This window comes from Acinetobacter sp. AOR34_HL (assembly GCF_027854795.1).
Lineage (GTDB): Bacteria > Pseudomonadota > Gammaproteobacteria > Pseudomonadales > Moraxellaceae > Acinetobacter > Acinetobacter junii.
In genome coordinates this window covers 1-57,671 of record NZ_JAKTID010000031.1, presented here as the reverse complement: position 1 = coordinate 57,671, position 57,671 = coordinate 1, and the positions used below count along the sequence as shown (strand labels likewise).

50 protein-coding genes and 2 tRNA genes (1 of these 52 running past the window's edge) are annotated in these 57,671 nt (G+C 39.4%); 17 read left to right on the top strand and 35 right to left on the bottom strand.

Annotation, left to right across the window (positions count from 1 at the left end; genetic code table 11):
* The 3 genes from MKL32_RS04625 to tpiA all read right to left on the bottom strand — a co-directional run.
* A tRNA-Leu gene (locus MKL32_RS04625) sits at window positions 1-83 on the bottom strand; it reaches 2 nt to the left of the window's first position.
* 57 nt (window positions 84-140) lie between these two features.
* Complete coding sequence (gene secG / locus MKL32_RS04620; RefSeq protein WP_004916847.1) at window positions 141-470, bottom strand: preprotein translocase subunit SecG; 330 nt, start codon at window positions 468-470, stop codon at window positions 141-143.
* A 12-nt stretch (window positions 471-482) separates the two neighbouring features.
* The gene (gene tpiA, locus MKL32_RS04615) at window positions 483-1,274 is read right to left on the bottom strand and encodes a triose-phosphate isomerase (RefSeq protein ID WP_004958617.1); all 792 of its coding nucleotides are present in this window, start codon (window positions 1,272-1,274) and stop codon (window positions 483-485) included.
* A gap of 345 nt (window positions 1,275-1,619) precedes the next feature.
* On the opposite strand from tpiA, the gene pilB reads away from it, so the two are divergent.
* Genes pilB through coaE form a run of 4 tightly spaced genes read left to right on the top strand, consistent with a single transcriptional unit; the run spans window position 1,620 to window position 6,059 of the window.
* Window positions 1,620-3,347 carry a type IV-A pilus assembly ATPase PilB gene (gene pilB, locus MKL32_RS04610; RefSeq protein WP_126131693.1) on the top strand — a complete coding sequence of 576 codons (1,728 nt, stop codon included), beginning with the start codon at window positions 1,620-1,622 and terminating at the stop codon, window positions 3,345-3,347.
* Window positions 3,348-3,371: 24 nt separating this feature from the next.
* On the top strand, window positions 3,372-4,598 hold the full coding sequence (locus MKL32_RS04605) for a type II secretion system F family protein (protein WP_087539738.1): 1,227 nt from the start codon (window positions 3,372-3,374) through the stop codon (window positions 4,596-4,598).
* Window positions 4,598-5,458 (top strand): prepilin peptidase, encoded by an 861-nt coding sequence (locus MKL32_RS04600; RefSeq protein ID WP_126131694.1) that lies wholly within the window; start codon window positions 4,598-4,600, stop codon window positions 5,456-5,458. The genes MKL32_RS04605 and MKL32_RS04600 overlap by 1 nt, the downstream gene beginning before the upstream one ends.
* A 1-nt stretch (window position 5,459) precedes the next feature.
* Complete coding sequence (gene coaE, locus MKL32_RS04595; protein ID WP_126131695.1) at window positions 5,460-6,059, top strand: dephospho-CoA kinase; 600 nt, start codon at window positions 5,460-5,462, stop codon at window positions 6,057-6,059.
* Here the strand turns inward: coaE and MKL32_RS04590 are convergent.
* The 3 genes from MKL32_RS04590 to ppnP form a co-directional block, all read right to left on the bottom strand.
* Window positions 6,056-6,967: a DMT family transporter gene (locus MKL32_RS04590; protein ID WP_126131696.1), complete on the bottom strand. Its 912-nt coding sequence runs from the start codon at window positions 6,965-6,967 to the stop codon at window positions 6,056-6,058. The two genes, coaE and MKL32_RS04590, sit on opposite strands and share 4 nt — an antisense overlap.
* Before the next feature lie 30 nt (window positions 6,968-6,997).
* Window positions 6,998-7,747, bottom strand: a complete 750-nt coding sequence (gene rlmB / locus MKL32_RS04585; protein WP_004916859.1) for a 23S rRNA (guanosine(2251)-2'-O)-methyltransferase RlmB — start codon at window positions 7,745-7,747, stop codon at window positions 6,998-7,000.
* A gap of 189 nt (window positions 7,748-7,936) precedes the next feature.
* Entirely contained in the window at window positions 7,937-8,263 is a 327-nt protein-coding gene (gene ppnP / locus MKL32_RS04580; protein WP_004958605.1) for a pyrimidine/purine nucleoside phosphorylase, read from the bottom strand.
* A 583-nt stretch (window positions 8,264-8,846) separates the two neighbouring features.
* On the opposite strand from ppnP, the gene recN reads away from it, so the two are divergent.
* From recN to ruvX, 3 genes are all read left to right on the top strand, one after another.
* Window positions 8,847-10,508, top strand: a complete 1,662-nt coding sequence (gene recN, locus MKL32_RS04575) for a DNA repair protein RecN (RefSeq protein ID WP_099949296.1) — start codon at window positions 8,847-8,849, stop codon at window positions 10,506-10,508.
* Between the two features lie 114 nt (window positions 10,509-10,622).
* A complete protein-coding gene (locus tag MKL32_RS04570; RefSeq protein ID WP_004916866.1) occupies window positions 10,623-11,177 on the top strand; it encodes a YqgE/AlgH family protein in 555 nt (184 codons plus the stop codon).
* Complete coding sequence (ruvX, locus tag MKL32_RS04565) at window positions 11,170-11,613, top strand: Holliday junction resolvase RuvX (RefSeq protein WP_004916868.1); 444 nt, start codon at window positions 11,170-11,172, stop codon at window positions 11,611-11,613. Before MKL32_RS04570 ends, ruvX begins: the two co-directional genes overlap by 8 nt.
* 165 nt (window positions 11,614-11,778) lie before the next feature.
* Here ruvX and MKL32_RS04560 read toward each other — a convergent pair whose 3' ends face one another.
* The 3 genes from MKL32_RS04560 to MKL32_RS04550 are packed head-to-tail and all read right to left on the bottom strand — an operon-like array spanning window position 11,779 to window position 15,133.
* Complete coding sequence (locus MKL32_RS04560; RefSeq protein WP_126131697.1) at window positions 11,779-12,780, bottom strand: HlyD family secretion protein; 1,002 nt, start codon at window positions 12,778-12,780, stop codon at window positions 11,779-11,781.
* Between the two features lie 60 nt (window positions 12,781-12,840).
* Complete coding sequence (locus MKL32_RS04555) at window positions 12,841-13,047, bottom strand: DUF1656 domain-containing protein (protein WP_112987180.1); 207 nt, start codon at window positions 13,045-13,047, stop codon at window positions 12,841-12,843.
* Window positions 13,040-15,133, bottom strand: a complete 2,094-nt coding sequence (locus MKL32_RS04550; protein ID WP_126131698.1) for an FUSC family protein — start codon at window positions 15,131-15,133, stop codon at window positions 13,040-13,042. The genes MKL32_RS04555 and MKL32_RS04550 overlap by 8 nt, the downstream gene beginning before the upstream one ends.
* Before the next feature lie 417 nt (window positions 15,134-15,550).
* On the opposite strand from MKL32_RS04550, the gene MKL32_RS04545 reads away from it, so the two are divergent.
* On the top strand, window positions 15,551-16,330 hold the full coding sequence (locus MKL32_RS04545) for an IclR family transcriptional regulator (RefSeq protein WP_126131699.1): 780 nt from the start codon (window positions 15,551-15,553) through the stop codon (window positions 16,328-16,330).
* A 221-nt stretch (window positions 16,331-16,551) separates the two neighbouring features.
* Here MKL32_RS04545 and pgsA read toward each other — a convergent pair whose 3' ends face one another.
* The 7 genes from pgsA to MKL32_RS04510 all read right to left on the bottom strand — a co-directional run bounded on the left by pgsA (window position 16,552) and on the right by MKL32_RS04510 (window position 23,672).
* Entirely contained in the window at window positions 16,552-17,139 is a 588-nt protein-coding gene (gene pgsA, locus MKL32_RS04540) for a CDP-diacylglycerol--glycerol-3-phosphate 3-phosphatidyltransferase (protein ID WP_004916874.1), read from the bottom strand.
* Between the two features lie 105 nt (window positions 17,140-17,244).
* Window positions 17,245-18,042, bottom strand: a complete 798-nt coding sequence (locus MKL32_RS04535) for a thioesterase family protein (protein ID WP_270900263.1) — start codon at window positions 18,040-18,042, stop codon at window positions 17,245-17,247.
* Window positions 18,043-18,147: 105 nt separating this feature from the next.
* Window positions 18,148-19,947 carry an excinuclease ABC subunit UvrC gene (gene uvrC, locus MKL32_RS04530; protein WP_212387947.1) on the bottom strand — a complete coding sequence of 600 codons (1,800 nt, stop codon included), beginning with the start codon at window positions 19,945-19,947 and terminating at the stop codon, window positions 18,148-18,150.
* A gap of 108 nt (window positions 19,948-20,055) precedes the next feature.
* Complete coding sequence (locus MKL32_RS04525) at window positions 20,056-20,919, bottom strand: hypothetical protein (protein ID WP_212387936.1); 864 nt, start codon at window positions 20,917-20,919, stop codon at window positions 20,056-20,058.
* A gap of 124 nt (window positions 20,920-21,043) precedes the next feature.
* A complete protein-coding gene (locus tag MKL32_RS04520) occupies window positions 21,044-21,463 on the bottom strand; it encodes a PH domain-containing protein (protein WP_039047695.1) in 420 nt (139 codons plus the stop codon).
* Window positions 21,464-21,554: 91 nt separating this feature from the next.
* Window positions 21,555-22,469 carry a lipid A hydroxylase LpxO gene (gene lpxO / locus MKL32_RS04515; RefSeq protein WP_212387933.1) on the bottom strand — a complete coding sequence of 305 codons (915 nt, stop codon included), beginning with the start codon at window positions 22,467-22,469 and terminating at the stop codon, window positions 21,555-21,557.
* A gap of 144 nt (window positions 22,470-22,613) precedes the next feature.
* Window positions 22,614-23,672, bottom strand: a complete 1,059-nt coding sequence (locus tag MKL32_RS04510; RefSeq protein ID WP_004916884.1) for a diguanylate cyclase domain-containing protein — start codon at window positions 23,670-23,672, stop codon at window positions 22,614-22,616.
* Window positions 23,673-24,322: 650 nt separating this feature from the next.
* On the opposite strand from MKL32_RS04510, the gene fadB reads away from it, so the two are divergent.
* The 3 genes from fadB to MKL32_RS04495 all read left to right on the top strand — a co-directional run bounded on the left by fadB (window position 24,323) and on the right by MKL32_RS04495 (window position 28,451).
* Window positions 24,323-26,476, top strand: coding sequence for a fatty acid oxidation complex subunit alpha FadB (gene fadB / locus MKL32_RS04505; protein WP_270900262.1), 2,154 nt, complete (start codon window positions 24,323-24,325; stop codon window positions 26,474-26,476).
* A 12-nt stretch (window positions 26,477-26,488) separates the two neighbouring features.
* Window positions 26,489-27,661: an acetyl-CoA C-acyltransferase FadA gene (fadA, locus tag MKL32_RS04500; protein WP_005403562.1), complete on the top strand. Its 1,173-nt coding sequence runs from the start codon at window positions 26,489-26,491 to the stop codon at window positions 27,659-27,661.
* 166 nt (window positions 27,662-27,827) lie between these two features.
* Window positions 27,828-28,451, top strand: coding sequence for a PH domain-containing protein (locus tag MKL32_RS04495; RefSeq protein ID WP_270900261.1), 624 nt, complete (start codon window positions 27,828-27,830; stop codon window positions 28,449-28,451).
* Window positions 28,452-28,506: 55 nt separating this feature from the next.
* On the opposite strand, the gene MKL32_RS04490 is transcribed toward MKL32_RS04495, so the two are convergent.
* A complete protein-coding gene (locus tag MKL32_RS04490) occupies window positions 28,507-29,019 on the bottom strand; it encodes a hypothetical protein (protein ID WP_004916891.1) in 513 nt (170 codons plus the stop codon).
* Window positions 29,020-29,321: 302 nt separating this feature from the next.
* Between MKL32_RS04490 and MKL32_RS04485 the strand changes: the two genes are divergently transcribed.
* Window positions 29,322-30,020 (top strand): hypothetical protein, encoded by a 699-nt coding sequence (locus tag MKL32_RS04485; protein ID WP_112987187.1) that lies wholly within the window; start codon window positions 29,322-29,324, stop codon window positions 30,018-30,020.
* A gap of 82 nt (window positions 30,021-30,102) precedes the next feature.
* Here the strand turns inward: MKL32_RS04485 and MKL32_RS04480 are convergent, their stop codons facing one another.
* Window positions 30,103-31,908: an ABC transporter ATP-binding protein gene (locus MKL32_RS04480; RefSeq protein ID WP_270900260.1), complete on the bottom strand. Its 1,806-nt coding sequence runs from the start codon at window positions 31,906-31,908 to the stop codon at window positions 30,103-30,105.
* A gap of 64 nt (window positions 31,909-31,972) precedes the next feature.
* Entirely contained in the window at window positions 31,973-32,722 is a 750-nt protein-coding gene (locus MKL32_RS04475) for a hypothetical protein (protein WP_112987528.1), read from the bottom strand.
* Window positions 32,723-32,896: 174 nt separating this feature from the next.
* Here MKL32_RS04475 and MKL32_RS04470 point away from each other — a divergent pair, with 174 nt between their 5' ends.
* From MKL32_RS04470 to MKL32_RS04455, 4 genes are all read left to right on the top strand, one after another.
* A complete protein-coding gene (locus tag MKL32_RS04470) occupies window positions 32,897-33,592 on the top strand; it encodes a DsbA family oxidoreductase (RefSeq protein ID WP_042892071.1) in 696 nt (231 codons plus the stop codon).
* A 388-nt stretch (window positions 33,593-33,980) separates the two neighbouring features.
* Window positions 33,981-34,166 carry a hypothetical protein gene (locus MKL32_RS04465; protein ID WP_204379157.1) on the top strand — a complete coding sequence of 62 codons (186 nt, stop codon included), beginning with the start codon at window positions 33,981-33,983 and terminating at the stop codon, window positions 34,164-34,166.
* 11 nt (window positions 34,167-34,177) lie between these two features.
* Window positions 34,178-35,614 (top strand): hypothetical protein, encoded by a 1,437-nt coding sequence (locus MKL32_RS04460; RefSeq protein ID WP_039048157.1) that lies wholly within the window; start codon window positions 34,178-34,180, stop codon window positions 35,612-35,614.
* A gap of 172 nt (window positions 35,615-35,786) precedes the next feature.
* Entirely contained in the window at window positions 35,787-36,908 is a 1,122-nt protein-coding gene (locus tag MKL32_RS04455) for a hypothetical protein (protein WP_204379237.1), read from the top strand.
* A 95-nt stretch (window positions 36,909-37,003) separates the two neighbouring features.
* Here the strand turns inward: MKL32_RS04455 and htpG are convergent, their stop codons facing one another.
* From htpG to MKL32_RS04430, 5 genes are all read right to left on the bottom strand, one after another.
* Window positions 37,004-38,923, bottom strand: coding sequence for a molecular chaperone HtpG (gene htpG / locus MKL32_RS04450; protein ID WP_004916915.1), 1,920 nt, complete (start codon window positions 38,921-38,923; stop codon window positions 37,004-37,006).
* Window positions 38,924-39,041: 118 nt separating this feature from the next.
* The gene (locus MKL32_RS04445; RefSeq protein WP_042892076.1) at window positions 39,042-39,392 is read right to left on the bottom strand and encodes a lysozyme inhibitor LprI family protein; all 351 of its coding nucleotides are present in this window, start codon (window positions 39,390-39,392) and stop codon (window positions 39,042-39,044) included.
* A gap of 120 nt (window positions 39,393-39,512) precedes the next feature.
* Window positions 39,513-40,097 (bottom strand): OmpW/AlkL family protein, encoded by a 585-nt coding sequence (locus MKL32_RS04440; RefSeq protein WP_005403553.1) that lies wholly within the window; start codon window positions 40,095-40,097, stop codon window positions 39,513-39,515.
* 452 nt (window positions 40,098-40,549) lie between these two features.
* The gene (locus tag MKL32_RS04435) at window positions 40,550-41,971 is read right to left on the bottom strand and encodes a Na+/H+ antiporter family protein (protein WP_075696852.1); all 1,422 of its coding nucleotides are present in this window, start codon (window positions 41,969-41,971) and stop codon (window positions 40,550-40,552) included.
* Between the two features lie 122 nt (window positions 41,972-42,093).
* The gene (locus tag MKL32_RS04430; RefSeq protein ID WP_005403551.1) at window positions 42,094-42,969 is read right to left on the bottom strand and encodes an alpha/beta fold hydrolase; all 876 of its coding nucleotides are present in this window, start codon (window positions 42,967-42,969) and stop codon (window positions 42,094-42,096) included.
* Between the two features lie 114 nt (window positions 42,970-43,083).
* Here MKL32_RS04430 and MKL32_RS04425 point away from each other — a divergent pair, with 114 nt between their 5' ends.
* Window positions 43,084-43,569 (top strand): DUF4442 domain-containing protein, encoded by a 486-nt coding sequence (locus MKL32_RS04425; protein WP_270900259.1) that lies wholly within the window; start codon window positions 43,084-43,086, stop codon window positions 43,567-43,569.
* A 65-nt stretch (window positions 43,570-43,634) separates the two neighbouring features.
* On the opposite strand, the gene MKL32_RS04420 is transcribed toward MKL32_RS04425, so the two are convergent.
* From MKL32_RS04420 to tuf, 11 genes are all read right to left on the bottom strand, one after another.
* Window positions 43,635-43,991: a hypothetical protein gene (locus MKL32_RS04420; RefSeq protein ID WP_004916926.1), complete on the bottom strand. Its 357-nt coding sequence runs from the start codon at window positions 43,989-43,991 to the stop codon at window positions 43,635-43,637.
* A gap of 170 nt (window positions 43,992-44,161) precedes the next feature.
* Window positions 44,162-48,355, bottom strand: coding sequence for a DNA-directed RNA polymerase subunit beta' (gene rpoC / locus MKL32_RS04415; RefSeq protein WP_039047955.1), 4,194 nt, complete (start codon window positions 48,353-48,355; stop codon window positions 44,162-44,164).
* A gap of 149 nt (window positions 48,356-48,504) precedes the next feature.
* Window positions 48,505-52,593, bottom strand: a complete 4,089-nt coding sequence (gene rpoB / locus MKL32_RS04410; protein ID WP_126131707.1) for a DNA-directed RNA polymerase subunit beta — start codon at window positions 52,591-52,593, stop codon at window positions 48,505-48,507.
* A 308-nt stretch (window positions 52,594-52,901) separates the two neighbouring features.
* Window positions 52,902-53,273: a 50S ribosomal protein L7/L12 gene (gene rplL, locus MKL32_RS04405; RefSeq protein WP_004916934.1), complete on the bottom strand. Its 372-nt coding sequence runs from the start codon at window positions 53,271-53,273 to the stop codon at window positions 52,902-52,904.
* Between the two features lie 42 nt (window positions 53,274-53,315).
* Window positions 53,316-53,822: a 50S ribosomal protein L10 gene (rplJ, locus tag MKL32_RS04400; protein WP_004957403.1), complete on the bottom strand. Its 507-nt coding sequence runs from the start codon at window positions 53,820-53,822 to the stop codon at window positions 53,316-53,318.
* A gap of 246 nt (window positions 53,823-54,068) precedes the next feature.
* On the bottom strand, window positions 54,069-54,764 hold the full coding sequence (gene rplA, locus MKL32_RS04395; RefSeq protein ID WP_004916940.1) for a 50S ribosomal protein L1: 696 nt from the start codon (window positions 54,762-54,764) through the stop codon (window positions 54,069-54,071).
* A gap of 3 nt (window positions 54,765-54,767) precedes the next feature.
* Window positions 54,768-55,196, bottom strand: coding sequence for a 50S ribosomal protein L11 (gene rplK / locus MKL32_RS04390; RefSeq protein ID WP_004637639.1), 429 nt, complete (start codon window positions 55,194-55,196; stop codon window positions 54,768-54,770).
* Window positions 55,197-55,307: 111 nt separating this feature from the next.
* Entirely contained in the window at window positions 55,308-55,841 is a 534-nt protein-coding gene (nusG, locus tag MKL32_RS04385; RefSeq protein ID WP_004916944.1) for a transcription termination/antitermination protein NusG, read from the bottom strand.
* Between the two features lie 7 nt (window positions 55,842-55,848).
* Window positions 55,849-56,286: a preprotein translocase subunit SecE gene (secE, locus tag MKL32_RS04380; protein ID WP_004674339.1), complete on the bottom strand. Its 438-nt coding sequence runs from the start codon at window positions 56,284-56,286 to the stop codon at window positions 55,849-55,851.
* A gap of 76 nt (window positions 56,287-56,362) precedes the next feature.
* Window positions 56,363-56,438, bottom strand: a tRNA-Trp gene (locus MKL32_RS04375).
* Window positions 56,439-56,492: 54 nt separating this feature from the next.
* The coding region (tuf, locus tag MKL32_RS04370; protein ID WP_017397316.1) for an elongation factor Tu at window positions 56,493-57,671 on the bottom strand (1,179 nt) is incomplete at its 5' end.

Here is a 57,671-nt window from a genome sequence, read left to right as displayed (position 1 = left end):
GTGCGGAAGGGGGGACTTGAACCCCCACGCCCGAAAGCACTACCACCTCAAGGTAGCGTGTCTACCAATTCCACCACCACCGCAGCTTTGTGGGACGCATTCTATTCGTTTAAAGCGAAAAAGAAAAGTCCTAAATCAACTTATTCAGTTGTTTTTGGCGCGTTTGATGAAGTTTCAGACGATGAGGCAGGAGCTGTTGTCGTCGTTTGAACTGATTTAAGCGTATATGCATCTGTCGTTTGTTTTTTAGCAAACACAGCCAAGGTCAAACTAGTTACAAAAAATAATGCAGTAAAAATAGCAGTTAAACGGGTCAAGAAGTTACCTGCACCCGAAGCACCAAATACTGTGGCAGCACCGCCACCACCAAAAGATGCGCCAGCTTCAGCACCCTTACCTTGTTGTACAAGAACCAAAGCAATAATCAAAATTGCCAAAATGATATGTACAACGAGTATAAAACTATACATTTCTATTCCTCGTTATTTGCTTTGAGCAAAAGCTTTTGCGATTTGGAAAAAGGATTGCGCATTTAGTGATGCACCACCAACTAGAGCGCCATTAATATCTGGACATGCAGCCAATTCAACAGCATTCTCAGCTTTCACACTTCCACCATACAAAATAGCAATATTTGCTCCAAAAGGTGTGATTTGTTTTAAACCTTCACGAATTTTTGCATGCATCATTTGCGCATCAGCAGGAGAAGCAGTCTTTCCAGTGCCAATCGCCCAAATCGGCTCATAAGCGACCACAATATGCTGCCATTGATCAGGCTTTACAATCGCTGCGATATCACAAATTTGTTGTAATACAACTTGTTCAGCAGCGCCCTGCTCGCGCTGCTCTAAACTTTCACCAACACAATAAATCACAGTCAATCCTGCATTTAAAGCATTGTTGAGTTTAGCCTTGATGATTTCTACATTATCACCGAATAACTCTCGACGCTCAGAATGTCCAATCAGTACAAATTCGATTTGACTATCTTTTAGCAATTCAGCACTGACCTCACCCGTATACGCCCCTGTGCCAGCAATTTTGGAAACGTCCTGAGCGACCGTATAGATTGTTCGATTAAATTCAGCTAAATGTGCTTGTATATTTGTAAGCGCAATCGATACTGGAGAAACACCAATATGACATGCCGCTTGAGAAATAGGTTCCTGTTGTAATAACAGTTTAAATTCTTCTATTAATTTTAAAGCGTCAGCATGCATTGGATTCATTTTCCAATTGCCAACAACCCAAGGGGTAATGGTCGAATTCGACATACTCCGCCAACCTACGAATAAATTCTAAAAAATGCTGCATATTTTACACAGTTTTTTAGAAAATTCAGTTTTTTTATATCGTTTGAATTTAAAGCAGTGACTATGGGATGAAAAAGAGTATTATCAGTTTAACCAAAGTGGATTTGGTTGGCTGAGACATTTATTTATTCAAAACATCATAACTACAAGTTTATGATAAAAATAAATTTGCAAAAGATTCGATCAGTTCAAAGTTTTAAAGCTTAATCAAGTCAAAAACGACACTTTCAATGGTAGTAATTTTACGTAACGAAAGTATAATTTTGATATATAGCTATTATAACCATATTGTCATAAGGCGGACAGATGTCAGGAATACATACGTCTCCAAAATTTTCGGGGTTTATTCGACGCATAGTCGATGATGGTCACATTGCTGCATCAAATATGCAGAGTGCGATTGATGCTGCAAAAAAAGCACAACAAGATATTGTTGCTCACTTAATTGAACATCATCGTCTATCACCTCTGACAATTGCGGAAAGCATATCTTTAGAGTTTGGTGAGCCACTCTTTGATCTTGCTGTATTTGATACAGCTCTATTACCTCGTGAAATAACTGACAGCAAACTGATTCAAAAACATCGTGTTGTTCCACTCATTCAACGTGGTCAGATTTTGTATGTTGCGACCAGCAACCCGACGAATATTGATGCATTAGACGCAATCAGGTTCAATACCAAGTTGAATATCGAAGCTGTGATTGTTGAGCACAATAAACTCGAAAAACTGATTGATCAGCAATTTGGAGATAGCGGCAGTTTCGATTTTGGAGATAGTGAAGACTTTGATTTAGATAATGTAGATGTTGCATCTACTGATACAAATAACTTGACTGAAGATAACGATGATACAAACCACCAAGACGAATCACCTATCGTTAAATATATCAATAAACTGTTGATTGATGCGATTCGAATGGGAGCATCTGACTTACATTTTGAACCTTATGAAAAAATGTATAGAGTGCGTTATCGTGTGGATGGTGTACTCAGACAAATTGCTAACCCACCATTACAGCTCGCAACTCGTTTAGCCTCGCGCTTAAAAGTCATGTCTCAGATGGACATTTCTGAAAAACGTATGCCCCAAGATGGTCGTATCAAACTTAAACTCTCTAAAACTAAAGCAATTGATTTTCGTGTTAACTCACTTCCAACTTTATTTGGAGAAAAACTGGTTCTTCGTATCTTAGATCCTTCAAGCGCAATGTTAGGTATTGAAGCATTAGGCTATGAGGATGAACAAAAAGAACTCTTTATGAGTGCATTAGACAAGCCTCAGGGTATGCTTCTAATTACAGGTCCAACAGGCTCAGGTAAAACTGTATCGTTGTATACGGGTTTAAATATCTTAAATACAGAAGATACCAATATTTCGACCGCAGAAGATCCCGTCGAAATTAACTTAGAAGGTATTAACCAAGTTAACGTCAACCCTAAAACAGGTTTAACTTTCTCAGCAGCATTAAAAGCTTTTTTACGTCAAGATCCTGATGTCATCATGGTCGGTGAGATTCGTGATTTAGAAACAGCTGAAATTGCTATCAAAGCAGCCCAAACAGGTCACATGGTGATGTCGACTTTGCACACCAATAGCGCTCCAGAAACACTCACACGTTTACGTAATATGGGAGTTCAGTCTTTCAATATTGCGACTTCGGTTAATCTAGTAATTGCTCAACGTTTAGCTCGCCGCCTATGTTCTTCATGCAAACAACCTATCGATATTCCTAAACAAAGCCTTCTAGAAATGGGTTTCACCGAACAAGACTTAACCACCCCAGGTTTCCAAATATTTCAACCTGTAGGCTGTGATGCTTGTCGTGAAGGATATAAAGGACGTGTCGGTATTTATGAAGTGATGAAAGTGACACCAGAGATTTCCAAGATTATTATGGAAGATGGGAATGCACTACAAATTGCAGCAGCATCTGAAAAGGCTGGTTTCGATAATTTACGTCGTTCTGGTTTAAAAAAGGTCATGCAAGGGATCACCTCTTTGCAAGAAGTTAACCGAGTAACAAATGAATAAAATCAATAAAAAGGATTAATGGTCATGGTAGCGAAAAAAGCGCAAATGATGCCTACTTTTGCCTACGAAGGGGTCGATCGTAAAGGGGCAAAAATTAAAGGGGAACTTCCAGCACGTAATATGGCTTTAGCAAAAGTCACCTTACGTAAACAAGGTGTGACTATTAAAAATATTCGAGAAAAACGTAAAAATATTCTCGAAGGTTTTATGAAGAAAAAAGTAACGACCTTGGATATCACAGTTTTCACACGCCAATTAGCAACAATGATGAAAGCGGGTGTGCCATTAGTACAAGGCTTTGAAATTGTTGCAGAAGGATTAGAAAACCCATCCATGCGTGAGGTCGTATTAGGTTTAAAAAACGAAGTTGAAGGCGGTAATACTTTTGCTGGTGCTTTAAGAAAATACCCTCAATATTTCGACAATTTATTTTGTTCACTCGTCGAATCTGGTGAACAATCAGGTGCCCTTGAAACGATGCTAGATCGTGTTGCTGTTTATAAAGAAAAAAGTGAATTACTCAAACAAAAAATTAAAAAAGCGATGAAATATCCTGCCACTGTTATCGTTGTAGCTGTAATTGTAACAATCATTCTAATGGTTAAGGTAGTACCCGTTTTCCAAGACCTCTTTACATCCTTTGGAGCTGATCTACCAGCTTTTACCCAAATGGTTGTAAATATGTCTAAATGGATGCAAGAGTATTGGTTTATCCTCATTATTGCTATAGGTATTTTTATCACAGGATTCTTGGAGGCAAAAAAACGTAGTAAAAAGTTTAGAGATACATTGGATAAGCTTGCTCTAAAATTGCCGATTTTTGGAGATCTTGTATATAAAGCAATTATTGCTCGCTATAGCCGCACTTTAGCTACCACTTTTGCTGCAGGCGTACCATTAATTGATGCGCTTACATCCACAGCAGGTGCAACCAATAATGTTGTTTATGAAGAAGCTGTACTTAAAATTAGAGAAGATGTTGCGACTGGACAACAGCTCCAATTCGCGATGCGTGTTTCAAACCTCTTCCCTTCGATGGCAATTCAAATGGTTGCAATTGGTGAAGAGTCTGGCGCTCTTGATTCGATGTTAGATAAAGTCGCAACACACTATGAAAATGAAGTCGACAACGCAGTAGATGGTCTCACTTCAATGATGGAACCTCTTATTATGGCAATTCTTGGTGTATTAGTAGGCGGTCTCGTTATTGCCATGTATCTACCAATCTTCCAGATGGGTTCAGTAGTGTAATGCAATCTTTTTTCTTTTACTTCCTTGAAAATCCAACTGCACTTTACCTTGCAGTTGGATTAATCAGTCTGTGCATTGGCAGTTTTTTAAATGTTGTGATCTTTCGCACTCCAAAAATGATGGAGCAGCAATGGCAGCAAGAATGCCAAATGCTTTTACACCCTGAACAGCCGATCATAGATCAGAGCAAGTTAACATTAAGTCAGCCAGTTTCCACCTGTCCTAAGTGTCAAACGCCAATTAAATGGTTCCAAAATATTCCTCTTATTAGTTGGTTAGCACTCCGTGGTAAATGTGGCACTTGCCAGAATCCAATTAGCATTCGCTACCCGCTGATTGAACTACTTACTATGATCTGTTCATTGATCGTTGTGGCAGTATTCGGTGCAACAATTCAGATGCTGTTCGGCTTAATTCTAACGTGGACACTTATTGCACTCACTTTTATTGATTTTGATACACAATTACTACCTGATCGATTTACGCTACCTTTAGCAGCATTAGGTCTAGGTGTTAATACTTTTGCAATCTATACAACGGCTAGTGCTGCGATCTGGGGCTATTTAATCGGTTTTCTATGTCTTTGGATTGTGTATTTCCTATTTAAAATCATCACCGGCAAAGAAGGCATGGGCTATGGAGATTTTAAACTGCTTGCCGCCCTTGGTGCATGGATGGGTCCGATGATGTTACCCCTCATCGTATTACTCTCTTCTATGGTAGGTGCAATTATTGGTATTATGCTGATGAAAATGCGCGGTGAAAATCAACCTTTTGCATTTGGTCCTTATATTGCAATTGCCGGTTGGATTGCCTTTCTATGGGGTGAGCAAATTATGAAAGTGTATCTTGGGGGTTAATATGACATTTATCTTGGGGATTACGGGTGGTATTGGGAGTGGTAAGTCTGCTGCAACCCAATGGTTTGAGTCCCAAGGTATTGTGGTAATAGATGCAGATATTGTTGCTCGAGAAATCGTAGCACCAAATCAACCTGCTTTAAAAGAAATACACCGTGCTTTTGGAGATTGGGTTCTATTAGAAGATGGAACTTTAAATCGTCGAGCCTTGAGAGAACATATCTTCAGCCATCCTGAAGCACGTATGACATTAGAAAAAATCACACATCCCGCTATTCGCCAATCTATCATTCAACAATTACAACAAGCTGAAAGCCCTTATGTCATTTTAGTCTCACCACTTTTGTTTGAAACTAATCAACATGAACTCGTTCATCATACTTTATTGATCGATGCGAGTGAGCACATTCAACTGGAACGTGCAAGTCAACGAGATGGGCAAAGTGAACAGCAAATTCGTCATATTATTGCAGCACAAATGCCTCGCTCTGAAAAGCAACGTTTGGCAAATGACATTGTGGTAAATGATGGCTTATTGGAACATCTACACCAACAATTAAAACCATTACATTTCAGTTACCTACAACGCGCTGAATATTAATTTTTGTTTTGATGTTCGAGCTGAGCCTCTAAGGTGTCTTTTTGAAACCATCGCCACGGTTGAAGCGCACCAATCGCCATTCCAATCAAACCACTGATAATGGCGAGATTGATTGGTTCATCTAACAAAGGAACAGCGACAACAGCTGCTATAAATGGTGCTAAAGTTACAATACTTCCCGTTTTAAATGCGCCTAACCTTTGAATTGCTGCAACATAAGTCAAAGTCGCAACGATCACCACCAACACACCATGGAAAAGTCCTTGAATCAAGAGGTGAAGAGGTTCTGCATCTTGAAAATGTTTTGGAATAAATAAAATATAAATAGGCAGGTAGATAATCGCAGACCAAATCACTACACCCGCTGTTGAATGCCAAGCAGATAGCTTCCATTGTTTTAGGAGAACGGTAAAAATACCCCACCACACCGCACTAATAAACAACAACAGATCCCCCCAACCCAATACAGCACTTTGATCATGCAGCATTAAATAACTCATAAGTAATAATGCACTCATCATAATTGCAATACTGAACCACGTATGTTTATCAAAAGGCTGTCTAAATAATAAATATGCAGCAATAGCAGTACACAAAGGGATACAACCATTTAAAAAAATAGCAGCATGTGCAGCTGGGGCATGCAAAAAAGCGGTATATACGGTAAAACAATAGCCTAGCCCGCCGATCAGTGCCAAAATCAAAGGGCGTGGATGCCATAAAAAGGCAAAATCTTTTTTATAAATTAAAACAGGCACTAAAATAACAGAAGCAATTGCAAAGCGCATCGCAACCAAATCCCACATACTGACATGCCAATGCGCATTAAGTCGGGAGAAAATAGTAAATCCGCCCCATATACACATCGTGATCAGGACAAAAAGATAACCTTGCGAGCGAACTGTCATTTTTCAATTTTGAATAGAGCGTAACGATGATTATACAGTAGTACGCTGTCGACATGCCTCATAAAGTGCCATACCTGTTGCAACACTTACATTTAAACTCTGCAAATCACCCGCCATTGGGATAAATACAGTTTGATCACATTGCGATTGGGTAATTGGTCGAAGTCCAGTGTCTTCAGCGCCCATTACTATCACAACCGAACCGCTAAAATCACATTGCTGAATAGGCAAAGCTTTCTCATCAAGCATCGTACCAATCACACGAGTATGGGTAGTCTCTTTTAAATGCGCTAAGGTACGAGCAAGATTAGTGACTTGAATAAACTTAACCTTTTCTGCACCACCTGCTGCAACTTTACGTGCTGTTGGCGTCAAACTTGCTGAACGATCTCTAGGTACGATGACTGCTTGAACTCCCATAGCGGCTGCAGTTCTGATGCAAGCACCTAAATTATGTGGATCAGTCACTTGATCAAGTGCCAACAATAACGCATCGGGATGCTGCTGCATTAATTGATCTAAATCTTTTTCATTAAGCGTTGGATGAGGACGTACAGCAGCAACAACCCCTTGGTGGAATGGCATTCCTGCTAGTTTTTCCAGACTGTCACGGCTTGCCTTTTGCACACTAATCCCGAAAGGTTCCGCAAGTGCTAAGATTTTTTGTAAACGCTGATCATCTCGACCTTTAAGCGTAAACAATGTGAGTACTCGCTCAGGCTCCAATTCTAATAATGACTCCACGGAATGAACGCCATAATAATATTCAGGTTTTGCCATGAGCGACCTCTTTTCAGCATTCCCACTTAAAGCAGGATATTTGGGGGGATTTTGAAAATAAAAAATCCTGTAAATGACTTTACAGGTGAGGAGCGAATAGCTCCGCAAGGGAATTTAATAAAAAAATCCTGTAAATGACTTTACAGGATTTTCTTCAGATATAGTGTACTCGATTTATGAAGGAAAAGGTTAACCTTCTAAATGACACACATAATCAAGTACTTCATCTGCTTCAATATGGAATACACTGTTTCCAGGGACATAGAATGACTGCCCCGCACGGAATAATTCACTTTCTGTACTATCTGCAATTTTTACGCGACACTCACCAGAAATAATTTCCATACGCTCTGGGACGTGTGTTTCAAAAGTCAAAGGTTGTTCAGTAGGTAAAATAACGCCTAAAGTTTTTTTTGTACCATCTTCAAATTGTACTGTATGGCTAATACATGCCCCGCCAAAATACACATTCGATTTCTTAATGACCGTTACATGATCAAACTGCACTGAACTCATGCGTACTCTCCAAATTCTGCCGCATTTATATTAGGTTATGCTGGACGTAGTTTAATTGTGCCTTTACAACTAATCAATCCATTTTCTGGCGTAAATACAGCAATTTTCATACCTGAGCGAGGAAAAAACAAAGCGAAGCTTTGTCCGGGCTCAAGACGAGTAGTTATGCTACGAGTGGCGAGAATTAGAAAAATAACTTTTACCCAATCACAAGGCAAACAACCATGTTACCAGTGGACAGAATGATCTTCGTTAATTTTACCAAGCACCAAGTGATTTGCACCGCGATGAATAATGAATATTAAGAAAATCAAACTTCAATATATGAGACCGACTTCAGAAATAAACCATCTGAAGCACTAAAAAAAACAACACCGCTAAAACATTATTAGTTTGAATTATGGATCAGCTTGAAATCATACACTTTCAGCTCTTTGCTTATTGAACAATATGACTTATGCATTTTTCCAAATTCCAATAAATCGTTTTGTAGTGAAAGCAACAAAATAGGTGAATCACGACTTGTCGCCACTATAAAAACTCTCTATCTTTAAGCAAAACAATCTGTGCATTGGATGCGTTTATGCTCACCCATTTAACTTTAATTAATTTTGCACTCGCTGACCACTTAGCTTTAGATATTGAACAAGGCTTTAATGTTCTCACAGGAGAAACAGGCGCAGGAAAATCTTTATTGTTAGATGCCTTATCCGCATGTTTGGGTGAACGCACAGATACAAATTATGTCCGATATGGTGCAGATAAAGCTGACGTTACTGCTATTTTTAGCTACCAAGCTGATAGTGCTGAAGCCAATTGGCTCATAGATCATGAGCTTGATGATGAATCAGGCGAAATCCATTTGCGTCGCGTCATCTTTGCGACTGGTCGTAGTAAAGCTTGGATTAATGGAAGACCTAGTAGCCTTGCTGAACTTAAAGAAATCGGGCGATTATTAGTCCAACTCTACAGCCAGCACAGTCAGCAACAACTTCTAGAACCACCTTATCCAAAACACTGGTTAGATCGTTATCACAATTTTGGTGATCAAGCACAAGCGGTTCGTGAAGCATATAGCATTTGGCAGCAAAATATCCGACAACACCAAGCCGCGCTAGATGCGCAAGCCACTCGCCTGCAAAAGATACAAAGCTTAGAAGCTCAATTGGAAGAGCTTGAGGAAATTGTACAAACAGACTATCGAGAAATTGAACAAGAATTTGATCGCTTGAGCCATCACGAACACATCATGCAAGACTGTGGTTATAGCCTAAATGTATTAGATGAAGCAGAACAAAATATTACTCAAGAAATCTCATCGATTATCCGTCGGTTAGAGTCTCATGCTGGACGCAGCGAACTGCTTTCAACCATTTATAATTCTTTATTAAATGCACAAAGCGAAATCGAAGATGCTACAGCAAGCTTGCGTCAGTTCATAGATCGCCAAAGTTTCGATCCTGAACGCATGGAGCAATTAAATTCTACACTTGAAATTTTCCATCGTCTGGCACGTAAATACAGAACTCAACCAGAGTCCCTCAAACAAGATTTTGAACAATGGCAACAGGAATTAGAACAACTTCATCAACTTGAAGATCCTGAAACTTTGGCTGAACAAGTTGAAATTGCCTATCAATCCTTTATTGAAAAAGCACAGCACTTAGATGATATTCGTCGAACCGCTGCGATTCCACTAGCTAAACAACTGACGGAACAAGTCAAACCTTTGGCTCTTCCTGAAGCTCATTTTGAATTCAAATTCGAACCATTAGAACAAGCATCATCAGAAGGCTTAAGCTTTATTCAACTGCTATTCACTGCAAATAAAGGAATTCCTCCACAACCATTAGCACGAGTTGCCTCAGGTGGTGAGCTTTCTCGTATTGCTTTAGTCATGCAAGTCATGAATGCTGAGAAGACCGAAGCAGAAGTTCTAGTATTTGATGAAATTGATGTCGGAATTAGCGGTGGAACTGCAGAAGTTGTAGGACGATTACTGGCTGATTTAGCACAGCATGTTCAATTACTATGTATTACTCACCAAGCCCAGGTTGCGGCGCAATCCGATCAACATCTACTGGTCAAAAAACAACAAACTGATCCAGCTAGCAGTACCATCATCGAACTTGACGAAGAACAGCGTATTCTAGAGCTTGCTCGTATGTCTGGTGGTGTCGAAATTAGTGAGACAACTTTGCAACATGCAAAGCAGTTGCGACAGCTTAAGTTTCAGCCTGCCTGATTTTTAGGACAAAATATCAGAAAATGATTGGCGAAATCCGATTAACTCTTGTATGTTGATATAAAGAACCTATATAGATAGAAACGTACATTCTTTTGATGGAGAACCGCCTAGGTGACGAAACAATACTTAACTCACCGTTGTCTCATCGCTCCACCAGACATGGCAGATGACTTCTTTGCAAATACTGTCATCTATGTTGCGCGCCATGATGAAGACGGTGCACAAGGCATCATTATCAATCGTCCGTCTGATTTACAAATCAAAGAACTTCTCAATGATTTGGAGATTGATGCGGATAATGTTCACCCTCACGCGGTCTTGCAGGGCGGTCCTTTACGCCCAGAAGCAGGCTTTGTTCTACATACTGGTCAACCGACTTGGCACTCCTCTATTGCGGTAGGAGAAAATGTCTGCATCACCACCAGTAAAGATATCTTAGATGCGATTGCTCACAATGAAGGCGTTGGTCGCTATCAAATTGCTCTAGGCTATGCGAGTTGGGGTAAAAATCAACTTGAAGATGAAATCACTCGTGGTGACTGGTTAATTTGCGATTCAGATATGGATCTTATTTTTAATCTTCCATACGGCGATCGTTGGGATGCGGCTTATAAAAAAATCGGTGTAGATCGTACTTGGTTTGCTTCTGAGATTGGTCATGCCTGATATACAAACTTCTCAGTCGATTATGGCATTTGATTTTGGTACACAAAAAATGGGCATTGCGATTGGTCAATCCGCGATTGAAAGTGCCAATCCACTGCCTTTATTTATAATGAAAGATGGCATTCCTGACTGGAACCAATTACTCAAACTTGTTAAAGAGTGGCAACCGAACTTATTTCTAGTCGGGCTACCTTTGAATATGGATGATAGTGAATCCGAACTCTCAGCACGCGCTCGTAAATTCGCTCGTCGTTTACGTCACCAGACAAATATCCAAACGTGGATGGTGGATGAACGCCTAACAACTCGTGAAGCGAGAGAAGAACTCGAATCTTATCAAAGTAAAGGTCAAGCAAAACGCTTATCAGCAGATAGCTTTGCAGCAGCGTTGTTGATACAAAGCTGGTATCGCGATCCTACAGGCATCACACCTTAATCAGACATCTTAGATATAAATGAATATCTTGGCGGGCGATATCCATATCGCCTTTTGAGCTGAATTAACATTGAAGACGGAATGGAATAACAACGTTGAATTGAGCTTATGAGCTTTCCTAACCAATATCACTCTACAGGTTTCATTTATTAACAACTTCAAAGCTTATTTCTCAATCACTCTCACCGTTGCAGTGCGTCCAGAAACGAATGCCAATGGATTTTGTGGTGGTTCATCTAATACAATTTTCACAGGCACTCGTTGAGCCAATCGTACCCAACTAAAAGTTGGATTTACATTTGCCAATAAGTTTGAACTGCCCGAACGCTCGCGATCTTCAATCCCAGATGCAATACCTTGCACATGACCACGAATACGTTGTTTATCCCCCATCAATTGAACTGTTGCAACATCTCCAACATGAATACGGTCAAGTTTTGTTTCTTCAAAATAACCAACCACATAAAGTTGCTGACGATCTAAAAGAGCTGCTACAGCTTGTCCAACTTTAACGTAATTACCCACACGTAAATCAAAATTTGATAAAGTTCCATCGGCAGGAGCAACAACTTCTGAACGGTGTAAATTCAATTCTGCCAAGTGCAAATTACTTGTCGCCACATCCAGTAACGCATGTTGCTGTTCAATCACAGCATTGGCTTGTTCAATACTTGCTTTTAATTGTTCGCGTTCAGCAAAAGCTTGATCACGTGCAGCAAAAACTTGATCTTGTTCCTGTTTGGAAATTGCACCATCCATAAGACTGGTATATCGAGCTGCATTCTTTTCGGCAAGTTTCATATTGGCTTCGGTCTTTACTAAGCTAGCTTTGGTACCCGCGAGAGTCGCTTGAGCTTGTGCTAGACCTGCTTTAGCTTTTGCAAGATCAGATTTGGCTTGCTCCACATCCAGTGCTTGACGTGCGACATCAATTTTAAACAAGACCTGTCCTTTTTTTACAGTTTGGTTGTCTTGTACCAAAACCTCAGTCACCAAACCATTGACATCTGAAGCCACTTGAATGACATCGCCACGGACACGACCATCTCGCGTCCAAGGTGCCGCATTATAGTAATTCCATAAATGCACAACCGTGTATATCGCCACAATAATGGCAATGAAAAGAACCACGGGTCGTATGACTTTTCGCATATCAAATGCATTCATGTTCTTCACCTTTACTACTCATTTTTAAATCAGAGAAATTTAAACAATCAAAAATTTAGCTCAAATCCAAAGTCGGACGAAAATCTCATGCACACAAAGCATCAAAGCTAAATAGAAGCAGAGATTAAAAATACTGGGTAACCCGATCCATCCCGCCTGAGCGAAACGATCTACAAATGGACTTAATATCTTAAACAGCACATAAGCAATCACGGCTTGCACTAACAACGTTGGAATATAAATTCCATATAGATTGATTTCACCCATGAGCAACCTCAACGTTATTCATATTTAAATTCACCTCTAAATCTGAAGTATGCCCAATACTTTTGAGAATATTATTCAGTGAAATCAATAATCTTTGATGCAAATCATCTTCACTAATTGGCATTGCAAGATGCTTGACCACTTCGATTTGCTGAAGGATTTTCGTTGGAAAAGTTTGAAGTGAAAGTTGCTCTGATTGAGTTTGAAAATATTCGGCAAGCTGCTGTTCTAAAAGAGCAATTTGAATTTGCAAGTCCATATAATGCGGAAGCTTTTGGCGGATTTCCTGCAATCTTACAAGATCAACAATCGATGCACTTTCAATTAAGGCATTTTGGATGGCATATTTCAGTTCAGCATTTTGTACCATCTTGCTATTTAGAACCCCAACTCGATCAAGCATGCTACGTAAATGAATTTTGAAATCAATCCCATAACTCAGTGTTAAAGCTTGACGCATCGCTTGGTAATGCAAACTTAAAATACGTGTTGCGCTTGTATCGGGTGAAACAGCACGAACCAAATCAATCACAATTAATGAGACCAAAACACCTAAAATCATGGCAAAAGAGCTGTCTAAATAAGACACCGCATCCATTGAATATTTATTGTGTAAATTCAGCCCCATCATAGTATTAATGCCTAAAACCATACCTATCGGCATTAGCATTTGATTTGCCATCATGCTTACAGCCACAAGGAAAATTGGAAAAAGTACCAGTGCTAATTGCCAAAAGTGGGTAATGTGGGGAAAAATTCCAAAGGCATAAATAAAAACCAATCCCGCTGAAACGATGCTCCCCCAGATAAATATGCGCAACACAGGTACAGGATTATCCAAAGCAGTCAAAATACACGCTGTGATCGCGCCCATTTGCGCCATCATAAATCCAGCTTTCCAACCTGATAAAATCCACGCTCCTGTCACGATGAAAGTGATGAGAACCGCACTGATTCCACCGCGTACCGCGATACCATGATCACGGTGTAAACTTGGATATTTGGTGGTAATCGTAGTTATCTCAGATGGGATTTCTTTATGACCTTTCTGGATCTGTTGCCAAAGTAACTTCACTGCCAACATATTGGCGATAAAATGACGTACATCCATTTTTAAGGCAGCCAACACAGTCTTTTGTTCAGACGAAGCCATCGCAATCAATTCGCTAAAATCTTGTTCAAACTGTGGTGGTAAATCACGTAAGTTATCGGCAGTTAATTGTTTTTCTTGATTTAAAAACTGTAAGGTCTGTTGTCGTAGTTGGCTTAACCTTGGAGCTAATGTGGTTAATGGCATTTGCTCTAATTGTTTAATCCGTTGAGACATGGCAACTAGATTGGCTACAACAAGCGAGACCTGATGCAGCATTTCTTGTAGAGGTTTGGTCATGCCTTGCAACTCGCCTTTTTCATAAGCGAGATGAACTGCTAGAGCATGGATATCTGATGCATCACGAGTGATCACCCCTAAAATTTGTGTGTAGTTTTGGTTTGTATCTTGGGCTGAAATGAGTTTTTCAAAAATATTTTCCAGATCCTGCAAAGTTTTGATGACACGTTGTTTAATCATGGCACCCACATGAACAGGAAAAAAAGTTGCTGAAACGACAGCGGTTGAAATCACACCCACAGAGATTTCTAAAACTCGTGCCAGAGCAATATCAAAAATATTATAGCTATCAACATAAGTGATGGCGTTATACACAATCATCGCGGTGGAATATCCAGCCAACATAAATACATAGCTACGAGGAGTACGATCCAAGAGCGATATATACAGTGCAAACCCGACCCACAATGCCAAGATGATCGTAAACAACCACGGCGTATTGATAAAATGTGGTGTCAAAAGCAACGCAATAATTGCTCCTGCAGCCGTACCAACCAAGCGATAAATACATTTGGAAGAAACCATTCCAGAGTAAGGACTGGCAATAATTAATACCGTCCCTATCGACCACATTGGGTTAATCAAATCAAGCTCAAATGAAATAAACAGTGCCAACATCCCTGCGACAAAGGTTTTGCACGCAAAAATAATATCAAGTCGACTCGGCCTAAAAGCCAACAACTGTTTAAATAACATGAACTTTTCTCAATACTAACCGCGTTAGGAAACGCAAATTCACATCACAACTCAGCTGCATTTAGCTTCTTGATAGAGACTAAAAGAGCGTTCAATTGACCGTGAAATAGAATGAACTGATCGGAATGGCAAACATTTCAGGGATAAATTTAAAACAAATTATCCAATGAAGAAATTGTGCTTATAATTTTTTCAAAACAAAGTTATTTAGTCAACATAAATTATCACTATTTGATAATTATTTAATTAAATATAGAATATGTCATTCAAAAAATATCATTTTTCTCATCAGAGAACTTATTCATACGTTTTAGAATCAACTACGCTAAAAGTGCATACCCGCTGAATGACTTTTCTGTTATAAAGCAAATAAAAGCCACAGCTTTAGACTATTTTTTAAGGAGTAAACAGCTCATCATGGCAATTTCGAGTTTTGGTAAAATTCTCACTGTACTGGACTTATTTTCAGTTTCTCGCCCGATTATCAACGTTGATATCATTTGTGATGAGCTCAATCTCTCAAAACCCACTGCATATCGCTATTTAAAGGAACTGGTATCAACTGATATCTTGAAACGTATTAGTGGAACATCTGGTGACTACACTTTAGGCTCTAAAATAGCGGTTTTAGACTATATATCGCATAGTACAGATCCTTTAGTACAAATCAGTATTCCGTTCATGCGAGACATCGTAGATCGTACAGAACTTTGCTGCTTACTCACCTATTTGAATCATGATTACTGTATTGATTTACATCATGAAACCTTCAAAGCTTCCGAGCTGCTTTCATACGGGCGTGGCTGTCCTCGACCTGTATATGTGGGGGCATCACCTAAAATTGTGATTGCTCATTTAACCAAACAAAGAATTCAGTCTTACTATGAGCAATTCTCAAATGAGCTTGCCAATGTTGGCTTTGCCCATGATCTAGATGAATTCGCTCAACAGATGAAAAAAATCAAAAAGCAGGGATTTTATTTATCTCAAGGTGAAATTGATCCACAAGTTTGCGGTCTGTCTGTACCGATACGTTTTTCCACAAAGGAAGCACCGATCGCCTTGACCTTAGTTGCATCAAAAAATCGTTTTGATTTTCTGAATATTCAGAAGCTTATCGAAATCTTACAGAGCAATGCAGCTCAGATCGAACATAAATTTGCAACACTGACTGAAAACCAAGCAAATCAAAACTGAGAATAATAAAAATCTTTACACTTTCATGCGTTGTAAATATCAGCATATTCTCATATTATGATTATGTTCTTCAGCATACTCTCCCAAAAAGAGCATGACTTTCCTCAGAGAACTAAGCTCATATTCGTTATGGGCTTTTTTCTTGAGCTGTATATGAGGCAATAAAAAAGCCCTCTAATTAGAGAGCTTCTTAGATTTGATGCTATTAGATTGATGAGCAATTAAGGCTGTTTTAAATAAGGCCATGCAGCTCGTAGATATATAATCATCGACCACAAGGTTAATATCACCGCAGCATACAATAAAGCATACGCCCAGATTTCTAATGGCTTCCAGTTCAACAAAAATACGCTAATCGCAATCATTTGAAAGGCAGTTTTATATTTACCTACGGTTGAAACCGCAACATTGGTTCTTGCACCCAATTCTGCCATCCATTCACGCAATGCTGAAACTGTAATTTCACGAGAAATAATCACAATCGCAGCAAATGCCATGGAAATTGTAGGTTGCCATTGAACCAAAACAATCAAAGCAGCAGCGACCATCAATTTATCAGCGACAGGATCGAGAAAGCGTCCAAAAGCCGATGTTTGATTTAATGTCCTTGCGAGGTAGCCATCAAACCAATCTGTTACAGCTGCAAGGACAAAAATTGCGGTCAAAATCAAATGTCGCATCATCCCACCATGATGCTCAGCAATTCCAATCGCTGGTGGCCAATAGGCAATCACCAAAAAAACAGGAATAAAGGCAATACGTGCCAATGTTAGAATATTAGGAATGTTCAGGATTCGCCCTGTGCTCATAAACACCGCCATGTTGGTCGCATCAAATATGCATATTGCACAAAGGTTGTGCCGAGATTGTATCCATCTGTAAGCAACTTTATACGAAATACGAGGAAGTGTCGACTAGGCAAAAACGGCAACCGTCTGCCTAAGGATCGCAATTAATCGATTTTCACTATCCCAAAGATAAGCATATTCTGTTGAATAACCGTGTTCTGCAAACTCAGTAACGACTTTATATTTAAACCAGTCATGCAGTTGATTTTCAATCGGGTGTATATATGTAATGTGCCAACTTAAAGAGCTCGCTGGTGCTGGTGTTTTAAACATTGGCAAAACACCTGGCGGCCACACATCCATTAAAGAAAATAAATCACCCAAATATAAATCACGATTTGAGTGTAATTGAGGAGAAAAACGACACCATCCACCAAAATCAGGTGTTTTACTTCCTGCCATTGGATAATGTCCTTCAGCCCAACACAGCTCGAACTGTTGTAAGCATTCAGGCATCAAACCTTCAAGATAAACCATTTTTTCCAGTTGATCTGCTGTTACGTAGTCAGGAACTGTTGGTTGGTTATTCACCACAATTCTCGATTCTCGCCCCAGACCGAAGCTTGCGACTAAAACACTTTGCACTGCATCATCTTGCCAAAGACGAATTTCAAGTGTCGTCACTGATTTCCCTTGTCTCAATACTTCAGCCGTTAATTTGGCTGCACCTTGCTGTACAGGCCCAACAAAACTGACACTACAACTTAAAAGCTGTTTTTCTGAATCATTGACCGTAAGGATTGCTTTTTGAATCAGCAGACCTGCGATAAGACCACCAAATACCGTACGCCCTTGCAACCATCCTGATGGAATATCAATCCATTCTTGTTGTTCTAGCTGTTGATACAATCCATGCAGTGACATTATTATTCCTTAAGGAGCAAATTCACTTTATCTTTCAACGTTTCTTAAGTTTTGTGAATGATCATTTATCCTCAACTCTATGGAAGATTCGGTCAATCCGCCCTTTTATTCATGAAGAATTTTATAAATCGTCCTTGCCATCACTTCTCCCAAACCAGGAACAAGCATTAATTCTTTTTCTGAAGCTTTTAGCACGCCTTGTATACCACCAAAATGAGTCAATAAATCGCGTCGACGTTTAGGTCCTAAACCTGGGATTGCTTCCAATACAGAACTACTACGTCGTTTATCTCGCTTGGCTCTATGTTTGGTGATGGCAAAACGATGTGCTTCATCTCGAACTTGCTGAATCAAGTGCAAAGCTTTGTGGTCTTCAGGCAATTGGATCTTTGTACCATCAGTAAAATGTAAGGTTTCTAAACCTGGTTTTCGCCCTTCACCTTTAGAGACCCCAATCATAAATGCATCTAGACCAAGCTCTTGCATGACATCCATAGCCATATGCAACTGCCCTTTACCACCATCAATCAGTAAAAGGTCAGGTAACATATTCTTTTTATAACGACGAATCAGCGCTTGACGCATCGCTGCATAGTCATCGCCTCCTGTAATGTCCTGAATGGCGAACTGACGATAATCTCTTTTCCGCGCTCCACCTTGATCGAACACCACACAGGAAGCGATTGGTGCTTCCCCCATCGTATGACTAATATCAAAACATTCAATCCGATCAATCGGACGTCCCGAAACTTGTTCAAGTTGATGAAAACGCTCATTCAACTCTAAATGATTACTCAACTTCCCTTTAATTGCATGCTGCACGTTCATTTGTGCAAGCTCTTGCCACTCAGCCCGTGTTTCTCGAACTTTGTGCTTGATCTGAACTTTCTTCTCAAAGGTTTGTTGTAACGCTTCTTCGAGTTGAACTCGATCAGGAAGTTCTACATTCACAATCAACTCAGAAGGGATTTCATCTGCCACTTGGAAGTAGAAGTTAGCAATAAAATCACTGAGCATTTGTCCAAGATCATCACCCAACATATCTGGAAAATAGCTTTTTCCTCCCAGCATACGACCATTACGCACATACATGATTTGTACGCAGGTGACACCCGCTTGATAGGCAATGGCTAAAATATCAGCCTCACCTTTTATTTTAAATACCGCTTGTTGTGCTTGAACTTCACGTAATAAAGACAACCGATCTCGATAAAATACCGCTTTTTCGAACTCAAGAGCTTCTGCCGCTTGCTCCATTTTGCCGATCAGTTCCTGATTCAACTCTTTAGTATCACCTTGTAAGAAGCGAATTGAATTATCAACATCTTCTTTATAGTCTTCGGGGCTAATTAACCCCACACACGGTGCTGTACACCGTTTGATTTGATATTGTAGACAAGGGCGTTTGCGTTGAGAAAAATAGCTATTTTCACACTGTCTTACATTAAATAGTTTTTGTAAGGTTAAAAGAGTATCTCGCGCGCTGTACGCACTTGGATAAGGACCAAAAAATTTACCGATTTGATGCTTACCTTTACCTCGCCCACTGGCAATACGAGGATAAGGTTTATCTGCGGAAACAAAGATATAGACATAAGACTTATCGTCCCGCAGCATGATGTTATATGGAGGACGATGTAATTTAATAAGATTTTGTTCTAATAGTAGCGCTTCAGTTTCAGAACGAACAATCAATGTCTCGATATCATAAATACGTGCAACCAGAGCTTGTGTTTTGGGATGCTCAATCGTTTTTACAAAATAGCTGGAGACACGATTTTTTAGATTCTTCGCTTTACCGACATATAGCAACTCCCCATCTTTGCCTAGCATTTTGTACACACCAGGCAATTGGGTCATATGAGTCAGTATTTTTTCAATGTGTTCACGCGCGTTTGGATTCACAGCAGACTTTCATGATCAGTATTGGTTTGATGATGTAGTCTGCATAAATCAATTTCAAGTGAATTGAGCTAAAATCCATCAACTCAATGGCTCAAATTACACCGATAATTAAAAAACTCGACTCAATACTTTATCAACGCTCTTAAATGCTGACTCATTAAAGAAATCACAAGCGAGTTCATTTGTCGGAGTAATTGGATTCACCTCTCTCGTCGTATGGTAAAAACCCCAATACTCACGTGCTTGATGACGAATTCGCGTATCCGCTAAATTAAACTCTGTACTAGGTTGATATGCTGTCCATGATGCATTTTGCCAAATACCCTGATTTTGAACAGTACTACTGGTACTGACATGCGCAAGATTTTGCGTTGGATAAGATTCAATATAATCTTGAGTACTCAACTGAACTTGTTTTTGCCAACATGTTGCACCTGCAGGGAATTTATCCTGACTGGCAAACAATAGTCCTTGAATAATTTCTAGTGTTACATCGCTTATGAACGATGATGCTGTCGCTTGTCTTAAAAAATAACGTACATAGTCAGAAACCTCTAAGCCAGACAAGTCAATCTTCTTGAGCTGATAAGTAAGTTTAAATGCTATTCTCTGTTCTAAATTATAAGGTTCATACTCTAAAACACTATCACTGAATACGGCTTTACGACCTACGATATAAGCACCAGTGGTATTTTGCGGTGGAAATATGGTTGATATCCCATTGCTAGTAATAAAGTTTCGAAGCGCTTCAGTCTGTAATTTTGGTGTTTCGGTATAAGTAATTAAAAGATCATTATTTTTATCTACTTGATACGATTTCTTTGTCAGTTTATTAGACTCATTTGCAGCTGAAAGATCATAACTATAAAAAGCTTTATTCTGAGGATCAACAGTTCCATAAATATCATCAGTTTCTTCAGTACAAGCCACTAAACTTAAAATACTTAAACTAATCAATAGCCGTTTTTTCATTATATTTTCTCATGATTTTAAATATCAAATTTTATCCAAATTATACTATCTGGTACAACTAAAAAAAATATTGCTCTTTTTAAAAATAAGTTTTCTATTCAAAATGAAATGCGAAATTATCAATCTATTTTTTAGTGAGTACTGACTGTATTGCCTGACAGAAAGCCTCTTTATTTTTAGGTGATACCAAAATATAAGTTGCTATACCATTCTTTTTATAATCAATGCGTAAACGATCCAAAGATAGAGCTGGGGACGAGGTCAGATGATGTGTGCTTGTAAGCTCAACAATATCCTTCTTATTTATTCTCCATTTAAACCACATCGAATGAATCGTCAGTTCATGTTCAGTCACAACATAACGAGTGTTTAAGATCGGCCACCACAGCACTACAATCGTTAGAAAGTATATAACTGCATGCTCAGGGTATTCTTGCATGGTTCCTTTAATATACATCGTCCATAAAAACTGCAGCAGTAAACCTGTCGTCGCAATGACTATTCCCCATAACCACCAATCTATTTTTGAACGAAATGTCTGCATACTTTGTACCTCGATAAAATTCACTCATTTAAACGTATTTTATAACGAGAACAAATAAAAAACGCCCTGTCGGGCGTTTTGATTTCACTCATTAAAATACATAGGGACGTATAAAAATAAGGAAGAATAATCCTAACATTAAGAACCACTTTAAAAAGTAATAAAGTTGGCGGTTTGATTTCTTTAATGCTTTGGCTTTAATTCGGATTTGGTAAACATAACCAAAAACTTTATTTAAACCACCTGTTTGGTCACCTGCTTCATTGGGCGAACTCGCAGCAGTCATCACACTTTTACCAAACCAGTGATTAAACTTTTCCATAAAACGTGTTTTTAATGGACGCTCTACATCAGCGAAAAAGATAATACGGTTTTGATCTGTTTTATTTTCAGCGTAGTGAATGTAGGTTTCATCAAACACAACGCTTTTACCATCACGCCATGAATAACGTTCGCCATCCACATCAATAAAGCAACGGTCATCATTTGGTGTAATCAAACCTAAATGATAACGCAACGAACCTGCATAAGGGTCACGATGTCGTACTAAACGACTATCTGGTGCCAACTCGGTAAACATCGCAGCTTTAATACTTGGCAATGTTTTCAACAAAGCCGTCGTTTTTGGGCAAAGCTCAGCAGCTGACGGATGCGCAGAATCGTACCATTTAAGATAAAAACGCTTCCAACCTGTTTTAAAAAATGAGTTAAAACCTAAATCATCGTAACTACTTGAAGCTTTAATCCCACCCTTGTCGTATAAAGCTTTCGCCTCATCACGAATCATTTCCCAATTTTCATCTAAAATTTTTAGGTCTTTGAAATATTGAGTATCGATATAAGGTTGATTCGGTACTTTAGAAAACATGTACATTAAGAAATTAATCGGTGCGAGCACAGTAGAATGGTCAAAAAATTGACGATAAAACGAATGCTTAACTTTACCACGACGCTGAATATACAACGCCGAAATGATAAAGATCGCTAATATGATCCATTTAATCATTGATATCGGCACTTAAAAATTAATCGCCAAATTTTAACACCATCCCTCACAATTTCTAGCCGCTTTTACTCAAACTCCGACTTGGATAGCGAGTTAATTTTTTTTAATTCTATTTTTCAAAAACTTAATAACTTTTTTTAAAAACTATATTTTTGTTTTAAGCTCTTTTTTCACCTGATACATTCTTGCATCGGCTTCATGGATTAATGTTGTTGCATCAATATACCCTTCAACATGATCGGTTTGTTTGACACCGATACTCAAGCTAATTGAAGGTTCTATTTGGCGAATATATTGCTCCAAACGAGGTACAAAACTCTCTATCGCTTGAGATTCTGTACATCTTGGGAAAATGATACAAAATTCATCACCTCCGCATCGAAAACAATGATCATCAAGTCGAGCAACATAGCGGATACCATCTGCCACTATTTTTAAAATTTGATCGCCACGTGGGTGCCCAAATGTATCGTTGATCATTTTGAAATCATTAATATCAATAAATACCACCGTCACAGGTTCTAAAGTATGTTCAGCCGTACATATAGTTGCATTCAAAATACTATTTAAATGTCGAACATTCAGTAAACCTGTCAGAGGATCAGTTTGTGACAATGCTTCCATTTGTTGTGCGCGATCTTCGAGGACATTGGCATATTGTTCAATTTTCTCTTTAGACGATTTGATTTCACTGACTAAACTCCAAACATAGGTTTCAACAACTAAAGAAATATCAAACATGAATAGTTTTTCTAGAGTTTGCACAACTTGATGATATTCATCTGTATGTCCAATTTGCTCATACACCAAAGTCATTAATCTAGTTTTGAGATGATAAATCGCCGATAAATATAATTTGGGTTCTACACCGATCCGCTTATGCACTAAACCAATCCTTAGACGGTTGTTAACGTAATTGGCATCATAAGTCCCAGAAAATAACTCAGTGACGTATTGTCGTTGCGCACGTTGTAAACGAGATAAGGTATCTACATCTCCAATCAAAGTTGCAATTTCGTCTACTGAAGTTTGTTGTTGATAAAACTCCATCACAACTTGATCAAATAAAGGCTCAAGCTTTATGCCTAATTGAACCAACTGTAGAAGTTCTTTATTCGTCAACGATAATAAAGATTTTCGATACTCTATTTCCTCTGAGGAAATATGCATTTGTTTCATCAAGGTTTGGTCTGTTGGTTTCATCCTGACACCTCTCATCCCCAAACAAGATTATCGAGAATCGAATTGGATTGATTTTCAGTTCTATCTTGTTCTGAGTGTGCAAACCATCTTTAGTTAAATTTTAGCCTTTATTTCCACTTTCCACTTCAAGCATTAACTAACATTTTTTGTCAGCTGATGACGGTGTTTCAATATGAAAAATAAATGCTGTGAATGTTTAAAAGAACCACAGCTTCCCTATTTAAAGGTTCTAGCGCTAAATGTGATTTTCTTCTCAAAATGCAGCAAGAAATAGACCAAAATAAAGAATTTGCCTTTGAACAAATAAAATTTAATATCTATTCCTTTAAGAAAGCACATATTCCACAGTAAATGAGTGTTTTAGATAAATTTATTGTTGTAAGTACTTATGGAGATTATTTTATTCATTTCAGCATTTTTTATTTACAATCATCATTATAAACAACAATAAACCATTGATTTAAATTAATTAAAATAATAAAAAATGATCCATCAAAACAATAGATGACCCTCGCGTCACGGCTTGATACAACTTGTTATGTTCTTTTTGGATATAGTTATCGTAAGATTAGCGAAGCATTTTTGCGCCCTTTCAGGCGCATAAGCTTTATGACATCAACTTAGAATCCTCCACAACAAGGAGATCAGGCATGATCCACGCTGGCAATGCCATTACCGTCCAAATGCTTGCGGACGGAATTGCAGAATTCCGCTTTGACCTACAAGGTGAGTCGGTTAATAAATTTAACCGTGCAACCATCGAAGACTTCCAAGCAGCAATTGCTGCAGTTAAAGCCAATAACGATATTAAAGGCTTAGTTGTTACTTCTGGAAAATCAACATTTATCGTTGGTGCTGACATTACTGAATTCGGCGACAATTTCGCTGCTGGTGAACAAGCAATTGTTGATTGGCTTATGCCTGTACATGACGTCTTCAATAGCTTTGAAGATTTAGACATCCCTAAAGTTGCTGCGATCAATGGCATGGCGCTTGGTGGCGGTTTTGAAATGTGCTTAGTGTGTGACTACCGTGTCATGTCTGAACAAGCACAAGTTGGCTTACCAGAAATCAAACTTGGTATCTATCCTGGTTTTGGTGGTAGCGTTCGTTTAAGCCGTTTGATCGGTATCGACAATGCTGTTGAATGGATGGCAATGGCGAATCCTAAGAAGCCAGCTGCTGCGCTTAAAGATGGTGCTGTAGATGCAGTTGTTGCTGCTAACAAACTTCAAGAAGCTGCTGTTGACTTAGTTAAACAAGCACTTGCTGGTCGTTTGAACTGGAAAGCAAAGCGTCAAGAAAAATTAGACGCAATTAAATTGAACCCACTTGAACAAATGATGGCGTTCAATACAGCAAAAGGTGCGGTTCTTGCTAAAGCAAATCCTGCACAATACCCTGCTCCTAAGTTATTGCTTGACTCATTACAAGCAGGTGCAAACCTTACACGTAATGATGCATTAAAAGCAGAAGCTCAAGGTTTCGCTAAAGCTGCGATCACACCACAAGCTGGCGCACTTATCGGTTTATTCATCAATGACCAAGTTGTGAAGAAAACTGCGAAAAAATATGAAAAAGGTGCTCATCCTGTAAACCAAGCAGCTGTATTAGGTGCGGGTATCATGGGTGGTGGTATTGCTTACCAAGCGGCAAGCAAAGGCACTCCAATCATCATGAAAGATATTGGGAACCCACAACTTGCATTAGGTATGAAAGAAGCGAACGGCTTGCTAACAAAGCAAGTTGAACGCAACAAAATGAAACCTGCACAAATGGGCGAAACACTTGCTCGCATTCGTCCAACTTTAAGCTACGATGAGTTTAAAGAAGTGGATATCGTGATCGAAGCAGTGACTGAAAATCCAAAAGTAAAAGAAATCGTACTTGCAGACACTGAGAAGAATGTTCGTGAAAACACGATTATTGCTTCTAACACGTCTACGATTTCAATTACGCGTTTGGCGAAAGCATTACAACGTCCTGAAAACTTCGTTGGTATGCACTTCTTTAACCCAGTACACATGATGCCATTGGTAGAAGTGATCCGTGGTGAGAAGACATCTGATGAAGCGATTGCAACTACTGTTGTTCTTGCTCAGAAAATGGGTAAAACACCAATCGTTGTGAACGACTGCCCAGGTTTCTTAGTTAACCGTGTATTGTTCCCTTACTTTGGTGCATTCGACCTACTCGTTAAAGACGGTGCTGACTTCCAGCAAGTGGATAATGTAATGGCGAAATTCGGTTGGCCTATGGGTCCTGCATACTTGATCGACGTTGTTGGTATCGATACAGGTGTACATGGCGCAGAAGTGATGGCTGAAGGTTTCCCTGACCGTATGAAGCCAGATTACAAAGGTTCTATCCAAGCGATGTACGAAGCAAAACGTCTTGGTCAAAAGAACGATGTTGGTTTCTACAAATATGTGTTAGACAAGAAAGGTAAGAAAGCGAAAACTGTTGACCCAACAGCTTACGAAATCATTGCGCCTTTCGTGACTGGCGAAAAACGTGAATTTGATCCACAAGAAATCATTGACCGTATGATGCTTGCTTTCTGTAACGAAACAGTTCGTTGCTTAGAAGACAACATCGTTGCAACTGCTTCTGAAGCAGATATGGCGATGATCATGGGTGTAGGTTTCCCTCCATTCCGTGGTGGTCCATGCCGTTATATCGACCAAACTGGTGTTGCTGAATACGTTGCGCTTTGCGACAAATATGCACACTTAGGTAAAGCTTATGAAGCGCCACAAATGTTGCGTGACATGGCTGCTAACAACAAAAAATTCTACGGTTAAGGAGCGACGTGAATGGCTACTTTAAATCCACGTGACGTTGTGATTGTTGATGGCGTTCGTTCTGCCATGGGCAAATCACGTAACGGTATGTTCCGCAATGTACGTGCCGACAGTTTATCTGCTGAATTAGTACGTGCACTTGTTGCTCGTAACCAGTTTGATACCAACGAAGTTGAAGACATCATTTGGGGTTGTGTAAACCAAACTTTAGAGCAAGGTATGAACATTGCTCGTAACATTGGTTTATTAGCTGATATTCCAAAGACTGCTGGCGGTCAAACCGTTAACCGTCTTTGTGGTTCTTCTATGCAAGCACTTCATACTGCTGCTGCACAAATTGCGACCAACCAAGGTGACATCTTCATCATCGGTGGTGTAGAGCATATGGGTCACGTAGGTATGATGCACGGCATCGACCTTAACCCTGAAGCATCTAAACACTATGCAAAAGCATCTAACATGATGGGCTTAACTGCTGAAATGTTAGGTCGTATGAACGGTATCTCTCGTGAAGAACAAGATGCGTTCGGTGTTGAATCTCACCGTCGTGCATGGGCTGCAACACAAGAAGGTCGTTTCAAAAACGAAATCGTTGGTGTTGAAGGTCATGATGCAAATGGTTTCAAAATCCTTTGCGACATCGACGAAGTGATTCGTGCTGACGCAAACCTTGAAGCATTCAAAGCGTTGAAACCAGTTTTCGATCCTAAAGGTGGTTCAGTAACAGCAGCAACTTCTTCTGCTCTTTCTGACGGTGCTTCTGCAATGTTAGTTATGTCTGCTGAACGTGCTCAAGCGCTTGGTTTAAAACCACGTGCTGTGATTCGTTCTATGGCTATTGCAGGATGTGATGCTGCAATCATGGGTTACGGTCCAGTTCCAGCAACTCAAAAAGCGCTTAAACGTGCTGGTTTAACGATGGCGGATATCCAAACGATCGAATTAAACGAAGCATTTGCTGCTCAAGGCTTATCAGTAATGAAAGGCTTAGGCATCTATGATAAACAAGACATCATTAACTTGAATGGTGGTGCGATTGCATTAGGTCACCCATTAGGCTGTTCTGGTGCTCGTATCACTACTACATTGTTGAACGTGATGGAACAACAAGATACACAAATTGGTCTTGCGACTATGTGTATCGGTCTTGGTCAAGGTATCGCGACAATTATCGAACGTGTTTAATCGACACTGAGATAAAAGAAAAATCCCCGCCATGTGCGGGGATTTTTTTATAACCAATTCTATTTATTAGAGAATTTAAAACAGCGATCAACCCAAATAAAGTCTATAGACAAACAAAGTGGCATCAGATTAATATCGGATTTCCAAAAATTATAAGGCTCTAACAATGTTTAAAAATATGGCAGCAGATTTAATGGGGACAAGTGACATTGGTCGGATCATCGAACCAAGAGACTATGACAAAACAGATATTGATGACTATATTTTTCATGAAGATAACGAAAAAATCTTTTTCCTGATCAAAGCCAAAACTGATGAATATTGTTTCACAAACTCTGCTTTCATTCATCTCGATGGTACAAGTGCTGTAAGTAAAAAACGTACTTTAAACCGATATCCCTACAAACATTATCAAATCAGTCATGTTCAGCTCGAAACTGCAGGTACAGTAGACCGTGATGTAGAACTCAAGTTCCATCTAGGCGGTGCAGCATATTCAATTGATATTGAAAAATCACAAATTGAAAAAGTGCGCGATTTATATAAAGCACTGTTTAGCATTGGTGAGGCTTGTAAAGAAATCGAGCGCCAATCATCATTGCTTTTTTCAACACAACAAGCTGTAAATAATATGTTCTCGTTGCGTGAACTTCCTGAGCAAGTGTTATTAAATTTACCAAGTATCATTTCACAAACAACGATTCAAGTTGAAACAAAACTGACGGAGCATCGTAAAAAGATTGAAAACCATGATTTTTCTGCAATTTTTGAACGTTATATAAAAGAATAAATAAAAAAATCCCCGTACCATTACGGGGATTTTTTATCTCAACATATGATTTAAGTTAACGTGTTAGAAAGTTCTGAGGTGTTTTCAAACCCGCTTCAATTTGTTGTTGTAATTTTAATAGATCATCCAAACTTACTTTTATTGTGCCTTCACGAAATGCATTCGCATTATCCCGATTAATGTTGAGGGGTTCTAACATTTTGAAGACCCCATTACTTGGATTAGATGACTGAAAGCCCATCGCAACAGCCATAATATAATCTTCTAAAAAAGGTGAAACTTGAGATAAATCAGGCTGTACGGTTCTCGGCTGATAATCCATCGAAGTTGTGACTTCGGTGAGTTGAGCATTTTGAATATCAGTCTGCTGCTTGTTTATATAATGTTGTAGGGCTTGGCGGACTTTGATATCTTCCTGAAAAGGAACCAATCCAACCTCTTCACGTAGCTCTGATTCTGCCATGATCCGAATCGTAGGCAAAGAACCTACCTGTTCTTCGGCTTGAACAGTGGCAATACCGATATAAGTTAACATCGTAATCAGCAATGATCGTTTGAGTAAGTTCATTTCTGCTCCAAAACTCAGTCATCAAATCCGTGATGAGATTAAATAAAAGCATCTACCTATAGGCTACAACAAAGTGCTGTTTTATTCAGCAGAGGTCAGATAAACGGTAAATTTCATTAAAATTTTAAACTTTAGATAAAAAAAATTAAAATAGACTCATCTGTTAGATGTTTGTAAAAAATCAAATTTCAACGCCAAAAAAACCTCGCATATATCGTCTTTTTTGATTATTGTCCTATGAGCTATTTTCATATTTTTTGTTCTTTTTTAAATTTAAAATTCAAAATATTAGGAGTAAATGGATGTCTTCAACATCAGCAAAAATAACAATGATCTGCATGCTATCAGGCGTTGCTTTAACTGGATGTGCAACTAAAACCCTTATTACTAAAGACAGTAAAACCTATACTCGTACTGAACGTGTCATGTTAGTTGAGGACAATGTCGTTGCGTTCGGACGACCTGCTCAAGCATCTGCGAACTTACCGAAAGACAGTATTGTGATTGCAGGGCAAAAAAACAGTTATATCCTGACGCAAGGCGGCACTCAGTTTGTCACTTTGATCAATAAACTTGATCCTAAAAACATCCAAATCACCAGAGAACTCAACTTCTATTCGGAAAAGAATGATGGAAATTTCTCAGGTACATTGCCGCTGTCTTATGTAAAACTTAAAGAAGACCTGAGCAAAAAGGACTTAGAATTTTTCATAGAGAATGGTGCCAAAGAATGTTCATCATCTAGTGACGAACGTATGCAAGCGCAACGCTTTTGTTTTGATATTAAATTGGCGGGGGTAGTCTACCCTGCTGCAAATAATCTCAGTTCATTAAAAGCATTGAGTAAACCTTATCAAGTCTCGATTTATACCCACAAACAAGAAACTTATAGCTCTAAATCAGGTATGAATCCTTTTGAAAAACTCGTTTTGTTGCCATTTGCAGTGGCGATTGATGTAGTGAGCTTACCGTTCCAAGCAGCTGAAAAGATTTTTGATTAAATAAAAAATAGGTCTTTGATCATTGTTCTGAAAGATGCTCAAAGACCTTTCTACTGTGTTGATTCTAATTCAATGCGTTATATCAACTATGTGTTTCTTCTTCGCCTTCATTATCAAAAATTTTAGCGATCTTTTCGATATTTAGGCTTTTTGCCATCGCATCAAAAATATCTTTATATACACCCTGTTGCTGATAAAGTTGATGATGTTCACCATGCTCAACTATGGCACCATCTTGCATGACATAGGTGTAGTCAGCATCAATAATCTGAGAAAGACTATGAGAGATAATAATCACAGTTCGCCCTTGTTTGATTTCATCTAAACTGTGCTTAATCTGCTCTGTTGCGATTGCATCCAAACTCGCTGTCGGTTCATCTAGAAAAATAATCGGTGGATCTTTAAGAAACATACGTGCTATTGCGATTCGTTGCTGTTGTCCGCCCGACAATAACAATGCATCAGATTGATAACCTTTAGGTAACTTTAAAATTTGCTCATGGATCGATGCTTTTTTAGCGGCTTGGATAATTTCGTCTTCACTTGCATCCATTTTTCCATAGCAAATATTGTCTTGTATCGTGCCCTGAAAGATATGATTTTTTTGCAGCACTAAACCAATATGATCTCGCAAATATTGAGTATCCATATCATTCAAATCAATACCATCCAACAGAATTTGTCCTGTCTGCGGTAAATAAAATTTATCCAATAAGCTGATTAAAGTCGATTTGCCTGCACCAGATAATCCCACCAGTGCTGTAATTTTATTGGGTTGTATGGTCATACTAATTTCTTTAAGCGCATGATGACCATTTGGATAGAAGAAATCGACCTGTTTTAACTCAAACTTTCCACTGAGTTGTGAAGGTTTCTGCTGTCCTGAGGTTTCAATCTGATTATCCGCTTCAAGAATCTGAAAAAAACTTTCCGCATAAATCATGGCAGCATTGACCTCATCATAAATACGATGCAATGAACGAATAGGAGCTGAAACATTATTGAATAGCAAAATATGAAACATAATCATCCCGATACTCATGTCGCCAATCAACACAAAATACGCGGTGAGTATAATGATAAAAACGATCCCAATTTGCTCAGTAAAAGTTTTAACGCCATCAAAAATAAAACTAATTTGACGCGTGTGCATCTGATTATCGGTAAGCTGCTTTTGTAAGATCAGTTGTTTTTCAGCTTTAACTTGTTCACGGTTAAACGACTTAATAACTGTAATCGAATTAATAATACTCAGAATACCCTGACTTTTCCGCTCACGACCATCTCTTAAACTCCGTCTTACTCCACCTAATTTCTGCGCTTGTTTAAAGGTCAACCAAAAATAAATCGGCACGATACTTAGGGCGACTAGCCCAATCCAAAAATTAGCATAGAACATCAAACCCAATGCGAGAATCGCGCTACTGAATAAAGGCAAAATGTCGATAAAGAAGATTTGAATCAAACGTGTAATCGAACCAATACCACGATCAATACGAGTTTGTAATTTTCCCGCTTGATTGTCATCTTGAGTGAAAAATGAAAGCCGATAGGTCAGAAATTTCTCAATAATTGCTTGGGCAACATCTTGTGAAACCATAATTCTGAGACGCTCACCAAATAACTTTTGCCCAAACTGAATCAAAGTACTGATAATTTCTTTACTAAGTAAAATAACACTGATCGTTACTAAAATATGCCAACCTTGAGTAAGACCATCTCCCGCTTCTACTAAACGATTGATTTGATCAACAGCATATTGCAGCGTTAAAGCATTAACCTGAGCGGTCAATGCTCCAATCAAAGTCAGGATTAAGGTGATTATCACCAATAGTCTGTAAGGCTTCACAAAAGGTCGAACTTTGCTAAAAAGTTGCCATAGATTCATGTTTTTAACGTCAGCTCTCCTCAAAAACTTTTAATTTAGTTCAAACCATTATCGTCTAAATAACCTAGAGCTCTTTTTCTAAAACAGCAACATTGTTATTTTTAATTTTCTCTATTTGAGCATTTAGCTTTAAAACATCTTGGTATAACGTATTGAATTTGCGGACTTGAGCAGATTCATGAAACAAAATAAGTTTTCCTTGTCGCTGCCATTCATATTTTTTTAACAAATCAAACATCGCTTGGGCTTTTTCAATGATTTGCTGTTCTATAGCAAAAATATCTTGAGCTGGATCAACATGCAGATTCTTGGCGAGTTTCTGTTGTAGGCGTTGCTGTAAGTCAGCATCTAGAGAAAGTTCTTTGGCATCAGCTAAAGCTTGAGATTGTATCTGCTGACGCTTTTTATCGTACTCTAATGATGCACGGCGAACATCGCTAAACATTTGCTCTGTTTCTTTATAGTTTGATTTACTATCACGCTCCAATCTTTCTACATCTAAAAATGCATCCCACTGCGCTGCTTTTAATTGACGTAAATAGTGATTACGCGCCTCAATATTCTCCTTCCAATAATTCAGTAGAAACTCCGACATCAACTGATAATCACCAGATAGCCGATCATCCTCAACCTCCAATTGTACGGGCGTTGACCAATCCTGTGCTTGGATATATAGCTCACGCATTTTTTCTGCCATCACGACATCAAACATTTTCTGATTTTGAATTGTTCGCTGTTTTGAATTATTTTGATAGATGAAAAATGCCCCTATACATACCACGATCACACCGAGAATCATTAAAATACGGCGCATAAAGCCTCCCTAGCTTCATTTTATTTTTTGTTGTTAAAGTCAGTTTAATCAATAAGAAAACAATATATATAGTTTTTATTTCACTTCTCGTAACGGAGCATTACATTTTAATCGCTTTAAATTCAGCAACTACGCCCCTATTATCTCTTTTAACGATAATTGAAGAGAAATTTTATGCGCGTTGATATTTGGTCAGATGTAGTTTGTCCTTTCTGTTACATCGGAAAAAAGCGTCTTGAACATGTAGCTGAACAAGCAGGCATTGAGCTAGATATTCATTGGCATAGCTTTGAACTTGATCCTGACGCCCCTACAAAACACGAGGTTTCAAATACTGAACGTCTCGCGCAAAAGTATGGACGTAGTTATGCAGAGATGGAAGAAATGGAGCGTAATGTCGCCGCTATGGCAGCGACTGAAGGCATCGATTTCCAATGGCAAAAAGCCAACTCTGGGAATAGTTTTAACGCTCACCGCATCATTCATTTGGCACAAAGCAAAGGTTTAGGTAATGAAGCAAAAGAAGCTTTTTTCCATGCTTATATGACTGAAGGTTTGGCGATTGGTGAGCGAGAAGTTGTTGAGGAAATTGCTTCACGTATTGGTTTAGACAATGCTGAAGTTGAATACGTGTTAGATTCAGATGAATTAGCTGACTTTGTACGTCATGATGAAAAAATTGCACATGAGCAATTGAAGGTCACAGGCGTTCCTTTCTTTGTTTTTGATCAGAAACTTGCACTTTCGGGCGCACAGCCTCGAGAAATCTTTTTACAAGCACTTCAACAAGCACAAACCACATCAGTAGAAAGCATTGAGCAGGACAACTCAGCTCAATGTAATGATGAATCTTGTGAAATCAAACATTAAGACATCATTCATCTCATAGGTTTCGGTTCACCCCGAAACCTATGCGCTCCACGCATGTAAAAATCAATACAATTCCAATCATTATTGATCACAAATCAGGCATTTTTATTGCACTAAATAATATGAAACAAATCCTGTAATTACTTTGATCAAGTTTTGACTACAGGCTTTGTGATGAAGCTCACATAAAGAATTTAAATTTATAGATATCTTTGTGTATAGCCATCTAATTATCCGATTCTATCTTTTAATACGTAGCAGTTTTAAAGCTAAAAGTATGATCTAAATCTCGATTTAGCAAATTTAAATACAGAATTTGAATAACTTAGGCACTATAGATTTTACGCATTTTTCTTCTATAATCGTCATAAAGTGACAATCTTTTGTTATGGAAATGCAAGAGTTACAAGCCTTAATAAACGGTCAGATTCAACCAGAACAAATATGTGTAGAACAGCTTGTAACATTGGCAAAACAGCACACTTTGGCAACCACGACTGAATACAAATTGCTTGAAGATGCTGTCAATGTTGTACTTACTTATTATTTAAAACAGGCTCAAGCCTATCTCTAAGGAAATAAGCAATGGACGTATTAGAGAAAGCATTATTGGTTGATGAGCTCAAACATCTTATTGTTGGGCTTAATGATAATAAAGCTTCGCTTTTTGAAATTGCCAAATCAAAAAAAAGAATTAAAGACATTTGCGCATCATGTAATGACCCTCTTTTTCAAGAAGAATTAGCGCAGTTCAAACAATATATACAACAAGAAGAAGTCCCATCTGAGGAACTTGCTGCATATGGTTTTTCGATGACTTATTACGGCACATATAACTTCTCAGAAAAAATTGAGCATGCTTTATTTGCTGCTCCTGATATGGGATGGGCAACCTTACGCCAAGCTAATCATTGGCAAGTATGGGTGGTTCGCCCTGCTTTGTCATTTTTGAAAAGTCCGTGGATGGACTCAAGCAAAGAAGCTTTAGAATGGTTAACTAAACACGCTAAGCAATATGTCAAAACTGATGAGCAGCTAAAACAAATCATTCCAATCTTAGAACCAATCAGTGAAGCTGGGTTAGATTCAACAACAAAGGCAACTCAAACTGAAACCAAGGATGTGTTAACGGTGCTTAAAGAGAAAACTGCGAATTTCGATGCACAGCTTGAAGCGATTATTCAAGAAAAATTACAAACTGCACCACCAATTGCACCTTCGACACCATCAGTTGCAAGCAGACCAAAACCAAGTTTTAAATCCGCTTCTCGACCGACTGCGAATCTAGAAAAAATTAAACCCCTAAATACAGAATTTAATCTAGATGGTTTAGTTTGCCGACTTGAACGTGTAGATCCAAAAGTTTTTCCATCTTTGTATCATGTAGATCTACATGATGAGATTGATCAAAACATTAAAATTGATTGGTTATATTTAAAAGCTGAAAATGATGAACAACCAATTTGGGAAACAGCTCAAATCTTTTTAGCTGAACAACTCTATGCACAAGGTCAATTTTCACATTATGTTGTCTTAATTGGTACACACAGCGTTGAATATGCAACGAGTGTTTTACAAACCTACACTGATCAACGCCATACGCGTACCAGCTCCATACATCAGACACATTGGACGACCTTTAAACAGCACTATCATCAACATGAAACGTTGTTTAATGAATGCATCATGAATGGTCATACAGTTTGGCAACGTGATGAAGATGCTTATCCATATATTCCAGCATCATTTATCAATACACAGAAGTTCATTCCTTTTGATGAAACAGCGGCTAATTTCCTTACACCAATTATTCTGTTAAAAGAACGTCAAAAAATTCGTGTGATACATGGCTTAGAACGCATCAAACTTTCCTCTGAAGACCAAGCCTATCCATTCTTATTACTTGATCGTACAAATGGCTATACATGGCAATTGATTCGACAAGTGATTAGTAGTTTAGCTCAACCGATCTCAGTCCACGCCTTGTATGATGCTTTAGCTAAGGCGGACGTTTCAGCATAACAAAAATCTATCACAAGACTTATATAGCCACATTCATCTCAGAATGTGGCTTATTTTTTTAAAAGTTTATTTGTATAGCTCTCTGATAAATTGCTGTTTTTTGTGTCTAAATATTGATTTTAATAACGAAATAATAAAGAGTGAAAAGAAGAACAATATATAAGCTTAAATTATGAATACTTTTTTTAAAACGGTCCCTATCGCCCTTGTTCCAACACTTTTGGCTCTTCCATTCGGCGTAATAACTCAAGCCACTTACGCCACTGAAGAAACATCCGTTCAGGGTGAACAAGCTCATGCATCAGACTCGGCAAATCTATTAAGTTATATACCTAAATGGGTCGATGCTACACCTACTATACTTCCTGAACATTCTGATCAACCTATCGTTCCACCAACTTCAGAAACAGAAGATAGAACCTGGATTGATCGCAAACAAAAAGATATTCGGAATTGGGCAGATCGAACTTCTGTCAAAATTGATGATTGGTTTGGAGATGTAGATCCAGAAAAGCCTGCTTCAGCTACCATTCGGGTCTTGGTTGATAATTATTGGAATAAATATGATCAATATGAGGTTAAACCTCGTATTCGTGGAAAAATCAAACTACCAACATTAGAAAAAAAATTCAGTGTGGTTTTTGGTGATGACTCCCTTGATGATGAGTTTGACAACAATGTTGCCAATACCAACACTCAACCGAATCAAGATCCTGATAAAAAATTTGATTCAAAACAAACTAGAGACAGTAATGGATCAATCGCATTACGTTGGTCAAATTTCTCCAAACGACTACCATTTGATACCGATGCAGATATCGGTATTCGCTCTGGTGATGATGTTTATTTACGTTTGAGAGCAAAAAAATATTGGGATTTAGATCATGACTTTAATTTCAATGCTGAACAAATCTATCGTTATGGAAGTAAAAGTGAAAACTATCTTCGAACAAATTTAGAACTGATTCACGCACGCCCCAATCAACCTTTTTTATCAAATCAACTCAGTTTGACCTATGCTGATACACAAGATGATGATCTACGATGGGACAACCGTACATTCCGCCAACACCAATTTTTTGCACACAATAGTTTTAAGTACGGTATTTACACGGGTGGCTATTACGATAACAACGATTTACGTCTAAATAGTTGGGGACCTTTTGTATCTTGGCGACAACCTCTTTGGCGCGAATGGTTCTATGTACAAGGAGATCTCAATTATTTTAACGACCATCGTGAAGATCGAAGCCATTACGTCAGTACATTTGTTCGGTTTGAAAGTTTGTTTTGATGAAATTAACAGCGATCTTGTGGATAACTTTAAGTTTATCCATAGCAAAAAACCTCTAATCACTTAGAGGTTTTTTGCTATCAGATGAGATAAAACTACTTCAATAGTAGGCTATTGATTCGTTTTACATATGCTGCTGGATCTTCAGGTAAACCACCCTCCGCAATAACAGCCTGATCAAAAATCACATTCGCTAAGTCATCAAATTGCTCAGAACTTTCTAACTTTTTCACCAGTGGATGTTCAGGATTAATTTCAAGGGTAGGCTTAATCTCTGGAACTGCTTGTCCTGCTTGTTTAAGCATACGTACCAACTGAGGTGAGAGCTCACCCTCACTAGTTACTAAGCATGCTGGAGAATCCACTAAACGTGTAGTCACACGGACTTCTTTAGTTTTCTCTTTGAGTGAAGCACTCAAGCGATCGATGACAGGTTTAAACTGCTCAGCTGCCTCTTCAAGCGCTTTTTTCTCTTCAGCATCTTGTAAATCACCTAAGTCAACAGCACCCTTTGAAACATTCTGTAACGGCGTACCTTCGAACTCATGGACAAAATTCATCGCCCAATCATCAACACGATCTGCCATCAGCAATACTTCAATGCCTTTTTTCTTAAATACTTCAAGTTGAGGAGAGTTTTTAGCAGCATTCAAACTTTCAGCCGTCACATAATAAATAGCCTTCTGACCTTCTTTCATACGCGACTTGTAGTCAGCAAAAGACGTTACAACCTCATCATTAGTCGACGTTGCGTAACGCAATAATTTCAAAATGCGCTCACGATTACCAAAGTCTTCGCCTAGACCTTCTTTTAGTACAGATCCAAATTCCGCATAGAATTTTTTGAATTTCTCTTGATCTTTTTCATCTTCAGATTTAGCTAAACTATCTAATAAGGTTAATACACGGCGTGCATTCCCTTCACGAATAGTTTTAACATCACGGCTTTCTTGCAATAACTCTCGGCTGACGTTCAATGGCAAATCAGCACTATCCACAACACCTTGTACAAATCGTAAATAATTTGGAATCAAATTATCTGCTTCATCCATGATGAAAACACGTTTCACATATAGCTTAATGCCAGCTTTTGCTTCACGGGTAAATAAATCTTGTTTTGCTTGACTTGGGATATACAACAATTGCGTATATTCAGTACTTCCCTCAACTCGGTTATGTGCCCAAGCCAATGGTTCTGCAAAGTCGTGACTTAAATTTTTGTAAAACTCGATGTACTGTTCTTCAGTAATTTCACTCTTGCTACGTGTCCATAATGCACTCGCAGAGTTAATCACTTCCCATTCATCTGTTTTGACCATTTGACCACCTTTAGGCTCTTCGCCCTCAGCAGTCTCTTCCTCTTGCCAGACTTCTTTTTGCATTTCGATTGGCAAGCTAATATGGTCAGAATATTTATTAACGATTTGTTTTACTTTCCAAGATTCTAAATAATCCAGTGCATCATCACGTAGGTGCAAGATGATATCTGTACCGCGTGTTGCTTTATCAATGCTTTGAACCTCAAACTCACCTGTTCCACCACTAATCCAACGTACCGCTTCTGTTGAAGCTAAACCAGCACGACGAGATTCGACAGTGATTTTATCCGCAACAATAAAACCTGAATAAAAACCAACACCAAACTGACCGATCAATTGCGCATCTGCTTTCTGATCACCAGTCAGCTTAGACATAAAATCTTTTGTACCTGATTTTGCAATCGTACCTAAATTATCAATCGCTTCTTGTTGGCTTAGACCGATACCATTGTCTGAAATTGTAAGCGTTTTATTTTCTTTGTCTAAAGTCAGACGCACTCGTAAATTTGGATCATTTTCATAATATTCGGGATGATTAATTCCCTCAAAACGTAATTTATCACATGCATCTGATGCATTCGAAATGAGTTCACGTAAGAAAATTTCTGGGTTTGAATAGAGAGAATGCGTCACTAAATGCAATAACTGAGCAACTTCAGCTTGGAAACTATAATTTTGTGATGCTTGTTCACTCATAAATCACTCCTTATTTGTGAGGCTTATCAATTTGGAATGATCTATGAATGGTGTATAACTAAAATTTTTCAATCCTTAAAATGCAATTTTTTATCTAAATCACTCAAATTTACGTGAGCTAGAAAGGTCCCTGACTCAACACGCGATCTTGTAGGATACGATCAAGTTGTTGTTGTCTTTGTAAATATGCTTTACTCAAACATAATGTTTTCGCACCGCAACGATTACGCTGTTTCAACCATTGAAACTGCTTATCTTTTTCAGCATCACGCCCTCCCATTGGAAGAGCATGCAAGATAATTTGATAAGTTGTTGCCAACTTTACATCGGCATCATTTAATTCTCGTTGATTACAAATCTGATGTTCAACCGTTGATTTTGCTTGATGGCATGGAAAACTAGCAGCTTCCACAGATGAAATAAATAATGGAAACAAAATAAACCCAATACACCCTAATTTAAATTTCATATCAAATCACACATAAATATAGTGAATTCTATTTATCATACGAGCAGTTCTTTTATTTTTATATAGGTTTTTAATATAAAAAAAGCCCCACATACTGTGAGGCTTGCACAACTAGATGACTTAGAATTTATAGCTATAACCGAGGGTATAGACCATTGGATTCAAGTCTAATTTAAATTTAGTACCATCAACTAATTTAACTTTAGGGCTAATGTCTGCATAACGTGCATCAAAGTAAACACCCCAGTTTTTCGCATCAGCAGGTTGGAAATTGAAACCTAACTGACCTGCAACACCGTATGCATTTTTTACGTCGTCCGCCACGCCTTTTTCATGCCATGCAATAAATGCTGTACCACCGACACCAATATAAGGAGTGAAACGAGTTGAATTTTTAAAATTATATTTTGCTGTAATTGTTGGTGGTAATTGGCGCACACTTGCAACCTTTTCACCATTTAATAAAACATCGTGATTAATAGGATCAGCTAATAACACTTCAGCAGAAAACGGTGTATCACCAAAGAAATATTCAACTGACGGTGTAAATGCAAATTCATGATCCCCTTTTACCGTAGCACCAGGTGCAAGCGTTGTATCTGCTGTTGGGTCAATTAAACTCGCACCCACTTTAATTTGAAAACCTCCTGCAAATGCAGTTGAAGATAACCCCAATAATGCGACCACTAAAACTTTCTTTAACATTTAAATAACCTCATTTAAAAAATTATGTTCTTGCCCAATATAATAAACACCAGTTCACATTATTATACAATAGAGATAAAATCCGACTATTTTAATTATTTATCCAATCCATTGAATAACAAAAAAATATAATTGTTAAAATATGTAATATAACTTTAATCCAGACCATTTAGGTCAAGATAAACGCCTATAAAACCAAGCAATTTTATCAGAATTAACCATTAATAAAGACTGATAAATTTATTTAAAAAATAGAATTTAATTCTACTTAAAAATAATAAATCCACAATTTTTAATATAAAGTCATCATTATTTTAATAGAATAAAAAAGAGACGAAAAATATAACATGATTATTTTAAAATCAGTTAACCAAGATATTAAATAAATAAAATACGTAATTTAATTCACAAAAAATAAGGCCCTTAATCAGGACCTTTATTTAGAAAGATTATTATAGAATCATGGCTGCAATCCAGCCAAAGATCAAAAGAGGAATATTAAAATGAATAAATGTTGGAACGACCGTATCCCAAATATGATCATGTTGACCGTCCACACCTAAACCAGCCGTTGGTCCCAAAGTTGAATCCGATGCTGGAGATCCTGCATCTCCCAAAGCTGCGGCTGTACCGATCAATGCAATCGTCGCCAATGGTGAAAATCCAAATTGCACACACAACGGTACATAAATAACAGCCAATACAGGCACACTTGAAAAAGATGATCCAATCCCAATCGTAACAAATAAGCCGATAAATAACATCAGAAATGCAGCTAATGCATGATTATCACCAATGATATTGACCACACCATTTACCAATTGATTAATATCGCCTGTATGCGTCATGACTGATGCAAATCCAGCAGCAGAAATCATGATGAAGCCTACCAATGCCATCATCCGCATGCCTTGCACAAAAACATCATCCGCATCTTGCCATTTAAAAATTCCAGAAGCGGATAGCACAGCAAATCCAACCAATCCACCTAGAATCATAGAACCAGAATACAGTTGTGCAACCAGAGTCAGCACAATTGCAAGCAAAGCCATAAACATGGTTTTCTTAGAAATTGTCGGTACATTTTCTGCTTCATGTCGAAGCTCTTCAGCATCGGCTTTGAGATCATGCTCAACTTGAGATGTTGTACGCAATGGTTTATCTAAATCAATAGTTTTTACCGTTATGATTGTACGATCTACGTATTCTCGTGGCTTACGGTAACTCACAAACACTGCCACAAGCGTACCAAGAACCATTCCTAAAACAGGAATAGCCATTCCAATCGGCATCATACTGCGTTCGACATGCAAACCATACGCTGCACCAATTTTGTTAATATTTCCCATCAAAATCTGTTCAAGGAAAATCGCACCAAAACCAACAGGCAGGAAAATATATGTTCCCACTAAACCAAGCGTTAGCACACATGCTGCCGCACGACGATCCAATTTTAGATGGTTCATGACTTTCAGCAATGGAGGTACCAGTACAGGGATAAAGGCGATATGAACTGGGATTAAGTTTTGCGAAAAGATTGCTGCAATTAACAAAATGGTTAATAAAAGATACTTCACCTTTTTTTCTTGATTTTTACTTGCTTCAAAGCCCAGTAAACCAATCAATTTATGCGCAAGTAAGTCAGGTAAACCTGATTTAGAAAGTGCTAAAGCAAACGCACCTAATACTGCATACGCTAAGGCAACTTCAGCACCATCACCTAAACCAGTATTAAATGCTTCCACAGTTTGGGAAAGACTCAAACCTGCAACTAAACCACCAATAATGGCTGAAATCACTAAAGTGAGAACAACAGAAACTCGTGCCAGTGACAGTATAAACATCACGGCAATCGCGATTACGACAGCATTCATGAAAAAAAGTAGGAGCAAAAGAAAGGCGACATTCTAGCAGATTCATTGAGATGAAGCTGAAAATATCGCCGAATAAAGTGCGTAAATCTTATGTGATTTTTATTGTTAAATATCGTTCAATCTTAAGCAGCCTGACGCTGAATAAAACCACGAATAAGTTCAGCAATTTTCTCAGGTTGGCTGATGACAGCCCAATGATTCGCATCAAGTTCAGTATATTCGAACTTTTCAACCCACTTCGGCATAGACTCAGTAATATATTCTGGACTAACAAATGCATCATGACGCAATACAATTGCTTGTACTGGGCATTGCGCATAACGTTGGCGTGGTTGAGTTAAAGAAGGAATAAAGTTTGCACGATATAAGTTAATTCCGTATTTACCATCTGCAACAATATTTGCATTTAATGGTAAATCTTGTTTTTTCTCTAATCCATTCAAGATTTTGCCCCATTTTTCTGGACTGAAGAAAGTCCAAACTGTAGGTGCAATGAGTGGTAAATGGAATGCACCGATATACCATGATTTTGTCAGCATTTTCAGAACATTTGCTGGTGCTGATTTAAACTTTTCACGCAAATATAAAGAAGCATGATCTAAGCAAGGCCCAGAGATCGTTGTATAAGACAACAAACGACCTTTAAGTTTAGGCTCAGTTGCCGATTCCCAAGATTGTAATGAACCCCAATCATGGGCTGCCATATGAAAATTACGATTTGGTAAAACTTGATCTACCACTTCTTGTAAATCTAATGACAAACGCGGTAGACGATAGTCTTTGATACGTTTTGGAATAGAAGATAAACCTGCACCACGCACATCATAAGTTACAATAAAATAATGATTGACAAGCTTTTCAATAATTGGCTCCCAAACTTCCTGATTATCTGGATAACCATGTACTAAAACCAATGGTGTTTTTTTCTCATCGCCCCATGTCTTCACACACAGTGTTTGCTGATCAGAAGTTGTGACAGTTTTTACTTGTGGTTGCATAATTTTTCCCATTTTGTTTTCAAGTGGCTTGGTCAACTAAACAGCCATTGCCAGCGATACAATAAAAATGATATTTATGGAGTATGAATAGAGTTATCAGAAAAAAAATTGACCATGAAAAACTTTTTCAGAAAAATTCGAACCATTCCAGCCGTTTCAAAATTTATGATCAATCATTACTCACCCTATCGCGGTGCAGGAATAGCAATTGAAACGATTGATCTCGACAATTATTTCATTCGAATCAAAATGCCGCTTACTCGAAAAAATCGAAATATCGTTGGAACACATTTTGGTGGCAGCTTGTACTCTATGGTTGATCCCTTTTATATGCTTATTTTGATGCATCATTTGGGTAACAAATACATTGTGTGGGATAAAAGTGCTGCAATCAATTTTTTATCACCAGGTCGAAGCACTGTTTATGCTGATATACTGATCAGCGCAGACGAAATTAGCAAAATTAAACGATTAGCTGAAAATCACGAACCTGTACTTCGATCATATACTTTAAATATTGTGGATGAAGCTGGTACTCGGATCGCAGAAGTCGAGAAAACCTTATACATTCGTAGAAAAAAGGCTAAAGCTACTACTTAATCTATACAGCTAGATAAAAAATGCCTGAGAGGAATCACAGGCATTTTTTATTACGAAATTAGAGATTATTTCTTTTCTTGGATGGCAGCACCTGCACCACCACCGATCGCACCACCTATTGCAGCACCAGAATCACCACCTAATAACGCTTTACCTACAACTGAACCAATACCTGCTCCAATAGCACTACTTGTAGTCGTACGGCTACTACCACCTTGGGTATTTGCCCCTACACCAGCACCAGCTGCTGCACCTACACCCGCACCTAGACCACCACCAACATGGTTACCAACACCACCACCTACTGCACCACCCAAGGCTGCTGCACCGATACGCTGGTCTGATGCACTCATATTTTGACAACCTGTAAACATAACCGTTGATATGACTAAAGCAGAAACAACACCAATTGTTTTTTTCATGACGGATACTCTCCTGTTCTGTATGTTAAAAATAATAATCTTCTTTTATGTGGACTTTGATCATGTTATGTAATTTGAGTTAGCTAATGCTTTAATATTTGTAAATTTAAACTCAATCTTAAACCAATAAAAAAAGCACCCGAAGGTGCTTTTTTTGGATCAACTCATAATTAGAATTGATCTGAATTTAACGCTTGACTAAACGCTTGATCAACTTCACTGAAATCATTGTGAAGTTCAAACTCAGCAGCTTCCGCTTCTTGACGACGACGTTCTAGGTGATACGCAAGACCTGTACCAGCAGGAATCAAACGACCAACAACAACGTTTTCTTTCAAGCCACGTAAATCATCTTCTTTACCTGTTACAGCAGCTTCAGTTAACACACGTGTTGTTTCCTGGAACGATGCAGCAGAGATGAACGAGTCAGTAGAAAGCGACGCTTTAGTAATACCCATCAATTGACGTTCAAACTTCGCAGGGAACTTGTTCTGAGCCAAGACAGCTTGGTTCTCTTGAACAACACGGATGTAATCCACTTGTTCGCCTTTAATAAAGCTTGTATCGCCACCATCAGTGATTTCAACTTTACGCAACATTTGACGTACGACGACTTCAATGTGCTTATCGTTGATTTTTACACCTTGGAGACGGTAAACGTCTTGAACTTCGTTCACGATGTAGTTTGTTAAAGCAACTTCGCCTTTCAAACGTAAGATGTCATGTGGGTTTTGTGGACCATCAGAAATGGTTTCACCACGGTTCACATGCTCACCCTCGAACACGTTGATTTGACGCCATTTAGGAATCAACTCTTCGTAGATCTCCGAACCATCATCTGGTGTGATCACTAAACGGTTCTTACCTTTGGTCTCTTTACCAAAGCTTACGATACCAGACACTTCTGCCAAAATCGCATGCTCTTTTGGTTTACGTGCTTCAAACAAGTCTGCAACGCGTGGAAGACCACCGGTAATATCACGAGTACGCGAAGATTCTTGTGGTACACGACCGATTACATCACCCACACCAATCGTTTCGCCATCACGGACAGTCACGATTGTATTTTGTGGCAAGAAGTAGAACTGTTCGCCGCCATCTGTTGTATCCAACACGATCGCAGGACGTAAATCTTTACCAGACGCAGGACGTGCTGTTACTGGCAAGATTTCAACAGTCGTCATACCTGTTGCATCATCAGTCTTAGAGGTAGCAGTTACACCATCAGCGATTTGGCTGAAACGTGCTTTACCCGCAACTTCTGTAACAAGTGGATGTGTATGTGGATCCCAAGTCGCTACGATACCGCCAGCTTCTACAGTCTCACCATCTTTCAACAAGATGCTGGCACCGTAAGGAAGTTTATAACGCTCGCGCTCACGACCTAAGTCATCCGCAATACCAATTTCACCTGAACGAGAAACTGACACTAAGTGACCTTTGGCATGTTGTACAGTTTTCACATTGTGGAAACGTACAGTACCTTTGTTACGTACTTGAACGCTGTTCGCAGCAGAAGTTCGGCTCGCAGCACCACCAACGTGGAACGTACGCATCGTTAACTGTGTACCAGGTTCGCCAATTGACTGAGCAGCCATTACACCCACTGATTCACCTGGATTCACCAAGTGACCACGTGCAAGGTCACGACCATAACAACGAGCACACACACCGAATGTAGATTCACATGCAATTACTGAGCGTACTTTAACTTCATCGACACCCGCTTCTTCAAGCTGAGCTGCGATTTTCTCGTCAATTAACGTACCACGAGGTAATACAACTTCATCATCAGATGCACGACGTACATCTTCAGCAGTTACACGACCTAATACGCGGTCACGTAATGGCTCGATGACATCACCACCCTGAATGAATGGAGTCATCACTAGACCACCACTTGTACCACAATCTGGCTCAGTAATTACTAAGTCTTGTGCCACGTCTACAAGACGACGAGTCAAGTAACCAGAGTTCGCAGTTTTCAATGCAGTATCGGCCAAACCTTTACGCGCACCGTGTGTTGAAATGAAGTACTGGAGTACTGTCAAACCTTCACGGAAGTTCGCTTTAATTGGAGTCTCAATAATCGAGCCATCCGGTTTTGCCATCAAACCACGCATACCTGCAAGCTGACGAATCTGAGCCGCACTACCACGGGCACCAGAGTCAGACATCATATAGATACTGTTGAATGATTTTTGCTTCTCGTCTTCACCTTGTTTGTTTTTCACAAGTGTATAAGACAAGTTATCCATCATTGCTTTAGCAACTTGGTCGTTTGTACGCGCCCAAATATCGACAACTTTGTTATAACGTTCACCAGCAGTTACGAAACCTTGTTCGAACTGTTGTTCGATTTCACGAACTTCTGTTTCCGCTTTGTCAATAATTGTGTGTTTCGTAGGTGGAATTAACATGTCTTCCATACCTACAGATACACCTGAACGAGTCGCTTGACGGAAACCCAAGTACATTAATTGGTCAGCGAAGATAACTGTATCTTTCAAACCAAGTTTACGGTAGCAAGAGTTGATTAACTTAGAGATGTTCTTTTTAGTCATCTCAAGGTTGATCATGTCAAAGCTTAAACCTTCTGGAACAACTTCCCAAAGTAAGCAACGACCTGGTGTTGTATCAACAATAATAGTTTGCTGTTCACGCTCACCATTTTCATTGATAACCGTTTGATGCACACGTACTTTAACACGAGCATGGATCGCAACTTGACCAGTTGCAAGTGCACGGTTTACTTCGTGAGTATCCGCAAACACCATGCCTTCACCTTTCGCGTTTACTGCATCACGAGTGATGTAGTAAAGACCCAAGACAACGTCCTGAGAAGGAACGATGATTGGCTCACCGTTTGCTGGTGACAAGATATTGTTTGTTGACATCATCAATGCACGAGCTTCTAACTGTGCTTCAAGTGTCAATGGAACGTGTACCGCCATTTGGTCACCGTCGAAGTCGGCGTTGAACGCAGCACAGACGAGCGGGTGAAGACGGATTGCCTTACCTTCAATAAGAATAGGTTCAAATGCTTGAAGACCTAAACGGTGAAGTGTTGGCGCACGGTTCAACATTACTGGATGTTGACGAATTACAGATGCAAGAACGTCCCAAACTTCCGGAGTCTCACGTTCAACCATTTTCTTCGCAGCTTTAATGGTTGTTGCTTGACCAGATGCTTGTAGTTTCGCGAAAATAAATGGTTTGAATAATTCAAGCGCCATTTTCTTCGGAAGACCACATTGGTGAAGACGTAAAGTAGGACCTACGGTAATGACCGAACGACCAGAATAGTCAACACGTTTACCAAGTAAGTTTTGACGGAAACGACCTTGTTTACCTTTGATCATATCAGCCAAAGATTTCAATGGACGTTTGTTCGAACCTGTAATCGCACGACCACGACGACCGTTATCAAGCAATGCATCAACAGACTCTTGTAACATACGTTTTTCGTTACGTACGATAATGTCTGGTGCAGCAAGGTCGAGAAGACGTTTCAAACGGTTGTTACGGTTAATCACACGACGATATAGATCGTTTAAGTCTGAAGTCGCGAAACGACCACCTTCAAGTGGTACAAGCGGACGTAAGTCTGGTGGAAGTACTGGAAGTACATTCATCACCATCCATTCAGGCTTATTGTTTGATTCTTTGAATGCTTCCATCAACTTCAAACGTTTAGACGCTTTTTTAAGTTTCGTCTCTGAAGTCGTTTGTGGAATCTCTTCACGTAAACGAGCAATTTCAGCTTCAAGATCGATGTCTTTCAACAAGTCTTGAACAGCTTCTGCACCCATTTTCGCTGTGAATTCATCACCGTGCTCTTCAAGTGCATTGTAATATTCTTCATCCGTTAAAAGTTGATACTTTTCAAACGGAGTCATACCAGGATCAGTAACGACATAAGATTCGAAATATAATACGCGCTCGATATCACGTAATGTCATATCAAGAAGTAAACCAATACGGCTCGGTAATGATTTCAAGAACCAAATGTGTGCAACTGGAGAAGCAAGTTCAATGTGACCCATACGTTCACGACGAACTTTAGCAGTCGTTACTTCAACGCCACATTTTTCACAAATGACGCCTTTATATTTCATACGCTTGTATTTACCACACAAGCATTCGTAATCTTTTACTGGACCAAAGATTTTGGCACAGAACAAACCGTCACGTTCAGGTTTAAAAGTACGGTAGTTAATGGTTTCAGGCTTTTTAACTTCACCGTGAGACCATGACTTAATCATCTCTGGTGACGCAAGACCAATACGGATACGGTCAAATTCAATCGGTGCATGACCTTCTGAATCCGTTTTCTTACGCATGATATCGAGCAAGTCTTTCAATTTTTTTCTCCGTGTGTCAGGAAGCTAGGCTTACCTGACTGGGTCACAAATATTGTTTTTTAACTGAACAACCCTCCCTCAACCCCTCCTTTTCTCAGGAGGGAAGCCCCCACCCTTTTCGAGTGGAAACTAGGAGAATTAATGGCTAATTAGTCACCATTTTTCAGTTCAATGTTGATACCTAAAGAACGGATCTCTTTGGTCAATACGTTGAACGATTCAGGCATACCCGGATCCATATAATGGTTTCCATCTACAATGTTCTTATAGATGCGTGTACGACCTTCGACGTCATCCGACTTCACAGTGAGCATTTCTTGGAGGGTATATGCTGCACCATATGCTTCAAGTGCCCATACTTCCATCTCACCGAAACGCTGACCACCGAATTGTGCTTTACCACCAAGCGGTTGTTGTGTCACAAGTGAGTAAGAACCAGTTGAACGTGCATGCATCTTATCGTCAACCAAGTGGTTCAACTTAAGCATGTACATGTAACCGACAGTTACTGGACGATCAAACTGTTCACCTGTACGTCCATCAAACAAGATTTGTTGACCAGAACGTGGTAACTCTGCAAGCTCAAGTAACTCTTTGATTTGTGACTCTTCAGCACCATCAAATACTGGAGTTGCCAAAGGCACACCAGCACGTAAATTACCTGCAAGCTTCAAGATCTCTTCGTCAGTTAGTGTGTCAAGCTGTTCTTGCTCACCACCCACTTTATTATAAATCTTGTCAAGGAATGAACGTAACTCGGCAATTGTACGTTGTTGTTTGAGCATTTTATCAATCTGCTCACCCAAACCTTTTGCTGCCATACCTAAGTGAGTTTCAAGAATCTGACCCACGTTCATACGCGATGGTACACCGAGTGGGTTCAATACGATATCAACTGGCACACCATTGGCATCATGTGGCATATCTTCAACTGGTAAGATGTTTGATACAACACCCTTGTTACCGTGACGACCCGCCATCTTATCACCAGGTTGGATACGACGTTTAACTGCTAGGTAAACCTTAACAACTTTCAATACACCAGTTGTTAACTCATCACCTGTAGAAAGTTTACGTTTCTTCTCAGCAAATTTTTCATCAATTTCATGGCTCTTTTCTTTCAAGAACACTTGAATTTGAGTTAAACGCTCAGCAATTGCTTCATCTGTTGGTTGGATTTCAAGTAGATCAACTAACTCTAGACCAGACAACATATCTTCTGAAAGCTTCTCACCACGTTTAGTCGAACCACCACCGTTAGATTCTTGACCTTTCAACAAACGAACAATACGCTCACGTGCTGCTTCTTCGAAGATTTTGTATTCTTCTTTCAAGTCTTTACGGTATGCATCAAGCTGAGCTTTCTCAATTGCTTGCGCACGTTCATCTTTTTCTAAACCATCACGTGTGAAGACTTGAACGTCAATTACTGTACCTTTAGTGCCAGATGGAACACGTAAAGATGAATCTTTTACGTCAGCCGCTTTTTCACCAAAGATTGCACGAAGTAGTTTTTCTTCAGGTGTTAACTGAGTTTCACCTTTAGGTGTTACCTTACCAACAAGAATATCACCTGCAGTAACTTCAGCACCGATATAAACAATACCTGACTCATCAAGTTTAGACAGTGCAGCTTCACCGACGTTAGGAATATCAGCAGTAATTTCTTCTGCACCTAACTTAGTATCACGCGCTACACATGACAATTCTTGAATATGAATCGACGTTAAACGGTCTTCTTGAAGCACACGCTCAGAAAGTAAGATCGAGTCTTCATAGTTATAACCGTTCCATGTCATGAACGCGACGCGCATGTTTTGACCTAGCGCAAGTTCACCCATGTCAGTCGATGGACCGTCAGCCAAAATATCGCCACGAGCAACTTTGTCGCCCAAGTTTACGATGACATTTTGGTTAATACATGTATTTTGGTTTGAACGTGTATATTTGATCAGGTTGTAAATATCCACACCTGCTTCACCTGCAATCATTTCATCTTCGTTCACACGAATAACGATACGAGATGCATCAACATATTCAATTACACCACCACGACCCGCGATCACACATACACCTGAGTCGCGTGCTACGTTTGCTTCCATACCCGTACCGACAAGTGGTTTGTCAGCACGAAGTGTAGGAACAGCCTGACGTTGCATGTTCGAACCCATCAATGCACGGTTTGCGTCATCGTGTTCAAGGAATGGAATTAATGACGCTGCAACAGAAACAACCTGCTGTGCAGAAACATCCATATGCGTTACGCGCTCAGGCGACATACGTACGAATTCACCTTGATGACGTACAGAAACCATTTCTTCAGTCAAGTTGCCATCTTTATCCACTGCTGAGTCGGCTTGTGCAATGACAGTGCCTACTTCTTCAATTGCAGATAAATATTCAACTTCATCTGTAACACGACCGTCTACAACTTTACGGTATGGTGTTTCCAAGAAACCGAAGTCATTCGCTTTAGCATAGACAGAAAGCGAGTTGATCAAACCAATGTTTGGACCTTCAGGTGTTTCAATTGGACAAACACGACCATAGTGAGTTTGATGTACGTCACGCACTTCGAAGCCTGCGCGTTCACGTGTCAAACCGCCAGGACCAAGCGCAGACACACGACGTTTATGTGTAATCTCAGATAATGGGTTGTTTTGGTCCATGAACTGAGATAACTGGCTTGAACCAAAGAATTCTTTGATTGCCGCAGCAACTGGTTTCGCGTTGATTAAATCTTGTGGAGACAAGTTATCAGTTTCAGCTTGGCTTAAACGCTCTTTCACAGCACGTTCAACACGAACCAAACCAACACGGAATTGGTTTTCTGTCATTTCACCAACAGAACGTACGCGACGGTTACCCAAGTGATCGATATCGTCGACTTCACCTTTACCATTGCGGATCTCAACTAATGTACGAAGTACATCAATGATATCGTCATGCGATAAAATACCTTCAACTTCACGTGACTTCTGATTAGTACCCACTTCGTAAGGACGACCCAAACGACGGTTAAACTTCATACGACCTACTGGAGAAAGGTCATAACGTTCAGAAGAGAAGAATAAGTTATTAAATAAGTTCTCTGCTGCTTCTTTTGTCGGTGGTTCACCTGGACGCATTACTTTATAGATTTCAACAAGCGCTTCTTCACGACCTGTTGTTGTATCTGCACGTAATGTATCTGCAATGAACGAACCACGATCGATGTCATTAGTGAATAGGATGTTAAATTGTTTAACACCACCTTCAGCCAATTTCACCATAATTTCATGGCTAAGTACGGTATTTGCAGGAATCACATCACCATTCTTAAGTGTGATGTCTTCAGCTGTAATACGCTCATATAAATATTCATCAGGTACAGAAAGCTTAGCTAAGTTAGCTGCTTCCATTTGGCGTACATGACGTGCATTAATACGCTTACCTTGCTCAACGATTGCTTTACCATCGTTGTCCAAGATATCAAATTGCGCCATTTCACCACGTAAGCGATCTGGAACGAGGTCAATTTGATAGCTACCCATATCAAGATATACAGGTACTTTTTCATAGAACAAATTCAAGATTTGTTCATTGCTATAATTTAAAGCACGTAAGATCACAGTCGCCAACAATTTACGACGACGGTCAATACGTACGAAAACTAAATCTTTTGCATCGAATTCAAAATCTAACCATGAACCACGGTAAGGAATGATACGTGCTGAATACAACACTTTACCGCTTGAGTGTGTTTTACCCTTATCATGATCAAAGAATACGCCTGGTGAACGGTGTAATTGAGATACAATTACACGTTCAGTACCGTTAATAACGAAAGTACCGTTGTCGGTCATGAGCGGCATTTCGCCCATGTACACTTCTTGTTCACGAACATCTTTGATTGATTTCGTTTCGCGATCTTTAATGATCAAACGAATTTTTACACGCATTGGTGCCGCATAAGTCGAACCACGTAAAATACATTCACGCACGTCAAACTCGGGTTTACCAAGGCTATACTCAACAAATTCTAAAGCAGCATTGCCAGAATAACTTTCAATAGGAAAAACTGAACGAAATGCGGCTTGGAGACCGATATCTTCGCGATTTTTTGGAGTTTTACCACCTTGTAAGAATGTACGATACGAATCGACCTGAATCGAAAGTAAGTACGGTGCTTCCATTACGTGGGGCAATTTACCAAAATTCTTACGGATCCGTTTCTTTTCGGTATATGAGTATGCCATCTGGAGTCCTCGGAAAGTAAACTAAGCCCGCCTGCAGAACGGGCCTAGAAGGAATTACGCAGGCCGATATGGCCACCACTGTTTACAAATGCTGCAATTTTTAGTGGTATCAAAACGCTTAACAATATTTTTATAAGCAAAAAAATATTGGTAAGCATTTGATTTTATTTGTTTTCTATAAAAATCTGCACAAAATATGCAAAACTAACAAAAAACGAGCCGATTATTGTAACGCAAAAAGGCTGATGACCCAAGAGCCATCAGCCATTTTTTGGAGCCGATTATAAAAAAATCGACTCCCTACAGAATTACTTAAGTGTAACTGTAGCACCAGCTTCTTCAAGCTTCTTCTTAAGCTCTTCGCCTTCTTCTTTAGAAACAGCTTCTTTAAGAACAGCTGGAGCGCCTTCAACAAGGTCTTTAGCTTCTTTAAGACCAAGACCAGTAGCTTCACGAACTGCTTTAATTACAGCAACTTTGTTAGCACCGAAAGAAGTCAACTCAACGTTGAATTCAGTTTGTTCTTCAGCAGCAGCAGCACCAGCGCCTGGAGCAGCAGCAACAGCTACAGCAGCAGCAGATACGTTAAATTTTTCTTCGAAAGCAGAAATTAATTCAACAAGTTCAAGAACTGTTTTTTCAGCAACTGCGTTTAAGATTTCTTCGTTTGTTAAAGCCATGAGAATAACTCCAAATGGATATTGAATGGTGTGAAAATAGGATTAAGCTGCTTCTGACTCGTTTTTCTCTTTGAGCGCTGTAATGAGGCGACCCAATTTCGAAATAGGAGCTTGAAGAACAGACGCAAGCATAGTAAGCGCTTTTTCTTGGTTCGGAAGGTTTGCAATCACACTAACTTCAGCACCTTGATAAACCTTGCCATCAAATGCAGCAGCTTTAAGTTCAAATGCTTTGTTAGTTTTCGCAAATTCTTCGAACAAGCGTGCAGCTGCACCCATGTCATCTTCAGAAGTAGAGAAACCGAGAATGGTTGGGCCAACAAGGTTGTCATTTAAGATATCGAATTGAGTACCTTCTAATGCGCGCTTAGCCAAAGTGTTACGAACGATACGAGTCGTCACACCTAACTTACGAGCTTCAACACGAAGTGTTGTTAATTGCTCTACGCTTGAACCTTGATAGTTAGCCACAACAACAGAAAACGCTTTAGAAGCAACTTCGCTTACTTCTGCAACGATCTGTTTTTTGCCTTCGATAAGAAGAGCCATTGTAAAACCTCCTAACGGTGATTTATGCATCTATAAAGATGCACTCCCAATTCGTAAGCCTTTCGACTTACACGTGGAGGAGGAACAAATCACACCACCACGTCTACTCAGGCTGGTAGATTAAGAAAAATGTTCGAAAACACTTCTCACCTGAGGTCTTTGACGCTGATAAATATTCATTTATCAATTCAAAGTTTGCTCAAACTCTTTTAAAAAAAGAGTCTGAGGCTTTAAAATTCTGTCTAATTACTTAGAAACGTTGTTTACGTCAACAGTAAGACCAGGACCCATAGTTGAGCTTAAAGTGATCTTTTTAACGTATACACCTTTAGAAGTAGCAGGCTTTAATTTTTTCAAGTCTGCAATTAAAGTTTCAACGTTTTGACGTACAGCTTCTTCGCTAAAGCCAAGCTGACCAATCGCAGCGTGGATGATACCCGCTTTGTCAACACGGTAACGTGCTTGACCAGATTTAGCATTTTTAACTGCGTTAGCAACGTCTGGAGTAACCGTACCCACTTTCGGGTTTGGCATTAAACCACGTGGACCAAGAATAGTACCAAGCTTACCAACAACGCGCATTGCATCAGGAGCAGCAATTACTACGTCAAAATCAAGGTTTCCACCTTGAATGCTTTCAGCAAGATCATCAAAACCAACGATATCAGCGCCAGCAGCTTTCGCAGCTTCAGCAGCAGCACCTTGAGCAAATACTGCAACACGTACAGTTTTACCTGTACCTGCTGGTAAAGTAGTCGCACCACGAACAACCTGATCAGATTTACGTGGATCTACGCCAAGGTTTACAGCGATATCTAAAGATTCTTTGAACTTCGCAGCTGGAAGGCTGTTAAGAACTTGTACTGCTTCTTCCAAAGTATAAACTTTGTTTGCTTCTACAGCAGCAGCAATGGCTTTTTGACGTTTAGTTAACTTTGCCATGTCTTATAGCTCCACTTCCAAGCCCATAGAACGTGCAGAACCAGCAATGGTACGCACACGAGCGTCTAAATCAGCACCAGTTAAATCTGGTTCTTTAGTAGTCGCAATCTCTTCTAATTGAGCACGAGTCAACTTACCAACTTTAGTTTTGTTAGGTACAGAAGAACCCTTTTGAATACCAGCAGCTTTCTTAAGAAGAATAGATGCAGGTGGAGTTTTCATGATGAAAGTGAACGACTTATCGTTGTACACAGTGATCACGACAGGAATTGGCAAACCAACTTCAAGTTTTTGTGTAGCAGCATTGAATTCTTTACAGAATGCCATGATGTTTACACCACGTTGACCTAAAGCAGGACCAATTGGTGGAGATGGATTCGCTTTACCAGCTGGAACTTGCAGCTTGATATAGCCGTCAATCTTCTTAGCCATTGAAATTACCTCTGGGTACAGACGCCGTTAGGCTCCCCAAAAAAATAAGTAACGCCGAAACATTACAACAACAATGCCCGATCAAATCGGGCGCTTTTCAAACAACTGAAATTAAACTGTTTTTTCGACTTGTCGAAATTCAAGTTCAACTTGAGTTGGTCGATTAAATACATTAATCGTCAACGTTAAACGTGACTTTTCGTACTGAACTTCCTCCACGACTCCTTTAAAGTCAGTGAACGGACCATCAATAACGAGCAATTCTTCACCTGGTTCAAACATCGTCTTAGGACGCGGTGCCTCACCAGTATTACGTACACGAGCAAGAATCGCATCAGCTTCACGTTGTGTGATTGGCGCTGGTTTTTCTGGCGTACCACCGATAAAACCAAGAACCTTTGGACATTCTTTTACAATGTGCCAAGTATCATCATTCATTTCCATTTCGACTAACACATAGCCTGGAAAGAATTTACGTTCAGATTTACGTTTCTTACCATCCTTCATTTCAACTACTTCTTCAGTAGGAACCAGGACTTCACCAAAGCTGTCAGCTACCGTGCTACGTTGAATACGTTCATTAAGCGAACGCAACACTTGTTTTTCAAAGCCCGAATAGGCATGAATAATATACCAACGTTTCATGGCGCTCTTACCCGATAATTAACTTAATAAACCAACCTAACCCATAATCAAAGCACCACAACACTAGAGATGCAATAATTACTACCAAGAGCACCTGCCACGAAGTGGTGATCGTCTCTTGTTTCGTCGGCCAAGTCACTCGACGCAGTTCAATTCGTGCATCTTGCAACAAGCGCACAAAGCCTTTACCTTGATGGGTGGCGTATAATAAACCTAAAGCGACAACGATACAAGCCAAAATTACCCCAACGCGCACCCAAATATCATTTGCAGGCGCCCAATAGGCAGGTAAATGCTGATTTACCAATGCAGAACCGATTAGCAAAGCAATAGCAACCAACCACAGGACAGCATCCAATGGCGAACCTGAACTTACAACTTCTGCATTATTTCTTTGAGGGATTGGCGCGTCGCTTAATGCGTCACGCGATTTATCATTCGACATTTTTTTACTCGTCGTTGAATTCGCGACTTATTATATGACAACTTAGCCAGAATCAAGCTTTTTTATTTAAAAAAAGTGGCAGGCCAGGAGGGACTCGAACCCCCAACATTCGGTTTTGGAGACCGACGCTCTACCAATTGAACTACTGACCTATTAAGCAAATCGAAAGCCGAAGCTTCCGATTTGAGTGTAACACAGTATTGGGCTTATGCAGTTACTTTAGCAACAACACCAGCACCTACAGTACGACCACCTTCACGGATCGCAAAACGTAGACCTGGGTCCATTGCGATCGGGTGGATTAACTCTACTGACATTTCTACGTTGTCACCAGGCATTACCATTTCTACGCCATCTTGTAATTTGATCGCGCCAGTTACGTCAGTTGTACGGAAGTAGAACTGTGGACGGTAACCGTTAAGGAATGGAGTATGACGACCACCTTCTTCTTTAGAAAGTACGTATACTTCTGCATCGAATTTAGTGTGTGGCTTGATTGTACCTGGTTTAGCAAGTACTTGACCACGTTGTACGTCTTCACGCTTAGTACCACGAAGTAAGATACCACAGTTCTCACCCGCACGACCTTCGTCAAGAAGTTTACGGAACATTTCAACGCCAGTAACTGTAGTCGTTTGAGTATCACGGATACCAACGATTTCAACAGACTCACCAACTTTGATGATACCAGCTTCTACACGACCAGTTACTACTGTACCACGACCAGAGATAGAGAATACGTCTTCGATTGGCATCAAGAATGCTTTATCGATTGCACGCTCTGGTTCTGGGATGTAAGAATCAAGCGCTTCTACAAGTGCAAGAACAGAAGCTTCGCCGTAAGGGCCGTCGTTACCGTTTAATGCTTGAAGAGCTGAACCACGGATGATTGGAGTGTCATCACCTGGGAAGTCATAAGTAGAAAGAAGTTCACGAACTTCCATTTCTACTAATTCAAGTAATTCTTCATCATCAACAAGGTCACACTTGTTTAAGAATACGATGATGTAAGGTACACCGACCTGACGAGAAAGAAGGATGTGTTCACGAGTTTGTGGCATTGGACCATCAGTCGCAGCACATACAAGGATCGCGCCGTCCATCTGAGCAGCACCAGTAATCATGTTTTTAACATAATCGGCGTGGCCCGGGCAGTCTACGTGAGCGTAGTGACGGATTGGAGAATCGTATTCTACGTGTGATGTATTAATTGTAATACCACGTGCTTTTTCTTCAGGAGCAGAGTCGATTTGTGAGTAATCTTTCGCTTCACCGCCGTAAGTTTTTGCACAAATTGTTGCAATCGCAGCAGTTAAAGTTGTTTTACCATGGTCAACGTGACCAATTGTACCCACGTTTACGTGTGGTTTATTACGTTCAAACTT

Excerpts from the sequence above, each read along its gene's own strand:
- tpiA (WP_004958617.1), bottom strand. The coding sequence starts at position 1,274 with ATGTCGAATTCGACCATTACCCCTTGGGTTGTTGGCAATTGGAAAATG.
- MKL32_RS04590 (WP_126131696.1), bottom strand. The coding sequence starts at position 6,967 with ATGACAGTTCGCTCGCAAGGTTATCTTTTTGTCCTGATCACGATGTGT.
- MKL32_RS04430 (WP_005403551.1), bottom strand. The coding sequence starts at position 42,969 with ATGCAACCACAAGTAAAAACTGTCACAACTTCTGATCAGCAAACACTG.
- fadA (WP_005403562.1), top strand. The coding sequence starts at position 26,489 with ATGGCTACTTTAAATCCACGTGACGTTGTGATTGTTGATGGCGTTCGT.
- coaE (WP_126131695.1), top strand. The coding sequence starts at position 5,460 with ATGACATTTATCTTGGGGATTACGGGTGGTATTGGGAGTGGTAAGTCT.
- MKL32_RS04495 (WP_270900261.1), top strand. The coding sequence starts at position 27,828 with ATGTTTAAAAATATGGCAGCAGATTTAATGGGGACAAGTGACATTGGT.
- MKL32_RS04525 (WP_212387936.1), bottom strand. The coding sequence starts at position 20,919 with ATGAAAAAACGGCTATTGATTAGTTTAAGTATTTTAAGTTTAGTGGCT.
- MKL32_RS04545 (WP_126131699.1), top strand. The coding sequence starts at position 15,551 with ATGGCAATTTCGAGTTTTGGTAAAATTCTCACTGTACTGGACTTATTT.
- fadB (WP_270900262.1), top strand. The coding sequence starts at position 24,323 with ATGATCCACGCTGGCAATGCCATTACCGTCCAAATGCTTGCGGACGGA.
- lpxO (WP_212387933.1), bottom strand. The coding sequence starts at position 22,469 with ATGATTAAATGGATCATATTAGCGATCTTTATCATTTCGGCGTTGTAT.
- MKL32_RS04470 (WP_042892071.1), top strand. The coding sequence starts at position 32,897 with ATGCGCGTTGATATTTGGTCAGATGTAGTTTGTCCTTTCTGTTACATC.
- MKL32_RS04550 (WP_126131698.1), bottom strand. The coding sequence starts at position 15,133 with ATGTTATTTAAACAGTTGTTGGCTTTTAGGCCGAGTCGACTTGATATT.
- pgsA (WP_004916874.1), bottom strand. The coding sequence starts at position 17,139 with ATGAGCACAGGGCGAATCCTGAACATTCCTAATATTCTAACATTGGCA.
- htpG (WP_004916915.1), bottom strand. The coding sequence starts at position 38,923 with ATGAGTGAACAAGCATCACAAAATTATAGTTTCCAAGCTGAAGTTGCT.
- rplJ (WP_004957403.1), bottom strand. The coding sequence starts at position 53,822 with ATGGCTCTTCTTATCGAAGGCAAAAAACAGATCGTTGCAGAAGTAAGC.
- ruvX (WP_004916868.1), top strand. The coding sequence starts at position 11,170 with ATGCCTGATATACAAACTTCTCAGTCGATTATGGCATTTGATTTTGGT.
- rpoB (WP_126131707.1), bottom strand. The coding sequence starts at position 52,593 with ATGGCATACTCATATACCGAAAAGAAACGGATCCGTAAGAATTTTGGT.
- rplA (WP_004916940.1), bottom strand. The coding sequence starts at position 54,764 with ATGGCAAAGTTAACTAAACGTCAAAAAGCCATTGCTGCTGCTGTAGAA.
- pilB (WP_126131693.1), top strand. The coding sequence starts at position 1,620 with ATGTCAGGAATACATACGTCTCCAAAATTTTCGGGGTTTATTCGACGC.
- MKL32_RS04460 (WP_039048157.1), top strand. The coding sequence starts at position 34,178 with ATGGACGTATTAGAGAAAGCATTATTGGTTGATGAGCTCAAACATCTT.
- ppnP (WP_004958605.1), bottom strand. The coding sequence starts at position 8,263 with ATGAGTTCAGTGCAGTTTGATCATGTAACGGTCATTAAGAAATCGAAT.
- MKL32_RS04560 (WP_126131697.1), bottom strand. The coding sequence starts at position 12,780 with ATGAATGCATTTGATATGCGAAAAGTCATACGACCCGTGGTTCTTTTC.
- MKL32_RS04435 (WP_075696852.1), bottom strand. The coding sequence starts at position 41,971 with ATGAATGCTGTCGTAATCGCGATTGCCGTGATGTTTATACTGTCACTG.
- MKL32_RS04455 (WP_204379237.1), top strand. The coding sequence starts at position 35,787 with ATGAATACTTTTTTTAAAACGGTCCCTATCGCCCTTGTTCCAACACTT.
- MKL32_RS04485 (WP_112987187.1), top strand. The coding sequence starts at position 29,322 with ATGTCTTCAACATCAGCAAAAATAACAATGATCTGCATGCTATCAGGC.
- secE (WP_004674339.1), bottom strand. The coding sequence starts at position 56,286 with ATGTCGAATGATAAATCGCGTGACGCATTAAGCGACGCGCCAATCCCT.
- MKL32_RS04510 (WP_004916884.1), bottom strand. The coding sequence starts at position 23,672 with ATGAAACCAACAGACCAAACCTTGATGAAACAAATGCATATTTCCTCA.
- MKL32_RS04520 (WP_039047695.1), bottom strand. The coding sequence starts at position 21,463 with ATGCAGACATTTCGTTCAAAAATAGATTGGTGGTTATGGGGAATAGTC.
- MKL32_RS04555 (WP_112987180.1), bottom strand. The coding sequence starts at position 13,047 with ATGGGTGAAATCAATCTATATGGAATTTATATTCCAACGTTGTTAGTG.
- rplK (WP_004637639.1), bottom strand. The coding sequence starts at position 55,196 with ATGGCTAAGAAGATTGACGGCTATATCAAGCTGCAAGTTCCAGCTGGT.
- recN (WP_099949296.1), top strand. The coding sequence starts at position 8,847 with ATGCTCACCCATTTAACTTTAATTAATTTTGCACTCGCTGACCACTTA.
- MKL32_RS04425 (WP_270900259.1), top strand. The coding sequence starts at position 43,084 with ATGAAAAACTTTTTCAGAAAAATTCGAACCATTCCAGCCGTTTCAAAA.
- MKL32_RS04465 (WP_204379157.1), top strand. The coding sequence starts at position 33,981 with ATGGAAATGCAAGAGTTACAAGCCTTAATAAACGGTCAGATTCAACCA.
- MKL32_RS04600 (WP_126131694.1), top strand. The coding sequence starts at position 4,598 with ATGCAATCTTTTTTCTTTTACTTCCTTGAAAATCCAACTGCACTTTAC.
- MKL32_RS04420 (WP_004916926.1), bottom strand. The coding sequence starts at position 43,991 with ATGAAAAAAACAATTGGTGTTGTTTCTGCTTTAGTCATATCAACGGTT.
- rlmB (WP_004916859.1), bottom strand. The coding sequence starts at position 7,747 with ATGGCAAAACCTGAATATTATTATGGCGTTCATTCCGTGGAGTCATTA.
- rplL (WP_004916934.1), bottom strand. The coding sequence starts at position 53,273 with ATGGCTTTAACAAACGAAGAAATCTTAAACGCAGTTGCTGAAAAAACA.
- MKL32_RS04535 (WP_270900263.1), bottom strand. The coding sequence starts at position 18,042 with ATGTCACTGCATGGATTGTATCAACAGCTAGAACAACAAGAATGGATT.
- MKL32_RS04480 (WP_270900260.1), bottom strand. The coding sequence starts at position 31,908 with ATGAATCTATGGCAACTTTTTAGCAAAGTTCGACCTTTTGTGAAGCCT.
- MKL32_RS04605 (WP_087539738.1), top strand. The coding sequence starts at position 3,372 with ATGGTAGCGAAAAAAGCGCAAATGATGCCTACTTTTGCCTACGAAGGG.
- MKL32_RS04440 (WP_005403553.1), bottom strand. The coding sequence starts at position 40,097 with ATGTTAAAGAAAGTTTTAGTGGTCGCATTATTGGGGTTATCTTCAACT.
- nusG (WP_004916944.1), bottom strand. The coding sequence starts at position 55,841 with ATGAAACGTTGGTATATTATTCATGCCTATTCGGGCTTTGAAAAACAA.
- MKL32_RS04445 (WP_042892076.1), bottom strand. The coding sequence starts at position 39,392 with ATGAAATTTAAATTAGGGTGTATTGGGTTTATTTTGTTTCCATTATTT.
- MKL32_RS04490 (WP_004916891.1), bottom strand. The coding sequence starts at position 29,019 with ATGAACTTACTCAAACGATCATTGCTGATTACGATGTTAACTTATATC.
- secG (WP_004916847.1), bottom strand. The coding sequence starts at position 470 with ATGTATAGTTTTATACTCGTTGTACATATCATTTTGGCAATTTTGATT.
- MKL32_RS04475 (WP_112987528.1), bottom strand. The coding sequence starts at position 32,722 with ATGCGCCGTATTTTAATGATTCTCGGTGTGATCGTGGTATGTATAGGG.